Origin of the sequence: Paenibacillus hemerocallicola (assembly GCF_006265175.1) — a bacterium.
In the GTDB taxonomy this organism is placed as follows: Bacteria; Bacillota; Bacilli; order Paenibacillales; family NBRC-103111; genus Paenibacillus_AB; species Paenibacillus_AB hemerocallicola.
The window spans coordinates 57457-99164 of sequence record NZ_VDCQ01000031.1 but is presented as its reverse complement, the minus strand read 5'-3'; the positions used below and the strand labels follow the sequence as shown (position 1 = coordinate 99164).

Genomic DNA, 41708 nt, shown 5'->3' with positions numbered 1-41708 from the left:
TGCCCGCCTTGACCGCTTCCTTGCGGACGGTTCCCTTGATATGGCGGACGGTTGTTGTCATACCGGCGTTGTCCGTCTCCTCCTTGACCGCCTTGCGGACGTTCGACGCGCTCTCCGCCTTGTGGGCGTTCGCCACGATCGCCTTGCGGGCGCTCTCCGCGGTCTCCGCCTTGCGGACGTTCGACGCGATCCCCGCCTTGAGGACGTTCGCCGCGATCTCCGCCCTGAGGACGTTCGCCGCGATTGTCCTGTCCACCGGCACTCGGTCTAGGTGCAGGCTTGCTTCCTTGCGTATTCGAGGCTGCGCCAGTCGCGCTGCCTTCGCCAGCTGCCCGTTTCGCTGCTGCATTTGCTTTTACGTCACGGAAAAACTTTTCCACTTTATCAACCGCCTCATTTTCCATAACGCTCATATGGTTGTTTACCGGAACACTCAATCTTTTTAGAATCGTTATAATTTCCTTGCTGCTCATATTTAAAGATTTTGCATATTCATACACCCGCAATTTATCTTTGTCCTGATTACTCAATAGGTTCCACCTCCGGGGGTTTTACGAGACACGGCTTGATCAGCTGTGCCAATCCTGAATCCAGTACGGCCACAAGCACCCGCGCTTCCTTTCCGATCGCGGCCCCGAGTTCGTACCGGCTGAAATTTTCCGACAGAGCGACATTGTAATGCTGGCATTTATCCAGAAACTTTTTGCGGGTATTGTCGGAAGCGTCTTCCGACATCACGACCAGGCGAGCCTGTCCCGACCGGATTGCTTTGAGGACGCCTTCTTCACCGAATGCCAGCTTCCCCGCCCGCATGGCGAGTCCCAGATACGACAACGCTTTATTCGGCTTGCTCATCGGGTTTTCCGCAGCTTACCGATTTGAATTTATCCTGCACGGCCAAGAAAGACTGTTCGAGCTTGTCGTGCTGCTCCGGAGTTAGGCTCACCTTGAGAGCTCGCTCGAACGCTTTCGTTTTTCTCGCTTTCTTGAATGCTTCCGCATCCCCGCATATATAAGCGCCGCGCCCGTTCTTCTTGCCTGACGGATCGAGCTCGACTTCGCCTTCCGGCGTACGGACGACCCGCAGCATTTCCCGCTTCGACAGCGTCTTTTGACAAACGATACATTTGCGCTGCGGTACTTTTCTTACTTTCACGGCGATCCCCACCTGAAACAATGTAGTCGGCCCGGCAATATGACTCTGCTTCCCCCAAAGGAGAACTAGTCGATACTGACCGAGTCCTGAGGCAGTTCCTCTCCGGATGAGCGCGGTCTCCCAAGCTCTTGCTCGGCCTGCGATTCGCTCTTGATATCGATTTTCCAGCCGGTCAGCTTTGCGGCAAGGCGCGCGTTTTGCCCTTTGATGCCGATCGCAAGCGACAATTGATAATCCGGAACGATGACGCGTGCCATTTTCTCCGACTCGAATACATTTACTTCCAGCACTTTGGAAGGACTGAGCGCGTTGGCCACATACTCCTCGACACTCTCCGACCAACGTACGATATCGATTTTCTCCCCGCGCAGCTCGCCCACGATCGTTTGCACCCGGGTGCCCTTCGGTCCGACGCAGGAGCCTACCGGATCGACCTCGGCGTTGCGCGAATGGACCGCTATTTTCGAACGGAATCCGGCTTCCCTCGCTACGGAGCGTATTTCCACGACGCCGTCGTAAATTTCCGGCACTTCCAGCTCGAACAGACGCTTCAACAATCCGGGATGCGTTCGGGAGAGAATGATCTGAGGACCTTTCGTCGTGTTCTCCACCTTCGTAATATACGCCTTGATCCGGTCCTGGTGCTTGAACTTCTCGCCCTGCATGAGCTCGCTGAGCGGGAGAACGGCCTCCACCTTGCCGAGGTCCAAGTAAATGTTGCGCAAATCTTGACGCTGCACCGTGCCGGTCACGATATCTTCCTCGCGGTCGATAAACGCGTTGTATATCAGTCCGCGCTCCGCCTCCCGGATTCGCTGGGTGACGACCTGCTTTGCCGTTTGGGCGGCAATCCGGCCGAAGTCGCGGGGGGTCACTTCGATCTCCACGATGTCGTTCATCTGAAAGTTCGGATTGATTTCCCGGGCCGCATGCTGCGATATTTCCAGTCTGGGGTCGAGCACGTCGTCCACGACCGTCTTACGGGCATACACTTTGATAAGTCCGGTATGACGGTTGATGTCCACCCTCACGTTTTGCGCCGTGTTGAAATTGCGTTTATAGCTCGATATGAGGGCGGCTTCGATCGCATCGATCAAAACATCCTTCGCTATCCCTTTTTCCCGCTCGATATCCGACAACGCTTCGATAAATTCCATGTTCATGGTTTGGGAACTCCCCCTTTCAAGACTAAAAACGGCTAGAATAAAATGGCAAGTCGCGCGCTAGCGATTTTGCCGGCCGGAATCTCCGTAGTTTTTTTGGCGCTTTGAACGACAACAACCTCTTCATTATAGTCTAGCAGCCGTCCCTCGAATTCTTTCGCGCCGTCTACCGGTTCGTATGTCGTGACGAACACGTTCTTGCCCACGGCACGGACGTAGTCCTGCGGCTTCTTGAGCGGGCGTTCCGCACCGGGAGAAGACACTTCCAGAAAGTACGCTGTCGGGATCGGATCCTTCTCGTCCAGCCGATCGCTCAGAAACTCGCTGATCCGTCCGCAATCATCGATGTCGATTCCGCCCTCTTTATCTACAAAGACGCGAAGGAACCAGTTGCTGCCCTCCTTCACGTACTCGATGTCCACCAGCTCGAACCCTTCCCGCTCCAGAAAGGAAGCAAGCATTTCCTCCACGGCCGTTTTGATTTGTTGCGCCATGGTCGACCTCCTCTGCTACGTTTGCCGGGTAGCTTCCGATATGTGCGATAAAACGTAAAGAGTGGGTTTCCCCACTCTCCTGTCGCAACGTTCTATCCATCATCCTCATTATTGCCAAAAATGATTATACCATAACAGTTGTTTCCTTTCAACCGATTTCGCCTCATTTCTCTTGCAGGGTCGCGGGTTCTCCCCGTTTCTTGAAAAACCAAACGCAAAACAGACGGGAGCTCAAAAACGTCGCGAAAAGCGAGCACCAGGTCCAATACCACGTCCAATCCAAATAGTCGATCAGCTTGGTATACTTTTCGATCAACAATTCGACGGTTGTCATCCCCGTGCAGTATGCGCAGAAATAAGCCAGCTGTATGAGAATGCTCCGCTTCGACGGGTAGTGGGCGTTAAATACGGCGCATATCGCCGGATAAGCCAAAAATTCGAACGTCATGCTCGTCCGGTTGACGGAAGCCAATTCGCGGACCGGATATTCAAGCAAGCCGAACTCGACTACGACCAATCCCAATATCCAAGTAATCATCTGCTTGAACAAAAAAGCGGTATGGGCAATCCGAGCCCGCTCCTTCGGAATCGCGAAGAGAAGCAGTATAAGCGAAATCACCCATACGACGTACAAAATGATCCATTCGAGCTTCATGGCGGCATCCTCCTCTCCGAGCGCATCGCCGACGACTTGAAAAACCAGCGGGTATACACATTGGAGACCGCGAAAATGAGCGCGATGTCGAGGGCGCTCCAATACCAGGCATATCGACCGTATTCCAGCAGATCGGTATAATTCGACAGCAGCCCGTCGAGCATGGCTAACCCGAACGCCCATATCAGCAAGTACAACCCTCGCATTAATCGCGTACGCCGGGGTTCGAATATGAAATAGAGCGCGCAGCAAAGCGGATAAAAGAAAAATTCGGTCGTTACGCCCAAATCCGTCGCTCTCGGAAATTCCCGGACCGGAAACGCGATCCACCCCAATCGGACCTCCAGCAGAGCGCCAATCCATGAAAAAGCTTGGCACATTAAAAAAGCGATCCACCCTTCCCGGCGCTTATCCGCGGGGATCAAGAGGCAAGCCGTTAACCCGACCGCCCAAATCGATATCAGAACGAATCTTTCGAAAGAAAGCGCCATGGACTTCCCTTTCCGTATTCGGCAAGTTTTTCCCATCAGTTTTCCCTTGATATACCGGTCCGATTCGCTTGCTCGGAGAGAAATTTCACAACAAAAAACAGCCTCCGAAGAGGCTGTCGCTGCTTGCATGGCGGATTACTAAAATAAAGAGAGCTGATTCGATTCCGGAAGGCCGCGGAAGCAGCCCATGCCGCCGAGTATTTCTACGATTGTTTTCGTCGCTTTCGCTTTCGATTGGAAATCTTCGATCGACAAAAACGAACCTACTTCGCAAGCGGCCGCTATATTTCGCGCCGCGTTTTCGCCGACGCCCTGTATCGCGGAAAATGGCGGAATTAGCGATTTTTCGTCGATCTTGAAGCGAGTCGCATCGGAACGATACAGATCGATGCCTTTGAACGAGAAGCCGCGGGCCGTCATCTCGAGCGCCATTTCCAAAACGGATACCATCGCCTTTTCCTTTGGCGCCGCTTGAAACCCTTTGGCCTCGATTTCGATCAGCTTCGCTTTGATCGCCTCGTAGCCTTGACAGCACAGCTCGATATCGAAATCCTCCGAAGCCCGCACCGAGAAGTAAGTGGCATAGAAAGCGATCGGATGATACAGCTTGAAGTAGGCGGTGCGAACAGCGGAAATGACGTAAGCCGCGGCATGCGCCTTCGGGAACATATACTCGATTTTCAGACACGAGTCGATGTACCATTTCGGCACCTTGCAGTTTTTCATTTCTTCGATCCACTCGTCCGTAAGTCCTCTTCCTTTACGCACGCTTTCGGTTATTTTGAAAGCAAGCCCCGCGTCCATCCCGGCCTTGTAAATCAAATACAGCATAATGTCGTCGCGGCAGCCGATAACCGTTTTAATATTGCACGTGTTGTTCTTGATCAGCTCCTGCGCGTTCCCGAGCCATACGCCGGTTCCGTGGGAAAGCCCGGATATTTGCAGCAAATCGGCAAACGACGAAGGCTGCGTCTCCTGAAGCATTTGCCGGACGAACTTCGTTCCCATCTCCGGCACGCCGTAGGTCGCTACCGGGGAACGGATCTGCTCCGGCGTAACGCCCAGAGCGTCGGTCGAGCTGAATAAGCTCATCACTTTCGTATCGTTCATCGGAAGCGTCGTCGGATCGATCCCCGTCAAATCCTGCAGCATCCGCATCATCGTCGGATCGTCGTGTCCGAGTATATCGAGCTTGAGCAGGTTATCCTCGAAAGCATGGTAATCGAAATGCGTAGTCTTCCATTCCGCTTTCGTGTCGTCCGCCGGGTACTGCACCGGCGTCACGTCTTCCACCTCGATATATTCCGGAACGACCACGATGCCGCCCGGATGCTGCCCGGTGCTGCGTTTCACGCCGGTACAGCCCTGGGCCAGCCGGAGCACCTCAGCCGTGCGCCACTTCCTCCCGTGCTCTTCCTCGTACTTTTTCACATAGCCGAACGCCGTTTTCTCCGCGATCGTACCGATGGTGCCCGCCCGGAACACGCTTTTCTCGCCGAACATCACCTTCGTGAAATTGTGCGCTTCAGGCTGATATTCGCCCGAGAAGTTCAAATCGATATCGGGAACTTTATCGCCCTTGAAGCCGAGGAACGTTTCGAACGGAATGTCCTGACCTTCGCCCTTCAGCTTCGCCCCGCATTGCGGACAATCTTTCTCCGGGAGATCGAAGCCGCTCGGAACGCTTCCGTCGAGAAACCATTCGCTGTGCTTGCAAGATCTGCACGTGTAATGCGGCGGAAGCGGATTAACCTCCGATATGCCGAGAAACGTGGCGACGACGGACGAGCCTACGGAACCCCGCGAGCCTACCAAATAACCGTCCTCGTTCGACTTTTTCACGAGACGCGCCGAGATGAGATAGTTCGCCGAGAAGCCGTAGTTGATAATCGGCTTCAGCTCCTTCTCCAGCCGCGCCACGACAACCTCGGGAATTTCCTCTCCGTAAAGATCCTTCGCCGTCTGGTAGCACGTGTTGCGGATTTCCTCCTCCGCCCCGTCGATAATCGGCGTGAACAGATCCTTGGGGAACAAGTCGTATTGCTCGATCAGATCGGCGAATAAATTGGTGTTCGTGACGACTGCCTCGTATGCCTTCTGCTCGCCCAAGTGCGCGAATTCTTCCAGCATTTCGCGTGTCGTCCTGAAATGGACGTCCGGCTTCTTCATATCCTTTAACGGGCTGAAGCCGGTAATGCCGTGAATCGTAATGTCGCGGTGAATCTTTTCCCGCGGATGCAAATAGTGGACGTTGCCGGTGGCGATTACCCATTTGCCTTGCTTCTCGGCAATTTGTACGATTCGCCGGTTCGCTTCCTCGAGCTCGAGCCTGCTTCCGACTAGTCCCTTGTCGACCAAATGCATGTTCACCGGAATAGGCTGCACTTCCAGCACATCGTAAAACTCGGCAACCTGCTCGGCTTCTTCTACCGACTTGTTAAGAACAGCCTCGTAAAACTCGCCCTTCTCGCAGCCGGACGAAATAAGCAGCCCTTCCCGTAGCTCGATCAGCTTGCTCCTCGGGATGCAGGGAACTCTCTTGAAGTATTCGGTATGCGATAGCGAAACGAGCTTGAACAAGTTCTTTTTGCCGACCACGTTTTTCGCATAGATACAGCAGTGAAACGGACGCGTATTGGATAAATCTTTGCCGACCTCGTCGTTCAGCTCGCGAAGCGTCGTTTTTCCGCGATCCGCGGCGTCTTTCAGCATATGGAACAGCACTTGCCCAAGCGCAGCGGAGTCATCGACCGCGCGGTGATGATTGTCCAGCCCGACCTTGAATTTGTCGGACAACGTGTTCAGCCGATGGTTTTTCATCGTCGGATACTGGATGCGGGCAAGCTCCAACGTATCGAGCACCGGATTCGTCGGCACGGGCAGCCCCAGCCGTTTGCAGAATTCCTGGATAAAACCGATATCGAATCTGGCATTGTGGGCTACGAGCACGGCGTCGCCGACGAATTCGATAAACTTCGGCAGCACATCCTCCAGCTCGGGGGCTCCTACGACCATATCGTCCGTAATGTGCGTAAGCTGGCTGATATGATAAGGTATTTTTTCATGGGGATTGACGAATGTTTCGAATTTGTCGACGACTTTGCCGTCCTGCATTTTGACGCCGGCCAATTCGATGATCTTGTTATTGATAACCGAAAGACCGGTCGTTTCGATATCGAATACGATATAGGTCGCCTCCGCCAACAGCTCGTCCGTCTCGTTTATCACGACCGGTACGGAATCGTTGACCACGTTCGCTTCCATTCCGTATATCATTTTGATGCCGTGCTTCTTGGCCGCCTTGTTCGCCTCGGGGTATGCTTGCACGTTGCCGTGATCCGTTATGGCGATCGCCTTGTGGCCCCACTTGGCCGCAGTCTTGACATACACGTCGATCGGAGTTACGGCGTCCATCGTGCTGAGCGTAGAATGCAGATGAAGCTCGACGCGTTTCTCTTCAGCATCGTCTTTGCGCTCCGGCGGCGCGACAACCTCGGTGAGATCGCTCGGAATCATGACGAGCTCGGGCACCATCATGAAACGGTCGTATTCGACCTTGCCGCGTGCGCGGATCCATTTGCCGTCGGCCAGCAGATTCAATATTTTCAAGTCTTCTTTGTTGCGGGCGAACGCCTTCATCATGAGCGAATCGGAGAAATCGGTCAGCTTGAACTCGAACAGCGTGTTGCCGTTTTTCAGCTCTTTTTTGTCCAATCCGAAGATGAGACCTTGCACGGTCACTTTCTTCTCTTCCTCCAGCACATCCTTGAGCGGAACAGGCGGTTCCTTGATGTCGTAGCCGATCATCAGCTTCAGTTCACCCTCGGGCACATCCGGCGTCTCCGCCTCCTGATCGACCGATGTCATAATTTCCTGGATAACCGTTCGCTCTTCCTCGACGACGCGCTGCGCAAACTTCTCGAACTCCGCATTGCTGCTCTCGCTGACGGCAAGCCTGACATTATACTTTCGGTTGAAGTTCTCGTCAAAGAAGCGCTGGACCCAGCCGTCTACGTTTCTCTTCCGGGCCATTTCCAGGCCGATCCCATCGAGCATCCGCAGCGTCACGGTGCCGCCCGCCGCTACTTCGTATTTCGCTTTGCTCATCCACCCGTTTACGGATGTCGCTTCGCGCTGCACCCATTCCAGGAATAAGCCCCAGTACGTTTCTATGAGGGCATGATCGCTAACCTCTTCTGCATAGTTCAATACGATACCGATTTTGGATATATGCGCAAACTTGTCCTGAACGTTCTTATAGAACGACCGGTATATATCAAGCGGTACCAATGTCGATTTGTCAATGAAAAAAGTCCACTCCCGATTGCTCCGGCTGCACTCCACCCGCTCGATGTGCCCGTCGGCAAAATACGCTTCGACGACGTTGTTCGGCACGGCCGCCTGCGTTAGCAAAAGCTCGAACCGTTTCCTTCTGTCCGCCGTTTGGCTCATCCGGTTCCCCCCAATCCATCTTGCATTTGCGATATTCCCAGATTGCTAGAGTTGCGGCAAAAAAACGACCCCAAAAAGCGAAGTTAAGCTCGGCGGCTTATCCTGATCCCTTCTTGGGGTTCAAATGGGACGATTAGTAAGACTTTCCGAAGACGACCGTATGCTCGGCCTTCGAGCCGCATACGACGCAAGCCGACTTGCGCTCGGCGGGCTCGAACGGAATATTCCGGCTCGTAGCGCCGGTCTCTTCTTTTACCTGCTTTTCGCATGCTTCGGAGCCGCACCACCCGGTGAGCACGAACCCCCGCTGGGCGTCCAGGAAGCTTTTCATTTCATCGATCGTGTCGACGATTTTGAAATTGCTCTCGAGGAACGATTTGGCGTTGCTGTACATCGTTTGATGCACGTCGTCCAGCATCTTCCGCACTTCTTCGACGATGGCGTCAAGCTTTACGGGCCGCTTCTCGCCCGATACGCGGGACACGAGCACGGCTTGTCCGTTCTCCATATCCCGTGGCCCGAATTCGATGCGAACCGGTACCCCGCGCATTTCATACTCGTTGAATTTCCAGCCCGGGCTTTGATCCGGATTGTCGTCGATCTTGACCCGGATGCCCGCGCGTTTGAGCTCGAAAAACATTTCTTCGGCGCGCGGTACGACTTGGTCGCGGGTTTTCGGAGGACCGATCGGGATTACGACCGCTTGGGTCGGCGCTACCTTCGGCGGAAGGGCAAGTCCGCGATCGTCTCCATGCACCATGATCAGTGCGCCGATCAGACGGGTGCTTACGCCCCACGACGTCGTATGGACGAACTGCTGCTGATTGTCTCTGTCCAAATATTTGATATCGAACGCCTGCGCAAAATTGGTGCCCAAATAGTGGGACGTTCCCGCTTGAACCGCTTTGCCGTCCTTCATCATCGCCTCGATCGAATACGTATCGACCGCGCCGGCGAACTTCTCGGAAGGCGTCTTCTGTCCCATTATAACCGGAATGGCCAAGAAATTCTCGGCAAAATCGCGGTATACTTCGAGCATTTGCATCGTTTCCTTGCGGGCATCCGCCTCGTCCTCATGAGCCGTATGTCCTTCCTGCCACAAAAATTCCGTCGTGCGCAAGAAAGGCAGCGTGCGCTTCTCCCAACGGACAACGTTCGCCCACTGGTTGATCAATACGGGCAAATCGCGGTACGAGTTGATCCAATTGGAGTACATATGGCCGATCATCGTTTCCGACGTCGGACGAATCGCAAGACGCTCCTCCAGCTTCTCGCCTCCGGCTTCGGTTACCCAAGGCAGCTCGGGATTAAAGCCTTCGACATGCTCCTTTTCTTTCTGGAAAAAGCTTTCCGGAATAAAAAGAGGGAAGTAGGCGTTGCGGTGCCCGGTTTCCTTGAATCTGCGGTCAAGCTCCCGCTGAATATGCTCCCAAATCTCGTAGCCGTCCGGACGCAGCACCACGCAACCGCGCACCGGAGAATAGCTCATCAACTCCGCCTTGCTGATGGCATCTATGTACCAACGGGAAAAATCCTCGCTTTGAGGCGTAATTTCCTTAACAAACTGCTTTTCCTTGGACATAACGAATCCCCCAAAAGTGACGTATTTCTTCGTAGCTTATTCCGGGTACTTTCGGGGGAGCCCCCAAAAACACAGATCCCCCAAAAGTGACGTACTTCTTCGTAAGGCTCCCGAATATTGTCGCACAAACCGCAGACAGGACACAAGTCGCTTGTGTCCTGCCCGATAGAGCGTCAGCCTTTGATCAAGCGCAAAATGTCGTTATACGTGACGGCAATCATCAGCAGCATCAGCATCGCGAAGCCGACGAAATGCACCATGCTCTCGCGCCCCGGATCGACCGGTCTGCCTCTAACCGCTTCGAATGCGAGAAACACGAGCCTGCTGCCGTCCAGCGCCGGGAAGGGTAGCAGATTGAATATCCCCAAATACAGGCTCATGATGGCCGCCCAAAACGTATATTGAGGCAATCCCGCGCTTGCGTGCTCGCCCGTCACTTCCACGATACGGACCGGTCCGCCCAAGTCGTCCAGCTTGAAATTGCCGAGAATGAGCGTCTTGAAGCCGATCAGAATCTGCTTGGTCGCTTCGACCATATTGGTCCAGCCGCCCGAGAACGCCTCGCCGATCTTCGTGTTCCGTTTGTCCGAGGTCAACCTCACTCCGACTAACGCGACGTCTTCCTTAATCTCCGGCGTAACCTGGATCTGCATTTCCTTGCCGCCGCGTTGGATCGTCCAGTCCATTTTCTTGCTGGCCGAGGCGCGGATCAGTCCAGTCAGATCGCTGGGATTGTCGCCTATCGGCTGGCCGTTCACCCGGCTAATAATATCTCCGCCCTGCAAACCAGCCTTCTGCGCCGGCGAATCCGGCTCTACGCGATCGATCTTGACATTCACGGGCATCCCCGCCAAAAACAGGACGGTTACGAATAGAACGAACGCCAATATGAAATTCATAAACGGTCCGGCGAATATGGACAGCGCCCGCTGACCTACCGTTTTGCTGCCGAACTGCCGGTCCCATGGAGCGATCTGCGTTTCTTTCGACTTCGCGATCATGTACGCTTGCGGATGAACCGCATAAGTCAGCTTCTCGCCGTCCACATCGAGCGAGACCGATAATTCCCGTTCCAAATCGATCCGATCCACCGAGCCCTGCACGACATTCGTCCGTTGATCGAGCTGATCCAAATAGATGCGGTTGACCCGGCCCTGCTCAATAGATACGGCAATCGTCTGTCCCGGCTGGATCTGGACGATTTCCGGATCTTCCCCGGCCATCCGGACGAATCCGCCGATCGGGAGCAGCCGCAGCGTATAGCGGGTTTCCCCGCGAATAAACGAAAACAATTTCGGCCCGAAGCCGATAGCAAATTCGCGAACGAGAATGCCTGCCCGCTTCGCGAAATAATAATGTCCCCATTCGTGAATCGTGACGAGCACGAAAAACAGGAGCACGATTTGAAATATAACCTGAGGTGACAAAAGCATCTTCCTCCCGCGGCGCCAGCCGTTAGACTTCCAGCTTGTACTAAGATTAACATTATTCTTTACTATAATACAAGCTTGCCGCAAGGATCAGAACCTTAAGCTTGAAATCCGGAATATGTCCGTCGGCTTTCTTCGGAAATGTCATTTCCCGTATTGAGCGGCAACCCGCCGAGCCCAGCCGTCGGCTTCTTCGATCTGTTCCAGGGTAGGCACAGCCGCTGCCTCATGACGGCCAATCGCCGATTCGATGACGTCCTCGATGTCAAGAAAACCGATATCGCCCGCCACGAATCTCGATACGGCCACCTCATTCGCGGCATTAAAGACGGCCGTCATCGTGCCGCCTACTTTTCCGCAATCGAATGCCATCCGCAAACACGGAAAACGGTCGAAATCCATTTTGCGGAAATGAAGCTTCCCAAGCTCGGTCAAATCGAGGGAATGCACAGGAGAGACGAGCCGTTCGGGGTATGTAAGCGCATACTGGATCGGAACTCTCATATCCGGCAGTCCCATTTGCGCGATCATGCTCCTGTCGTCGAATTCGACGAACGAATGGATAATGCTCTCCGGATGAATGACGACATCGATCCGGTCGTACGGAAGCTCGAACAGCCAATGCGCTTCGATCACCTCCAGGCCCTTGTTGACCATCGTAGCCGAATCGATCGTTATTTTCGCTCCCATGGACCAGTTGGGATGGGCAAGCGCTTCTTTGACCGTAACGTCCTTCAGCTCTTCCCGGGTCCTGTCGCGAAACGATCCGCCCGATGCCGTCAGTACGATTTTGCGCAATGAAGATAACGATTCTCCGTTCAAGCATTGAAAGATGGCGGAATGCTCGCTGTCGACCGGCAGCAGCTTGACATTATTTCGTTTCGCCGCAGCGGAAACGAGGTGCCCTCCGCTGACCAGCGTCTCTTTGTTGGCCAGTCCGATATGTTTTCCTGCCTCAATCGCGGCAAGCGTCGGCTTTAGGCCCTGGCTGCCAACGATAGCGGTTACGACTATGTCGGCGTCGTTGTTCGCGGCGGTTTCGATCAATCCTTGCTCGCCATGCAACACGACTGTTCCCGACGGCAGATGCACTTTGATTTTATCCGCCAATTCCTTCGAAGCGACGGAAACCTGCTTGGGACGAAAACGGTTCGCCTGTTCGATCAGCAGCTCCCAGTTTTGCCCTGCCGTCAACGCCTCTACCTGAAAGCGATCGGGGTAGCGGGATATGACGTCCAACGTTTGCGTTCCGACGGATCCGGTACTGCCCAATAAGGAAACTCGTTTCAAATCGATTCCACCCCAATGAGAGAAGCCGGATTATTGCGGGATCAAGGACAGCAATTGGATGAACGGAAAAACGATCAGCCAGCTGTCGCAGCGGTCCAAGACGCCGCCGTGTCCCGGCAAAATGGTACCGGTATCTTTGATTTTACGGATCCGTTTATAAGCGGACTGAATTAAATCGCCCGATTGTCCTACTATCGCGATTACGATGCCAAGGCCGATTGCCCTGCTCCAGGATAGCAGCTCCGGCGCGTAGAAGGAGAAGCAAAGCGCAACGATGACCGACGCTCCAATACCGCCCAGCGCGCCCTCCACCGTTTTCTTCGGACTGATCGCCGGCCATAGCGGCCGTTTGCCGAACGCCCGTCCGCCAAAATACGCACCCGAATCGGTCGCCCAAATACATCCGAACGTCATTAATGTCCAATACGTTCCATGGACGCCTAGCCGGGTAGAGATCATGTAATGAAACCCTATGCCGATATATACGATGCCCAGAAACACGAGGGCCGCTTGATCGATCGTCACTTTGTTTTTGGAAATGACCGTCATCGCGAACAGCAAAAACAGGGCAAGCCAGATGGCCGATTCTCGCGGAATCGAGCTCCACTCGGGATAGCTTTCCCAAGGAAATGCAATATAGAGCGTAAACAAAAAACCGATCAGGGCGGTCAAACGCACGGGCGGATGACCGTTCATCCGGGTATATTCGTAATAACCTACGGCTGCCAGAGCCATAATCAAGGCGGCATAGTACAAGCCGCCCAATATGAGAAACAATATAAATCCGGCACCTGCTACGACTGCAGTCACGATACGTTGTTTCAAGCGATTTCCTCCGTCCGGGTCCGTGTTACAAGCCGCCGTATCTTCTCGCCCGGCGCTGGTATTCGCACACCGCCTGAACCAGATGCCGTTCCGTAAACTCCGGCCAATAAATATCCGTAAACCACAGCTCGGAATATGCCATTTGCCAAAGCAAAAAATTACTGATGCGAATTTCACCGCTTGTCCGAATGATCAAGTCGGGATCCGGCAGCGATTGCGTTAGCAGCCGGCTGGATATGAGCGCCTCGGAAATATCTTCTTTATTCAGCTCGCCGAGCCGTACTTGCTCGGCTATGTCGCGGACGGCGTTAACGATTTCGTTGCGGCTGCCGTAGTTTAACGCGAAATTCAGAATAAGGCCATTGTTGTGCTTCGTTCGTTCGATTGCCGCCTCGACCGCATCCAACGTGTGGGCGGGCAAACCTTCCTTCCAACCGGTCATACGGACTTGAACGTTTTTCTCGACAAGCTCGTCCAGCTCCAACGCCAAAAACTCTTGGGGCAGCTTCATCAGAAATTCGACTTCGTCCCGCGGCCGTTTCCAGTTTTCCGTGGAGAAGGCATACAAGGTCAATACCTTGACGCCCATATCGTCCGCACTTATCGTAGCCCGTTTGACCGCCTTCATTCCGGCATGATGTCCGGCGATGCGCGGAAGTCCGCGCCGCTTGGCCCATCTTCCGTTCCCGTCCATGATGATCGCGATATGCTCCGGTATGCGATCCGGATTAAGCTCGACGATCTCCTCCGGACTCCGCTCGGATCGAGTCCGTTTGAAAAGATGGAACATGATCTATTCCCCACCCTCATTCGAAGCGAACACAAAAATCCCCCTTCAAAATCGGGGGGCCGATTTGCCGCTGTCACACTTCCATTATTTCTTTTTCTTTACCTGCCAGCACTTTATCGATCTCGGCAATATATTTGTCGGTCGATTTCTGGATGTCTTCCTGATGACGACGGGATTCGTCCTCGGAAATGCTCGACTTCTCCAGCTTTTTGATATCATCGTTGGCATCGCGGCGAATGTTGCGGATGGCCACTTTCGCTTCCTCGCCATATTTTTTCGTCATTTTCACGAGCTCGCCCCGGCGCTCTTCCGTCAACGGCGGAATGCTGAGCCGAATGGCGCCACCGTCGTTCGACGGCGTCAATCCGAGCTCCGATTTCAGAATCGCTTTCTCGATCGCGCCGATGGAAGACTTGTCCCACGGTTGAATCATAATCGTGCGGGAATCGGGCGTGTTAATGTTTGCAAGCTGGTTCACGGGAGTCATGGAGCCGTAGTACTCGACTTGCACGCGATCTAGCAGCGCCGGAGTCGCACGACCCGCACGGAGGCTGGCGAGCTCCTTTTTCAACGAGCCGATCGCCTTTTCCATCCGATCTTCCGCACTTTTCTTAATGGATTGCGGCATTATTCTGCACTTCCTTTCACGATCGTTCCGATTTTCTCGCCCATTACGGCGCGTTTAATGTTTCCGCGTTCCGTAATCGAAAATACGAGCAGCGGGATATTGTTGTCCATGCATAGCGAGGATGCCGTCGAATCCATGACACCCAAGTTTTTGTTGAGCATTTCCATGTATGTCAGCGTCTCGAATTTGATGGCGTCCGCATCTTTGAACGGATCCGCGCTGTATACGCCATCCACCTTGTTTTTGGCCATAAGGATGACTTCCGCTTCGATCTCGGCCGCACGCAATGCCGCCGTCGTATCGGTGGAGAAGTATGGATTGCCTGTACCGGCTGCGAATATGACGACGCGACCTTTCTCGAGATGGCGAATCGCTCTGCGGCGAATATAAGGCTCGGCAACCTGCTGCATCGTAATGGATGTCTGTACCCTTGTCGGCACTTCGATCTGCTCGAGCGCGTCCTGCAGGGCCAACGAGTTCATCACGGTCGCAAGCATTCCCATGTAGTCCGCCGTGGCACGGTCGATCCCTTTCGCGCTTCCGGCGATGCCTCTCCAGATGTTGCCGCCTCCTACGACGATCGCGATTTCGATTTGCAAATCGTGAATGTCTTTGACTTGCGCGGCTATTTCCGAAATCATCTTGGAGTCGATGCCGTACCCTTGCTGGCCCGCCAACGCTTCCCCGCTTAACTTCAACACCACTCGTTTATATTTCGGTCGTTCCAATATGGTCTCCTCCTATGCTCGTTCCGCTAAAAAAGAAGGAACACCGCGTGTTCCTCGTATCGGGCAATTATGGGACAACCAATACCTGAGCTATCGGTATTGGTTGTCCGCGAACGACCTTATTGTTTGACTTGCGACATAACTTCTTCTACGAAATTGTCCTGCTTTTTCTCCAAACCTTCGCCAAGCTCGTAACGAACGAAACGGCGGATCGAAATTTTTTCCCCGATCGTAGCTACTTTTTCATTGAGCAGAGCGTTGATCGTTTTGTCTTGATCTTTGATGTACGCTTGCTCGAGCAAGCAATAATCTTCGTAATATTTGGCGAGACGGCCTTCTACCATTTTGTCGACGATATGTGCCGGTTTGCCTTCGTTCAGAGCTTGATTCCGCAAAATTTCGCGCTCTTTGTCAAGAGCCTCTTGCGGTACTTCTTCGCGGGCGACGTACAGCGGGTTGGTTGCCGCGATTTGCATCGCGATATCGCGAACGAACTCGCGGAACGAATCCGTTTTGCCTACGAAGTCGGTTTCGCAGTTTACTTCAACGAGCACGCCGATCCGTCCGCCGGCGTGGATGTAAGACTCTACTACGCCTTCGGTTGCGATGCGATCGCCTTTTTTCGCTGCAGCCGCCAACCCTTTTTCACGGAGAATTTCCGATGCTTTCGTCAAATCGCCGTTTGCTTCTTCCAACGCTTTTTTGCAATCGAGCATCCCTGCTCCGGTTTTTTCGCGCAATTCCTTTACTGCTTGTGCAGATACTGCCATACCGTCCAGACCTCCTTAAATGTATGCCCCGATAAGGAACGTTACCTTGCATGATTAAGCATTCTCTTTAAAAAAAGGGCGGCAAGAGGTTATATAACCTTCAAACCACCCTTTTGTCGTCAACCGTGCTTGTTACGCTGTCGTTTGCTCGCCTTGATGAGCTTCTACGACCGCATCGGCGATTTTGCCCGTCAACAGCTTCACGGCGCGAATCGCGTCGTCGTTGCCCGGAATCACGTAGTCGATCTCGTCCGGATCGCAGTTCGTGTCGACGATACCGACGATCGGAATACCCAGCTTGCGTGCTTCCGCAACCGCGATGCGTTCTTTGCGCGGGTCGATGACGAAGAGTGCGCTCGGCAATGCTTTCATATGTTTAATGCCGCCCAAGAACTTCTCGAGGCGTTCCATTTCTTTGCGGAGCAAAATGACTTCTTTTTTCGGGAGCAGATCGAACGTTCCGTCGCTTTCCATGCGATCCAGCTCGTGCAGGCGGTTAACCCGCTTTTGGATCGTTTGGAAGTTGGTCAGCGTACCGCCCAACCAGCGTTGGTTGATATAGTACATGCCGCAACGCTCTGCTTCTTCTTTGACGGAGTCTTGAGCTTGTTTTTTCGTTCCTACGAAGAGGATCGTGCCGTTTTGGTCGGCGACCGATTTAACGAAGTTGTAAGCTTCCTCGACTTTTTTGACCGTCTTTTGCAGGTCGATAATATAAATTCCGTTTCTTTCGGTGAAGATGTAACGATCCATTTTCGGGTTCCAGCGACGAGTTTGATGACCGAAGTGTACCCCAGCTTCGAGAAGCTGCTTCATGGAGATTACTGCCATCTTCACACACCTCCTTAAAATTGGTTTTTTTGGTTTCCTCCGCCGTTCGCATCTTCCGATGAGACTCCGTCCCTGTCGGGTTCCCGAAAAGTAGGACTCTTGGGCTTTCCGGAGCACCTTCAGCGGAATTGAATGGCGTGCGTGGTTTAACACCGTCAATTACTATACCATAACTGAAATGCGCTTTGCAACACAGTTTGCACGTTTCGACAGCATGGATCGAATACCGATCCGATGAAAGGCGTACTCGTTATCCAGTAGCCTCCCATTCCGGCCTGGGCTATCGGCCGTTTCTCCCTCTGGCATCGTCCGCTTCCGTTATTTGCACGCGCTCCACATTTTTAAGGTTGATCAGATCTCCTTGCTTGCCGAACCAGCCGTCGCGGTTCTGGGTAATGCTCATCGACACCTGCGTGAACGTGTCGGCTTGTACCTCCATGCTGTGCGTACCTCCGCCCATGAAAAAGAACTGTACGACGTATTTGGCCATCGCGATCGCCTCCTTTAGAAGCCGTTTCCGTTTATAAAGCATAAATCCCCCTTGATGAAGGGGGAACGAGCGGGTCCGATTAGGCACTGAAGCATCGGTCAAACTATTGAATCGTGATTTGCGCAATAATATCGTCCACGGTAGGTTGATCCTCGAACGAATACGAGCCGGCCCTGATACGCGTTGTCAGCTTCTTCTGGTACAGCGATGCAACAAGACCGCTCGTATCCGGCAGAAGATTGGCCTTGACGAACATGTCCGCAACCTGGGAAGCGTCCATCCGCTCGGAAATGTAGACGGTGCGCACCGTTTTGGCAGCAGGCTGCGAAGTACTTGCGCCCTGCACGGTAGGTGACGCCGTCTGCTTGGCGATTTTGTTCCGTTCTTCTTCGGCCGCCTTTTGCTTCAAGGTTTCGATATCCTTGTCCGAATAGATCGTCTGCGCCTTCGGAACGATTTTGTAATTCAGCTTGTCCGCCTGTGCCTGAAGCTGCTCCAATGCGGAAGCGGATTGCCCCGCATCCAACGTGCGCCCTTCCATCTCGTCCACCTTGAACATCAGCTGCAGCAATACCGCGCCTGCGATAAGACCGAGACCCAGCCCGTACAAAAAAAATTTGTTCTTAAACACGAGCCTGATCCTCCTGTTTCGCAAGCTGAATGATCAGCATCACTTCGCCCTTGTTCATCTCCAGCTTTTTGGCGATATATTCCGTCGATTTCCCTTGGTCGTACAGGTGAAATACGTTCGCATACCTTTCCCGGATGTTCATCGGTCCTCGTTCCGGTTGGCTGGAATGCGAGTCCGCCGGTAATGACGACGAAAGCTTGTCCCGCTCCGCGTCGTTCAACTCGACCATTTCCTGAACGATGGAACGCGAAGCCGACAAAATGGGTTGGCGCAACGATTCTTCCTTCAGCGATGGCAGGTCGTCCCTGCGCTTTTGCTCGGCCCGGATGAGCAAAGAAAGCTGATCGTTGACCGCGCGGTTTTGCTGCTCCAATGCTTCGATCCGCCCCTGCAGCTTAGAGGTATGGATGTCGTGCTCTTTCTTCATGTCGGATACGAGCCCGAGGAATTGCCGGTTTTCTTCTTCCAGCTCGGCTGAAAATTGTTCCATCGTATCCTCGATCTCTTTGATCACGTTCGTTTGCTTGGATGGCTGTTCCCGTTTCGGAACGAACTTCGCGTATACAACCAGGACAAGCCCTAACAAAACGATGTAAAGCCAAGGTTCCACGGTACTCATCCTTTATCTGAGTTGGGATTGTGTAGCGACGTTACAGAGAAAAATCTATATGTTGGCCTTTGTAAGGATGACCGGACTTGGCCGAACCGGACGTCTCGCCGGCGCCGCCCTGCGTTTTACCCTTCTTCCGCTCTTTCTTGCCTTGGTCGCCCTTCCCCGCCTGCCGTTCGTCCCGAACAACGGGTCCGTCAGGTTCGTCGATTTTCGTGCTTTGCTTGAGCTCTCTTTCTTTTTGCAGCATCATCTTGGCGGCTAATGCCTCTTGGTCGTAAACCGGCTTTTGCATCAAATGGTTTTGCGCATGACCGATTTCGCTTGTGCGAGGAATGGCGATTTGCATTTCAACCGATCTGAAACTCATGCCCTTCACCCCTATCCGATTGTGCATGCAAGAAGAACGATAACTATAATGCATTGGGAAAACTTCCCAATGACACTATACATTCGGAAGCATGGCGATGTCGCCTTCGGAATATACGAAATGGACCCTCGGAGAAGCGTCTTTTACAAAACGCGTATACCGGCCGATTACGATCTTGGTCCCGCCGTAAATGACGGATATGACCTCAACTTTGGCGCGATCGGTGTCTTCGAGCGTTTTTTCAATTTCCAATATACGTTCTTTGAATCCGGCTTGTTCTTCCAACGATTGTTTTTTCGTATGCGTCAGCTTGATTCGCATCGCGAGCTTCTCGGAGGACAAAGCTCCGGCCGCGGCCAGCTGATCAAGCAATACGAGCGCCTTATCCGTCTTGTCCAAGCCTTCCTGAACTTGCCTTAGCTGCTGACGAAGAGCGGTGAGCTCATTGCGAAGCTCGGGCAAGACGCCAACCTCGATCGCCGTCGGGGTGGACATCGTATTGCCGATCGTACGGGCGATTACTTTCTCGCCGGCTTGCACCGCACCGCCTACGATCAAACCTTTCGGACCGGTGCACATGACCGATTGGCCCGCCCGTACCTGGGAATGCAAAATGCTTTGCGACACGAGTACGTCTTGCCCGGCCTCGATCGTTGCGTCCTGGATGAAGGAGCTTTTCACGTTGACGCCCGCCCGAATGACGGCTTTATTGTGACCGAGTACGCCGGCGCTGATCTCGATCGAGCCCAACGCTTCGACTTCCGCCCCTTCGACGCCTCCCGTAATGCGAATATCGCCGGCCGCCTTCACTTTAAAGCCGGAGATGACATTCCCCCGGATGACGACCGTTCCCAGAAAATCGATATTTCCGATTTTGTAGTCGACATCGCCGTTCACCTCATAGACGGGGAAAACGTTTATTTTCTCGTTGTCGGTTTTGACGACCATACCGTCAATCGCGGCATAAAGCGCTTTCTGCTCGCCGTCGGCCACTACGTTTTTGCCGATTTTTAAGCGCGCTTCTTTCCCTTTGCGTCCGGGAATGACCTCGCCGGTGACCGTCTTTCCAGGAGCCCCGTCCTTCGCGGGAAGACGCTCCGCTATGAGCTGTCCTTTGCGGACATTGGTCAGCCGGGTAACTTCCTTAAAGTCGACAGTACCGTCCTCGAGCTCTGTCGGCTTCTTCATATGCGCATCCCTATCGTACAGGTTTCGAATCTCTCCGTCGATGCCGTCGCCGGGGAGGTCCCCGACCGCGACTACGGTTTTCGTCTGGATAAACGGTTTCGGCTCGCGGATGATCTGCTGGATCGTATCTTGTTGTATTCCGTGTCGCACGTTATTTTTATGAAGAAACGCGATGATGTCGTTAACCGTATAGGTGAAAGAGTCCGGAATCGTAACAATTTGGATGGAGGCTGAACATTTGTCCTCGGCCAGGCTCACACTCATGTAGTGCTCCAAAGGCAATTCATTGGACAAGCCGATCCCCCCTTCTTCACTTCCAGTTATTGCTGCATCAATTGATTTTTCCATCTGCCGAGCGATCCCCGGAGCCGCAATATCGCTTTCGAATGCAGCTGCGAAATGCGGGAGGGAGACAATGACATTACCTCCGCTATTTCGCTTAAAGACAGCTCCTCGTAATAAAACAGCGAGACGACGGTGCGTTCTTTCTCCGTAAGCTTGTCGATCGCTTTGGCCAACGATTCTTTCAGGAAAAAGTCGTTGACCTGGCTTTCCGGATTTTTCGCTTTTTCATCCACCATGAGCGATAGGCGCGTTTCCGACTCTTCTTCCTTGATCGGATCGTCGAACGAGCATACCGTAGTGACCGAAATCTCCTGCAGCATCTGTTGAAATTCCTTCTCGCTCACGTTCAAGTAATCGCTTATCTCGGAGTCGGTGACGGAACGCAAATAGTGCTGCTCCAGCAACTGATAAGCTTCCTCGATTTTTTTGGCCTTTTCCCTGACCGAACGGGGCACCCAATCGCCCTGCCGCAAGCCGTCGATCATCGCGCCGCGAATGCGCCAGGACGCATACGTTTCGAACTGGAGCCCTCGCTCGTAATCGAATTTCTCGATCGCATCGATCAGCCCCATTATACCATAACTGGATATATCGTCCCTAGAAACGTTTTTGGGCAACCCGATCAGAAGTCGGCCGACCACGTAATCGACCAGCGGCAAATGCTGCTCGATCAACGACTGTTTCGCCGAAAGCAAACCTTCACTTTTCCATTGTTTCCAAATCTCGATATTGGACAAGGGGGATTGCTTTGGTTGAGTCATGTACTAACAGCACTCCTTACTCTTCTTTCAATTGTCGCAACGCTTGCGCCAGTTGTTCCGGATCCGCATCAGGCACCGAAGCAAGCTTCTTCGGCTGGAGCGGAACGAACGGCTCGGTCGATTCGGGACCTTTCAATTGATTTTTCAGCAAATCGTTCAATTGGTCCTGATCGTCCGGGGTCGTCTCATTAACCGCATTTCCTACATCCTCGGCAGCATGCCCGACCGGATCGGATACGCCTTTCAAACCGACAAGCGTACCGAGAATCCAGCGCAGCGCAAATACGACGGCAAACAATATCAGAAAGCTGTACGCGCTGTTCAGCAGCGCCCGGACGATGAAATTGCTTCCGACCGACATGAGGAAAGTAAGCAAAAATCCGACAGTACCAAATAGGATGTTCCAACGAATGGATCCGATCATAGTTACAGTTCCTTGACTCCTTGTTGAACGGTTCGTAAAATCAGAATGCCGTTGCCCGAGTTGAATTCGATCGTTCTGCCCATATTTCCCCCGGTATCTTCGGCAACGACCGGAATGGATAATATCTTCAATTGCACTTTGCACGATTCCACGTTACGCGGACCGATCCGCATCGTATCGCTCGTCGATTGAAAAGCGAACATTTGTGCCCCCCCGGCCATTTTGGCCACCAATCGCGGTTGAGCCGCCCCCAGCAGGATCATCCGCTTCAACAACTCGGGGATCGCCGTATCGGCGTATTTCGCAATGTTCAGATTGCCTTCTTTGGCAATCTCCGAAGAAGGCAGCATCACATGCGCCATACCGGCCACTTTCGTTTTCGGATCGTACAAAGTAACGCCGACGCAAGAGCCGAGTCCTGTCGTTTTCAAGATGCCGGTCCCTATCGCCACGTTCAAATCGGCCATTCCCACCTTAATAAAAGGATCCTGGATCATTCGAGGGGCACTCCCAGGGCGCTAAAAATTTTGTCGAACGAATCCGGATCCGGCACGAGGAAGAAATGTCCTTCCACCGCATCGTTTCCTTCAAAAAATTTCGTGTCGATAAACAACGCCCTATCCCCCATTTCCCCGTATTGAATCAATCCGTAGCTGATTACGGCGCCGAGCATGTCGATCGCAAGCGAAGGCACGGAAGGAGACATGCTCAGTTTGGTGAAATCGGCAAGCGACGACAAGTAAGAGCCTGCCAATATGTTGCCGATTTCGTTTAGAGCGGACAGCTCCATCTCCGAATAAAACTCGTCGTTCTGAATTTCGATTCCGGCCAAATGCTTCAACAGCTGCTTGGCGGATTGTTTGGTCAATATAAAAAACATATTGCCCGGAGCATCGCCGGTTACCCTTAAAAAGATCGTCAGCACGATTTGCTCGGAACCGCCCAGTACTTCGATAATCTCTTCGAACGGCAGCATATTGACGAGAGGAACTTGCATGTCCACTGGTCGATTGAGCAGTTTGGACAACGCCGTCGCCGCATTTCCCGCACCGATATTTCCTACTTCCTTTAGCACATCCAGTTGAAAATCCGCGAAGTCGTGAAAGCTCGGCATCGTCATTCCCCAAACTGCTCTAGCTGCGCGATTTCGCTCTTGTTCAATACTTCTTCCAGGTTGAGCAGAACGAGAAGCCGGTCATCGCTCAGCTTGGCCAATCCGCGCAAATATTTGGCGCGGATGCCGCCGACGATTTCCGGAGGCTGCTCGATCGCGTCGCCGTCGACATCGACGACGTCATTGGCGCTATCGACGATCATGCCGACCTCCATATCTTTCACGGCGACGATAATGATGCGCGAATTATCGGTATATTCTTCTTCCGGCAAGCCGAACCGGCCGCGCAAATCGATAACCGGAACGACGACGCCGCGCAAATTGATGACGCCTTTGACGAAGGCGAACGTTTTCGGAACGCGCGTCAACGGCTGCATCCGTTCGATCGTCCGCACCTTCTCCACCTCTACGCCATATTGTTCATGAGCAAGGGAAAACACGATCACTTTGAGCTCTTCTCCCATGATGATTACCCCCTATTATTTTATAAGTGCGTTCGTATCGATAATGAGAGCCACTTGTCCGTCGCCGAGAATCGTCGCCCCGGAAACCGCGAATAAATTCGTCAAATATTTGCCCAACGTCTTCAGTACGATTTCCTGCTGACCGATAAACTCGTCCACCATCAGTCCGACCAGCTTGTCGCCTTTCCGGACGATGACGACTTCCGTCTCCGACTCGTTCTCTTCGGAGAAGTCCGGCACCTCGAACAAGGAGCTTAGCGACAGCAGCGGGATGATGCTATTGCGGAAATCCATCATTTTATTGCCGTGCACGCGGCGAATATGCTCTTTGCGAATGACCGACGTTTCCACGATGGAGGAAAGCGGAATCGCATATTTCTCGCTGCCGAGGCGGACCAGCATGGCCGATATGATCGATAGCGTGAGAGGCAGCTGTACGGAAAACTTCGTCCCGGCACCGAGCTTGGAGGTGACCTGCACATGTCCGCCGAGCGATTCGATCTTCGTCTTGACCACGTCCAGTCCGACGCCCCGTCCGGATACGTCGGAAATTTTCTCGGCCGTACTGAAGCCTGCGGCGAACAACAGCAAATACACTTCTTCATCGGTCAACGTTTTCGCCTGTTCCGGAGTGACGACGCCTCTTTTCAGCGCGGTCGCGAGCACTTTATCCCGATTGATCCCCTTGCCGTCGTCTTCGATCTCGATGAACACGTGATTGCCGCTGTGGAACGCGCGCAAGTAGACGTTCCCGGTCTCCGGCTTGCCCGCGGCCGTACGTTCCGGCAGCGTCTCCACGCCGTGGTCGACGGAATTCCGGAGCAAATGGACGAGCGGGTCCCCTATTTCGTCGATAACGGTCCGGTCCAGCTCGGTATCCGCTCCCGCAATGACCAGATCGACCTTTTTCTCGAGATTTTTGGCCAGATCGCGCACCATTCTCGGAAACCGGTTGAATACGTTGTCGATCGGCACCATCCGCAGCTTTAGCACGATATTTTGCAAGTCGCTGCTTACCCGCGCCATATGCTCAACCGTTTCGGTCAAATCGTTCCGGCGCACTTCGCTGGCCAATTGCTCCAAGCGAACCCGGTCTATCAGCAGCTCGCTGAACAAGTTCATCAAAACGTCAAGCCGCTCGATATCGACGCGGATCGTCCGCGAAGCGACAGCCGTCCCGCCTCCGGCCGGCGCCTTGGGAGACGCCGCTTCCGCTTTCGACGCCGCAGCCGGAGCGGCCTCCTGCTGCGCTGCGCCTGCTTCGGATGAGGCTGTTGCGGCCTGGGTCTTCTGCATTTTGCGCTTCAACCCGTCCGCATCCAGCTTCTCGACGCCGACCGATTCGATCTCGCTAATATTGCCGACCTGCTTCTCCAGCTCTTCCTTGCCCGTCTCCGATACGAAATAGACCGTAAACGTTTTGTCGAACTTCTCTTTCTCGATATCTTCGACAGACGGGTTCGATTTGACGACTTCCCCGTTCTGCTCCAAATAGTTGAAAACCATATAGGCGCGAGCCGCTTTCAGCACGCATGTATCCTGCACGCTGACCTGCAGACAGTAAACTCCAAGCCCCGCTTCCAGCGACTGCATCAGTACGGAATATTGGAATTCGTCCAGCTCCGCTTCGGACGAAACGGCTGCGGCTGCCGGCTTGCTTGCGTCGGGCGTTCCTTTCTCGTAATCGCCGGAGACGATCGATTTCAGAATGGCGATAATTTCGCGGACATCCGCTTTTCCGGTTCCGCCGTTAATAATGTCCTCCACCATCGCCTCGAGCGAATCCAGGCTTTTGAATATGGCGTCGAAAATAAACGGGTTCATCGCAAGCTTGTGATTGCGGACGAGGTCCAGCACGTTTTCCATTTCGTGCGTCAGCGAGGCGAGATCTTCGAAGCCCATTGTCGCCGACATGCCTTTCAATGTATGCGCCGAACGGAAAATGCTCTGAACGATGCCGATGTCTTCCGGGCTGGCCTCCAGCTTCAGCATATTGTCGTTCAGAGCTTGCAAATGCTCCTTGGATTCGTCGATAAACATACTTAGGTATTGATTCATTTCCATCCAACAACACCCCCTGTTTTACGTTTTCGAATTGGAATCTTTCGTAACCAAATCGGTCAGCCTAGCGGCGATTTGATGTAAAGGCAGCTGATGAGTAACGCAGTTCAATTCGACGGCGGCCCTTGGCATTCCGTATACGACGCACGTTTCGCTCGATTCCGCGATCGTGGAGAGCGCGCCTGCCTGCTTTAGCGCCAGCATTCCTTTGGCGCCGTCGCTTCCCATTCCGGTCATGAGCACGATATGGCGTTTCAGCTCGCGGTACGGCAGCAGCGAATCGAACAGCATATCGACCGACGGCCGGTGACCGCTGCGGGGCTCGTCCTTCGTCAGACGGATTTTGTAGCCGGCATCGTCTTTCTTGACGATCATATGCCATCCACCGGGAGCGATATAAGCGACCCCGTTGCGCAAGCGGTCGCCGTCAGTCGCTTCCACGACTTTGATTCGGGAAGTGGCATCCAGTCGCTGGGCCAAAGATTTCGTGAAATTCGGCGGCATATGCTGGACGATCAGCACCGGCGACGGAAATCGTTCGGGCAGCGACGATATGACTTGCTGAAGAGCCCGCGGCCCTCCGGTCGAGGTACCGATCGCCACCAATCGTTCGATGCGGCCGAGCGGCGGCATTTCCGTCAATTCCTTCGATTCGGGCGCAGTCGTCGAATTTGCGGCCGGATAAGAATATAGCGGCGGTCGCGGAGAGGATGATCGCGCGACTTTCGTATGTACGGCAATCGTCAATTTATCCAGCAGCAGCGCTTTTACCTTGAACAAATCGAGCGATATGGAGCCGGAAGGCTTGCGGACGAAGTCGACGGCTCCGAGTTCCAACGCGGCTATCGTTTCCTTCGCGCCTTCCTCGGTCAAGCTGCTGAGCATGACAACCGGTACGGGCTGCTCGGCCATAATGCGTTTCAGCGCTTCCAGACCGTTCATTTCGGGCATTTCGATATCGAGCGTAACGACGTCCGGCTGCAGCCGTTTCGTTTTGTCGACGGCTTCCAAACCGTTTTTGGCCGTATCGATCACTTCAAACCTTTCGTCCTCTTGGATCATGTCGGAAATGATCTTTCGCATGAAGACGGAATCGTCGACAACCAACACCTTGTGCCTGGCCATAACACTCACCTCATCCTGATGTTCGGTTTTTCGCTCCGCTTTCTTATTTCAACAATTTCATCATCTTGCTCAGAAACCCTTTTACCCCGCCGTTTTGCGGTACCGGGCCGGCAGGTCCGGAGACGTACCGGTCGACTAGGCGTTCGATACTTTTCGTTGCCGCGGCTGTCGGGAATGCGATCGTGAACGGGATCTGCTTCTTGACCGCCTTGCTGACATTGACATCGTCCTCCACAAAGCCCAGAGTCGGGATATCCAGATTCAGAAACTGCTTCGCCACGAGACTGATCTTATCGGCTGTCTGCTTGCCTTCGTATGGATCCGTCACTCTATTCACGACTAGCTGGAAGCGTACATGATCATGGCCCTGCGTGTGGACCATCTTGATGATGGCGTACGCATCCGTTATGGCCGTCGGCTCCGGAGTCGTAACGACGATCGTCTCCGTTGCGGCTATAATAAATTTCAAGGTTTCCTTGGAGAGCCCTGCGCCCGTATCGAAAATAATAAAATCGACATATCCGTTCAGTTGGTTCACTTGCTCGGCGAAATAATCGACCTCGGCTTCGGACAGCCGCATCAGGTCGTTAAAGCCCGAGCCTCCGGCAATAAACTCGAGATCGTTGTAACCTTTATGGATAATATCCCATATCGTTTTCTCCCGCTTCAGCAGATGGTACAGGCTGTATTTGGGGGAAATGCCCATAAGCAGGTCGATGTTGGCCAGTCCGATATCCGCGTCGAACACGAGAACCTTGTATCCCTGCTTTTGCAGCGTAAGCGCAAAATTCAAAGTGAAATTCGATTTGCCGACTCCGCCCTTTCCGCTGGTGACGGTGATGATCCGGGTATTCCGAGCATGCGGATCGGTTTGGGTCCGTACCAGATTTCGCAAGCTCTGCGCCTGATCGCTCATTGATCACGTTCCTCCAGAAGTAGATCGATCAATTTGTCTTCGTTCGTCTCGATAATATCCTCAGGCACGTTTTGTCCGTTCGTAATATAGGATAGCTGGAGCGGAAAATCAAATAACAAATTGATGATGGACCCGTAGGAGTGCGTCTCGTCCATTTTCGTGAACAATACTTTGTCGAGACGGAACTTGGCGAAATTTTCGGTGATCGCCTTCATGTCCTTATATTTGGACGTCAGGCTGAGCACGAGGAACGTCTCGCTTTTGCCTTTCGTATGAAGCAGGGAGTTGAGCTCGGATACGTACATTTGGTTGCGGAAATTCCGTCCCGCCGTATCCATGAAGATGACGTCGCAATCTTGCAGCTGTTGAAAAGCGCGCACAAGCTCCTGGGGCGAGAAAACGACTTCGAGCGGGACGTTCAAAATCGTCGCGTACGTCTTCAGCTGCTCGACAGCCGCAATCCGATACGTATCCGAAGTAATGAATCCGACCTTGCGGTTATATTTAAGCACCTGCTCCGCAGCCAGCTTCGCGATCGTGGTCGTCTTGCCGACGCCGGTAGGACCGACGAAATGGGCGATGCGGGTATCGCTTGCGATCCCTTTTTTGTTCGGGGTGTATAAAATTTCCTTCAGCTGTTTCTTGACCGCAAGATAGGCGAATTCGTCCGTTCCGGGCGACAGCTCGCTCTCGAATTCTTCCGTTGCTTTGCTCAGCAGCCGTTCGGTTACGTCCGGAGCAACGTCATGATCCAGCAGCATACGCTCGAATTTGCGAATCGGCTCCGGATACGTCGGCCCGCCCTGCGTTCCGGCAGACAGCTTGGCAACCATTTCTTTCATTTGTTTGATTTCATCCAGCAGCACATCTTCCTTGCCCCGGCTCCGTGCCTGCGGCTGGACGAGTGGCGGAACGACCGGCTCCTCCATCGTAGCGATCGAAGCCGGAGAAGAGGGAGCCGGTTTCGAGGCGTTCGCGATCGCTTCTTGCATATGTGAAACGAATGACGCTCCGGACGGCGCCGGTTGTTTGAAAGCCGCAGGCATTGCCGTCGGAGCGGGCTGGGCCTGTCCGGAATCCGTAGCGGCAATGACTTCGATCTTTTTTTTGCCGAACAAGCCGAGGAAGCCCCCCGAACGAATTTCCTTCGTATTTAAAATGACCGCATCCTTGCCCAGATCCGTACGGATTTTTTGCAGCGCATCCGGCATCGAATCGACAACGTATCGTTTCACCCTCATAAATTCACCACCCCTACGCTTTGAATTTCGGCTTGAGGTTCAAGCTCGCTATACGAAAGAACCGTTATATCCTGCATCGTCCGTTCCAATAATTGACGCAAATACATACGGATCGTAGGCGAAGCCAATATGACCGGCTGCTGCCCTTGCTGAATCAATTTGCTGACCTGCTCGGTTACTTTCTGATAAATCGTTTGGGACGAAACCGGGTCCATCGCCAAGTAAGAGCCATGCTCCGTCTGCTGCACGCTTTCGGCGATTTTCTTCTCGAGCGCCGGCCCGATCGTGACCACCTTGAGCGAATCTGACCCGTTCACGTATTGGTTCGTAATTTGTCTAGACAAAGCTTGCCGGACGTATTCGGTCAAAATATCGGGATCCTTCGTGTATGTGCCGTAATCGGCCAACGTCTCGAAAATGGTGACGAGATCGCGGATCGATATTTTTTCTTTAAGCAGCTTCGCAAGCACCTTCTGGATATCGCCGACGTTCAGCACGTTCGGGATCAGATCGTCGACGAGCGCCGGGTAGCTTTCCTTGACGTTTTCGACGAGCATTTTCGTTTCTTGACGGCCGAGCAGTTCGTGGGCGTGCCGCTTTACGACCTCGGTCAAATGCGTTGCCACTACCGACGGCGGATCGACGACGGTATATCCGGACAATTCGGCCCTTTCCTTCATGCTGTCGTCAATCCAAATGGCCGGAAGTCCGAAGGCGGGCTCGGAGGTGTCGATGCCCACGATCGAATCGTCCTCTATTCCCGGGCTCATCGCCAAATAATGATTGAGCAGCAATTCGCTTCTCGCTACCGTGTTGCCTTTAATTTTGATGACGTACTCATTCGGTCTTAGCTGGATATTGTCCCGGATCCGGATGACCGGCACGACCAGCCCGAGCTCGAGCGCGCACTGTCTGCGGATCAAAATAATCCGGTCAAGCAAATCGCCGCCCTGGTTCGTATCGGCGAGGGGAATCAAGCCGTATCCGAACTCGAACTCGATCGGGTCGATCTGAAGCAGCGTTACGACGCTTTCGGGACTGCGCACTTCCTCGATCTTCTGCTCCTCCACCATCTGTTCGGTTTCTTCCGCTTTGCGGTGCAGGTTCCGCTGCATCCGATACGCCGCCAGAGCCAGCAAGCCCGCGATCGGGGCCGTCGTGATGAGATGGATCGGGGTAAACAGCCCGAGAAACAGAATCGTCCCCGCCACGACATAGAGCAGCTTCGGATAGCTGAACAACTGGGCCGTCAAATCCGAAGCCAAGTTGCCTTCGGAAGCGGAGCGCGTAACGATAATGCCTGCCGCCGACGAAATGAGCAGCGCCGGTATTTGGCTGACCAGCCCGTCGCCGATTGTCAGGATCGAGAACGTTTGAAGCGATTCCGATAACGACATGCCATGGTACGTAGCTCCGATAATAAGGCCGCCGATCATATTGATGATCAGGATAATAATACCCGCGATCGCGTCCCCTTTGACGAATTTGCTCGCACCGTCCATCGCCCCGTAAAAGTCGGCTTCCCGCTCGATCTTCCTCCGTCTGTCCTTCGCTTCCTGCTCATTGATCAAGCCGGAATTCAAATCCGCGTCGATCGCCATCTGCTTGCCCGGCATCGCATCGAGCGTAAATCTTGCGCCGACCTCGGCTACCCGCTCCGAGCCTTTGGTGATGACGATAAACTGCACGATAACGAGAATCAGAAACACGACAAACCCGATTACGATATTCCCGCCGGCCACGAACGAGCCGAACGTCGCGACGACGCTTCCCGCTTCCGCTTCGCTCAAAATGAGCCGAGTCGTCGATACGTTCAGGGCGAGCCTGAACAACGTGGTGATGAGCAGCAGCGTCGGAAAAATCGAGAAATCGAGCGCTTCCTGCGTGTTCATCGCGATCAAAATAATGATGAGCGCCACGGAAATATTGACGATCAGCAAAAAGTCCAGAAGCATAATAGGGATAGGGACGACCATCATGAGTATGATCCCGATAATGCCTGTCAGTATGAATAGATCTCTCGTTCGCATGGATTCGCCCTCCTTTCCCGGATGACCTGAAGCCTACTTAATTGACGTTCGTCTTTCCTTTGAGCTTATATACGTATGCCAGCACCTCGGCCACCGCTTGGAACAGGTCTGCCGGTATCGTTTGTCCGATTTCGACCTGGTCGTACAGCGCACGGGCGAGCGGCTTGTTTTCCATTCTGACGATACCGTGTTCTTCCGCGACCTGCCGGATCTTCAAAGCGATATAATCCATTCCTTTGGCGACGACGACCGGGGCCTCGGTCTTCTTCGGATCGTATCGGATCGCGATTGCGAAGTGGGTCGGATTCGTAATGACGACATCCGCCTTGGGCACATCCTGCATCATTCGCTGCAACGCCATCCGGCGCTGCTTTTCGCGTATTTTGCCTTTGATGAGCGGATCGCCTTCGCTGTTCTTGTATTCCTGCTTGATTTCGTCCTTGGACATTCTCAAGTTTTTCTCGTACTCGTACTTTTGGTACATATAATCGAACAGCGCCAAAATTAGCAAAATAGCGGCTATTTGCACGCTCAGCATCAAGATCAGATGCGCCGTAAACGAAAACGTATGGATGATCGGCCATCTTCCCATTTCGATAAAATCGGACTTCGCATTCCAAATCGTAAAAAACACGACAAGTCCGATCACGGTCATTTTCAAAATCGACTTGAACAGCTCCACCAAAGAGCGAAGCTTGAACAGGTTGGCTATCCCCTTGATCGGATCGAGCTTGCTGAACGACATTTTGAGTGGCTCCATCGTGAGCAAAAAACCGATTTGCGAGTAGGAAGCCAAAATCGCCATCACAAGAGCCAAGCCGAATATGGGGGCAAGGAGCACGAAACCCTCGTAAATCAATTGAGCGAACAGGACCGACACGTTGTTCATCGTCATTTCCAAATTCAAATAGTCGTAAAAGGTGGAGACGAACATGCTTTCGATTTTGTCTCTCATTATACTTCCGTATCCGAATAAGAGAAGCGTGACGCCAAACAGGATAAATGCCGAGGGAAGCTCCATGCTTTTGGCGACTTGACCTTTATTGCGGGCTTCCTGCCGTTTTTTCGGAGTCGCTTTTTCCGTTTTCTCTCCTGCAAACAGCTGCAGGTCCAGCTGCAAGGCATATCGCGGCACGGTTATTCACTCCCCCACTCGCACTACCACGATCATCTCGGGCTTGTCCCGATCAATTTGACAAGCTGGTCCAATGCTTGAAAAAGCGAGCCGAACAAATCTTGAAACAAATAAATGAAACCCGGGAGAATCATAATCAACAATAAAAACCCTACTATAATTTTGATCGGAACGCCTACTACGAAAATATTGAATTGAGGCGCCGTTTTAGACAATATTCCGAGTCCTATGTCCGTCAAAAACAAAGCGACGACCAGAGGGGCGGACATTTGCAGAGCTATGGCAAAGACGTTCGCGAACGATCGGAGCAAAAATTCATGAACGACTCCGCGTTGTATGCCGGCGAACAGCTCATTGTTGATCGGAAGCCATTCGTAGCTTTTCATAAATCCGTCGATCATGTAATGATGTCCGTTAAAGCTCAGAAACAGCAGCATCGCCAAGATGAACTTGAAATTGCCGATCAGCGGACTTTGCGCGCCCGTCATCGGATCGATGACGTTGGCAATGCCAAGCCCCATCTGAATATCGATAAACGAACCGGCGATTTGAACCGCCGTAAAGAACAAGTAAGCGGTAAAGCCAAGCAATACCCCGACCAGCACTTCACGTATAATCGAGAGAACGAATATTCCGTCCATGGCAGTCGGTTGCTGCAATCCGATGGCGGCGAACGCCAGAAAAGCGATCATGGCCGATATCCCGATCTTCCATTGCGACGGGATCCCTCTGGTGGAGAATACGGGGGCGGCCAGCAGGAACGCGGTAATACGGCAAAAGATCAACAGCCAGTTAGGTAAATAAGGAATCCACATTTCCATAGGGACTCCCCTTACCCGATATATTTGTACAAATTATCCAGCAAATTGAACGTATAGTCGGCCAGCGTCTGCAAGATCCAAGGTCCGAACACGAGGATCGACAACATGACGACGACGATTTTCGGAACGAATGCCAGCGTTTGCTCCTGGATTTGCGTCGCGGCCTGGAATACGCTAATGATCAGCCCGACTACAAGCGCCAGCACGAGCATCGGCGCGCTTGCCTTCAATACGGTGTAGACCGCCTCCCCGGCAATGCGGATGACGAATTCGGAACTCATCGCCTCCACTCCTTTCCGTTTCCGTTTTGGCTCGAAATCGCTGACCTCGTCATACCGGCGGATGAAAACTGAGCAGCAGCGACTTCACGACCAAGTACCACCCGTCCACCAGTACGAACAGCAATATTTTGAACGGCAGCGAGATCATGACGGGAGGCAGCATCATCATCCCCATCGACATTAACGTACTGGCTACGATCATATCGATGACGAGAAACGGAATGAAAATCATAAAGCCCATTTGAAATGCCGATTTCAGCTCGCTGATTGCAAAAGCCGGCAGCAGTGCCGTAAGCGGCGTATCCTGGACGCCTGTCGGCTTTTCGGCCTTCGAATAGTTCAAAAACAGCATTAAGTCCTTTTCCCGCGTCTGCGCCATCATAAACTGCTTGAGCGGCAAAGCCGCTTTGTCAAGCGCTTCGGTTTGATTGATTTCGCCCTTTAAATAAGGCTGCACGGCCGTTTGATTCATTTGCGAAATGGTCGGCGACATGACGAATAAGGTCAAAAATAAAGCCAAGCCGATCAAAACTTGATTCGGCGGCATTTGCTGCGTACCGAGAGCCGTGCGGACGAAGCCGAGTACGATGACGATCCTCGTAAAACTCGTCATCAACACGAGTATCGACGGAGCCAGACTTAATATCGTAATCAGGAGAATGAGCGTAACCGTACTGGACGCTCCCGTACTTCCTTCCCCATTGCCGATATTGAGCTCGATTCCCGGTATGGGGTCTGCGGCGATAGCTTGTCCGGGACTCCACAGCAGGATCATAAGCAAAAGCGCGCCGAGCATAACGAAGTTACGTCTCATGGGTCGACCTTCCGATTAGCTTTGTCGTCGCTCCGCAGCATATCTTCGATCATTTGCTTCCGGCCCGTCACATGCTTCATCTTCGATTGGAACACATCCTGAAAAGAAGCGGTCGGTTGATCGTCATCCTCGTGCGGCTCCTGCCCGCGTTTTTTCATCCCGCCGAGCCATTCGCGGATACTTTGCCAGCCTTGGCCGACCGATGCGGATTCCGGAGCGAGAAAAGCGGTTATATAAGCGATTTCCTCGGGATCGTCGATTTTCTGGATCAGATTGACGCCATCGCCGACCCCGAGTATGTATATCGATTTGCCGATCTCGACGATCTGTACCGATTTGTTTGGCCCGAGCGGCAGACCGCCAAGCGTCTTGAAAACGGCACGCCCCGGGTTCCAGCTCCATTTTTTTTTGGCCAAAACCTTCATAATCAAGAAGAAGATGCCGATAATAAGAATAAGGAAAAAGATAACTTTAACCATCGCCACGAATACCGCCCCGGAGTTACCCGGCATGGCGGATACTCCATTACCGGCTTGAAATGCCCCTCCCTCCGCGTCCCCCTGTGCATACGCGGCTGTTGCGGCGTTCCACGGAGCCGACAGCGACAAGACGGCGGCAGCGGCGAGCAATATCGAATTGCGCAGCAATTTCAGACGTCCCCCCGCGCTTTCTTCCATTAGCCTAACGTTTTCTTGATCGCTTCGATAACGCGGTCCGCTTGAAACGGTTTGACGATAAAATCTTTGGCGCCGGCTTGGATCGCGTCGATAACCATCGCCTGCTGTCCCATAGCCGAACACATGATCACCTTTGCATTGGCATCGAATTTTTTAATTTCCTTCAACGCCGCGATTCCGTCCATCTCCGGCATCGTGATGTCCATCGTCACGAGATCGGGCTTCAATTCCTTATATTTCTCGACCGCCACGGATCCGTCTTGCGCTTCCCCGACTACCTCATAACCGTTTTTGCTCAATATTTCCTTGATCATCATTCTCATGAACGCTGCGTCGTCTACGATTAAGATTTTGTTAGCCATTGAACTGTCAGTCCTCCTAAGATTATTGTAATTTTTGAATGCGATCCATTTGGCTGATGATGTCGGTTACGCGCACACCGAAGTTTTCGTCGATTACGACGACCTCGCCTTTGGCAATCAGCTTGTTGTTAACCAAAATATCGACCGGTTCGCCGGCCAATTTGTCCAGCTCGATGATCGAGCCTTGGGAAAACTCCAAGATGTCTTTGATCAGCTTTTTGGTTCTCCCTAATTCTACGGTAACCTTGAGAGGAATATCCAGTAGCAAATTCAGATTTGTTTCATCCACATGTACGGACGGGCCGCCGAGATTGGAAAATTGAGCCGCCTGAACATTAACGTTGCGTCCGGGAATTCCCCCGTAGTTGGCAGGAGCATGAGGCGGCTGCTGGTACATAGGCTGCTCATACATGGGCTGCTGGTACATCGGTTGTTGGTACATCGGCTGTTGACCCATCGGCTGCTGGTACATAGGCTGCTGAGGAGGCATCATCGGAGGTTGATGGTGCATCGGCTGCTGCTGCTGATAAGGATCGTACTGCGTTGTCGGCAATTGCATCGGCGTCGGCGCATTGTTCGCGTATCCGGCCATAGGATCCGGTTGGGATACGGGCGAAGCCGAAAAGGAAGCCGGTGTCGCACTCTCGGGAACCGGCGGCGATAGTTCGGGCTCCGATTGCATGCCCGTTCCGCCCATCAAGATCGAAACCATATCTTTGGCGAAAGATACCGGCAGCAATTGCATTAACGTGGAGTCGATCAAATCCCCGATAATGAGTCGGAACGAGATTTTGACAAACACTTCTTCCCGCGGCAAATTGTCTTTCCCTTCGCCGTTCTGCAAATCCAAAATGTTGATGCCCGGCGGAGAAATGTTGACGAACCGATTGAAGATCGTCGACATGGACGTCGCGGACGAGCCCATCATCTGGTTCATCGCCTCTTGAACGGCACTGATGTGAATATCCGACATTTCCATATCTTCCGATACGTTGCCGGTGCCGCCCATCATCAGATCGGCGATTACTTGGGCATCTTTTGTTTTGATGACCAGCAGATTGATCCCGTCGAAGCCGTCCACATAATTGACATGGATGGCGACATGCGGCTTCGGAAATTCTTTTTCCAGCTCTACCCGGGCGATGACGGATACTTTCGGCGTCGTGATATCGACTTTTTTGCCTAGCAGGGTGGAGAGAGCGGTGGCTGCGCTGCCGAACGTTATATTTCCGATTTCCCCCAACGCATCCTGTTCGATCGGGCTCAAGTAATCGTCGACGTTGGGACTGCCGTTATCGGAGGATTCGGTGCTGCCGAAATCTTCGCTTGTTTGCCTGAGCAGCGCGTCGATTTCTTCCTGCGATAAATAATCTTTACTCGTCATTTTCTTCTACCCCTTCGCTGACAATCTCCGTAACTTGAACGGCGAGTTTGTCTTTAACCGTACCCGGACTTCCGATAAATTTGAGCTTATCCCCTACTTTGATGTGCAGCCCTTCGTCAACCGGCTTATTTAACGTGATGACGTCGCCTGCGGTCAAATTCAAAAATTCCTTAACGGTGATAACCGATTCTCCCAGCTCCGCTATAACCGGAAGCTTCGCCATGTATACGCGTTCCTGGAGCGCCGACACTTCCTCCGGCGCGCGGCTTTTGCGCTGGGACAAAAATTGGTGATGCACCGACAATCGCGGCATGATCGGTTCGATGACAACATGAGGAATACATAAGTTGATCATCCCCGTCGTATCGCCGATTTTGGCCGTAAGCGAGATGAGCGCGATCGTTTCGTTGGGAGAAACGATTTGCATGAATTGCGGATTTGTTTCCAGCGCTTCAAGTCTCGGCGTCAAATCGATGACCGTTTTCCAAGCCTCCTGCAAGCTCTCGAATGCCCGGCTGAATATACGCTCCATGACGATCGTTTCAATTTCCGTGAGCGCATTGATTTTCGCGGGCGAGCTTCCCGGCCCCCCAAGCAGCCGGTCCAACAAGGCGTAGGCGACGTTCGGGTGCACCTCGAGCACCATCCGGCCTTCGAGAGGTTCCGCCTCGAATATATTTAAAATCGTCATTTTCGGAATCGAACGTATAAATTCATCGTAAGGCAGCTGCTCCACCTGTATGACATTGATCTGCACGAACGTCCTGAGGAGCGCTGAAAAGTACGTTGTCAAATAGCGGGCGAAGTTTTCGTGAATCCGCGTCAAGCTGCGAAGATGATCCTTCGAAAAACGAACGGCGCGTTTGAAATCATACGCTTTTACTTTTTTCTGCGTCTCTTCCTTTTTGAGCTCTTCGGCGTCCATTTCACCCGAGGACAGCGCGGCGAGCAGAGCATCGATCTCATTTTGCGATAGTACGTCTACCAATTCCATCACCCCCTTATCCGCGGTATTCGCTTAGTTGTTCGTGATGTTAATGTCTGTGATGTCGACACGCACCAATTTACCTTTGGATAAGATCGGGTTGATTTTATTGATAAGCGTCGTGCTGATCAAATCTTGTCCCTTGGACCCGCTTGCCTGTTCGGCCGTCAAGTCGGCGAGAGTCTGAATAATGGTCGCTCTTACGCGAGTCGAGAGCAGTTCGAACTCTTCTTTTGCCTTCGTGTTTTCCAATAGAAAAGCGAAATTGACTTTCACATAATTTTTGCCGGCCAAATTGGTCGTAATATCTTTAATTTCCACGGTAGCGTCTTTCATTTGCTGAGCGGTCATCTTCTTAGGTTTCACGTTCTCGACAGAGTTGGCAGCTTGCTCGGACGGATCGGTCGGCTGGTTTTTACCCTCCAGATAATCCCACAGAATGAAGCTGGCGAGCGCGATCAAGGTAATGGCGATGAGGATCATAATTAACCATTGCAACATTTTGTTCTTGAACATGACTATGAACCCTCCGGGACATTATTCTTCACGGCTACCCTGATCGTTCCGACATTCTGCATGTACGCTTTAACCAAGCCAACCACTTCCGGCACCTTTTCGGTCACGATGAATTTTTTTCCGGTCGTCAGCGTAATGAGCGTATCCGGGGTTTCCTCGATCGTTTCGATCAACAATGCGTTAACGGTCAGCTTGCTGCCATTCAACCGTGTGACAGGTATCATGCTTTCCCTCCCGAAATCGTGCTTCGGTTACTTATGATCGCCAGGGGGAATCCCCTGGCGGTCGTTCAAACGGTTATCGTTTCAGGCCGAGCACTTCCTGCAATACTTCGTCGGATGTAGTGATGATTTTCGAATTGGCCTGGAAGCCGCGCTGCGCTACGATCATCTCGGTAAACTCGCCGGTCAAATCGACATTCGACATTTCCAGTTGACCGGAAATGATGGCTCCCGTACCTACCTCTGGATCATTGGCTGTCGAATATACGATGCCTTCAGCCGAGGCGTTCGGTGTAACCCGGTACATGTTGCCGCCCACTTTTTCCAAACCGGACGGGTTCGTCACCTTGACGACTGCGAGCTGCATTCCGTCAATCGGTTCTGTAGTGCCGTCGATGGTTACGCCGATAAACTGACCGCTTTGATCGATTGAAAATGCGGTGTACGTTGCCGTATCGATCGGTTCCAGAGGAGCGTCTATCCCCATAACGCGATAGCCGTCGGAAGTCACGACTTGACCGGCCGCATCAATCTTGAAGTTGCCGTCGCGGGTCAGAAAAACGCCGCCGTCTTCACCGGCTTGAACGGCGAAAAATCCGTCTCCGTCGATACGAACGTCCGTTACGACATTCGTGGTCATGGCGCTGCCGGGCGTATGCAGCGTATCGATGGCCGCTAGCGTAACGCCGAGACCGATCTGCTTGGCGTTAATGCCGCCGTTGCCGTCAGCCGGAGCCGTGACGCCGGCGACCGTTTGGCTCAAAATATCTTTGAACATGGCGCGGCTGCCTTTGAAGCCGATCGTATTGACGTTTGCAATGTTGTTTCCGATAACGTCCAGCTTCGTCTGGAAGCCTCTCATCCCGGATACGCCGGAATAAAGGGATCTGAGCATTCGCGTTCCTCCTAAAAGCTTTGCGCATGCAAAGCTTGCATCGCAAGCATTCTCTTTCTTATTCGGATTGCTTCAAGCGGTCCGCAATCCCGGGCTCCCTGTTAGGACCGGCCCTTCCGATCACGAAATGATGACGGCGCTGTCGATATGAGTGAATACGTTGTCTTTCATCGCCGCACCGTCCATGGCGGTTACGATCGTTTTGTTTTTCACATTGACGATCATCGCCATATTGTCCATCAAAATTAACGATTCCTTCGCGCCTTTGGCAGCCGCCTTCTCGATAGCCGTATGAATTTTGTCCATTTGCTCCGGCTTAAGCTCGATACCCCGCTGCTGCAGCCGCACACCGGCATGATGACTGACGCGCACGAGACTGTCGCGGAATACGTCGTGAAACGATTTCGTCCCAAGCGGCTGATGGACGCCGGGTTCGACGCGCTTCGCTGGGGCAACCGGCTGAATCGGGTTCGGATACAAATGCCCTACCGTCATTCGATCGGTCATGTTCACACCTACTAGCTTTTAATCTCGGTTATTTGATCGATCGGCACTTCCTTATCGCCGACGACGGCATATTGCTTGCTTTCCTTGATTTTGATCGAATCTACGACCCCGGACAGCGTTTGCGTCTCGCTGTTCGAATCCGTCTGCGTCCAGCCGATCGTCTTGCCGATCAAAGCCGAGCTGAATCCGATCGATTGGCGGAGCAGCTTCATTTCTCCGGCCATGTTCGTCAATTGCTCGACAGAGGTGAAAGTAGCCATTTGAGCGATGAACTCTTTATCCTGAAGCGGCTGCGTAGGATCCTGATTGGATAGCTGGGTAACGAGAATTTTCAGAAACTCGTCCTTCCCCAAATTGTTGTTGCCGGTTTTTTGCTTATCCACAGCGTTTTTGTAATAGAACGTTCCGTTCGATACGGCAACTGTAGCCATTCGAATACCTCCATTCAGCCAGCTGCATTAAGGTTCTATTGCGTAATATCGTGCTGGCATGTTTCGTCGTTGCGCAACAGCGCCTAAGCCGTAACGTCGAACGATTTATCGCCGCCTGGAGCTTTACCGGCCATTCTCTCCATCTCCGTCAAGAAATCTACAGGAGGCTGCTCGGAGTCCGTTGATTTCTCATTATTCCGGTCGGACTGCCGAGACTGCTGCTGCTGTCTGGAATCCTGAAACGTTCCGGAATATTGCGGCTCGTAATGGATGACCTCGAGACGATCGACCTGCAAGCCTTGGGATTGCAGTACGGATCTCAGCTGAGACAGCTGGCTTTCCAGCATTTCTTTGCCGTGAACGGAATCCGCCATAAATTGCGCGATAATTTGTCCGTTCTGCATCGAAACCTTCACGTCAACGTGTCCCAAATGCTCGGGCTGCAGCATAATCCGGACTTCCGACAAGCCGTTTGCCGTATGGACCTTCATATTTCTAAACACTTGAGCCATCTCGTCGGCAAACCGATCGGCATGGACGAACTGCTCCTTCGGTTGAACGGATTGATGAGCCGCCGCCGAATCGCGGAAGAGATGGTTCATCTGCAGCGGATTAGCGTTGCCTGCTTCCCCTACCGGTTCCGAATCACGAACGGTTTCGGTAGCTGCCGGTACATCGGTTGCTTGCACCGCGGCAATCTGCGGCTGAACGACCGACTTCGCCGCAAGCGCTTCAAGCCTTCCCTTCAAGTCGGTTCCCCGAGACATGATTTCCGCCGCGATTGCAAGCTGTTGTCCATTCGGGATATGTACCGCATTAACGGGCTGCTTTTGTCTTAACGATTGCTGTTCGATTGCGACTGGAGCCGCTGTTCCGGACAGGGTTCGAGCATCGGCAGACTGCGCTTGAATTTGAAATTGGGCAATACCGTTCGCCGATTTCGCTCCTTCATCTTTGATCATTGGAGCAATAAGCTGCTCAAATGCTTCCACGACTTGGGCGATCTCACGCTGCTCCGGGTTTTTATGCAACAAATCGGTCAGCTGCCGCAGCGTTCGCAGCAATTCGGCATGTTTGCCGCCAGACGCAGAGTCGGTTCCATTGGTCTGCAGCTCTACGGTATCCGTCGTGGATTCCAAATTGCCTTGAGGCTGATTCGGCTGTTGCCATTGTTGTACGATCGCTTGCGCAAGCTCCATCAATGCCATCATATCGTTTAACACATCCTGATGACGGTCCAGCTGCAAATCGTCATTCAAGCCTTCGAGCCATTGAGTCAACAAATCACCGGTTTGGCGGAAATTATCCGTTAATCCGGTTGGGTCGGAACTTTCCTGAGCGGACTCGGCAGGCGCCAGTTGCGAGAGCAGACCCGAGACAATAGCGTTAATAAACTGAGATTGGGACGCCGAGCCATCGGTTTGGCCTTCCGTATCCGTATGGATGCCGATACTGGCAAGCAATCTGGATAGCATATCGCCAAGCTGCGCATCAGAACCCGCCGAACCGTCGGCAACGAGCTTTGCCAATAAATCCGTTGCAAGCATGTTCGATTGCGCCGAGGCGGCCGAAGTATTGCTTCCGAGCATCGCCTGAATCAAACTGTTGGCGAAGGCTGCTTCTC

At 52.9% G+C, this 41708-nt stretch carries 46 protein-coding genes and 1 pseudogene (1 of these 47 running past the window's edge); all 47 read right to left on the bottom strand.

Going from position 1 to position 41708, the window contains the following annotated elements; translation table 11 throughout:
- On the bottom strand, nucleotides 1-256 hold a 256-nt coding region (locus tag FE784_RS42665), incomplete at its 3' end, for a hypothetical protein (RefSeq protein WP_176706397.1).
- A 133-nt stretch (nucleotides 257-389) separates the two neighbouring features.
- Nucleotides 390-500, bottom strand: a pseudogene (locus tag FE784_RS42660) (translation initiation factor IF-2 N-terminal domain-containing protein); the annotation flags it as partial.
- 22 nt (nucleotides 501-522) lie between these two features.
- On the bottom strand, nucleotides 523-855 hold the full coding sequence (locus FE784_RS21355) for a L7Ae/L30e/S12e/Gadd45 family ribosomal protein (RefSeq protein WP_139604265.1): 333 nt from the start codon (nucleotides 853-855) through the stop codon (nucleotides 523-525).
- Nucleotides 839-1156: an RNase P modulator RnpM gene (gene rnpM, locus FE784_RS21350; RefSeq protein WP_139604264.1), complete on the bottom strand. Its 318-nt coding sequence runs from the start codon at nucleotides 1154-1156 to the stop codon at nucleotides 839-841. The genes FE784_RS21355 and rnpM overlap by 17 nt, the downstream gene beginning before the upstream one ends.
- Before the next feature lie 65 nt (nucleotides 1157-1221).
- Nucleotides 1222-2319 carry a transcription termination factor NusA gene (gene nusA / locus FE784_RS21345; protein ID WP_139604263.1) on the bottom strand — a complete coding sequence of 366 codons (1098 nt, stop codon included), beginning with the start codon at nucleotides 2317-2319 and terminating at the stop codon, nucleotides 1222-1224.
- A gap of 35 nt (nucleotides 2320-2354) precedes the next feature.
- The gene (rimP, locus tag FE784_RS21340; RefSeq protein ID WP_139604262.1) at nucleotides 2355-2813 is read right to left on the bottom strand and encodes a ribosome maturation factor RimP; all 459 of its coding nucleotides are present in this window, start codon (nucleotides 2811-2813) and stop codon (nucleotides 2355-2357) included.
- Nucleotides 2814-2976: 163 nt separating this feature from the next.
- On the bottom strand, nucleotides 2977-3468 hold the full coding sequence (locus FE784_RS21335) for a CBO0543 family protein (RefSeq protein WP_139604261.1): 492 nt from the start codon (nucleotides 3466-3468) through the stop codon (nucleotides 2977-2979).
- On the bottom strand, nucleotides 3465-3959 hold the full coding sequence (locus tag FE784_RS21330; RefSeq protein ID WP_281287138.1) for a CBO0543 family protein: 495 nt from the start codon (nucleotides 3957-3959) through the stop codon (nucleotides 3465-3467). The genes FE784_RS21335 and FE784_RS21330 overlap by 4 nt, the downstream gene beginning before the upstream one ends.
- Before the next feature lie 138 nt (nucleotides 3960-4097).
- Nucleotides 4098-8411, bottom strand: coding sequence for a PolC-type DNA polymerase III (locus FE784_RS21325; RefSeq protein ID WP_139604259.1), 4314 nt, complete (start codon nucleotides 8409-8411; stop codon nucleotides 4098-4100).
- 133 nt (nucleotides 8412-8544) lie between these two features.
- Nucleotides 8545-9993 carry a proline--tRNA ligase gene (gene proS, locus FE784_RS21320; RefSeq protein ID WP_139604258.1) on the bottom strand — a complete coding sequence of 483 codons (1449 nt, stop codon included), beginning with the start codon at nucleotides 9991-9993 and terminating at the stop codon, nucleotides 8545-8547.
- A gap of 173 nt (nucleotides 9994-10166) precedes the next feature.
- Complete coding sequence (rseP, locus tag FE784_RS21315) at nucleotides 10167-11426, bottom strand: RIP metalloprotease RseP (protein WP_139604257.1); 1260 nt, start codon at nucleotides 11424-11426, stop codon at nucleotides 10167-10169.
- A 141-nt stretch (nucleotides 11427-11567) separates the two neighbouring features.
- The gene (locus FE784_RS21310; protein WP_139604256.1) at nucleotides 11568-12713 is read right to left on the bottom strand and encodes a 1-deoxy-D-xylulose-5-phosphate reductoisomerase; all 1146 of its coding nucleotides are present in this window, start codon (nucleotides 12711-12713) and stop codon (nucleotides 11568-11570) included.
- Between the two features lie 30 nt (nucleotides 12714-12743).
- Nucleotides 12744-13538, bottom strand: coding sequence for a phosphatidate cytidylyltransferase (locus tag FE784_RS21305; RefSeq protein WP_139604255.1), 795 nt, complete (start codon nucleotides 13536-13538; stop codon nucleotides 12744-12746).
- A gap of 25 nt (nucleotides 13539-13563) precedes the next feature.
- Nucleotides 13564-14328 (bottom strand): undecaprenyl pyrophosphate synthase, encoded by a 765-nt coding sequence (locus tag FE784_RS21300; protein WP_139604254.1) that lies wholly within the window; start codon nucleotides 14326-14328, stop codon nucleotides 13564-13566.
- A 73-nt stretch (nucleotides 14329-14401) separates the two neighbouring features.
- Nucleotides 14402-14956: a ribosome recycling factor gene (frr, locus tag FE784_RS21295; RefSeq protein ID WP_139604253.1), complete on the bottom strand. Its 555-nt coding sequence runs from the start codon at nucleotides 14954-14956 to the stop codon at nucleotides 14402-14404.
- Nucleotides 14956-15684, bottom strand: coding sequence for a UMP kinase (gene pyrH / locus FE784_RS21290; protein WP_139604252.1), 729 nt, complete (start codon nucleotides 15682-15684; stop codon nucleotides 14956-14958). Before pyrH ends, frr begins: the two co-directional genes overlap by 1 nt.
- Nucleotides 15685-15803: 119 nt before the next feature.
- Nucleotides 15804-16454 carry a translation elongation factor Ts gene (gene tsf, locus FE784_RS21285; protein ID WP_139604251.1) on the bottom strand — a complete coding sequence of 217 codons (651 nt, stop codon included), beginning with the start codon at nucleotides 16452-16454 and terminating at the stop codon, nucleotides 15804-15806.
- A 132-nt stretch (nucleotides 16455-16586) separates the two neighbouring features.
- Complete coding sequence (rpsB, locus tag FE784_RS21280; RefSeq protein WP_139604250.1) at nucleotides 16587-17285, bottom strand: 30S ribosomal protein S2; 699 nt, start codon at nucleotides 17283-17285, stop codon at nucleotides 16587-16589.
- A 280-nt stretch (nucleotides 17286-17565) separates the two neighbouring features.
- A complete protein-coding gene (locus FE784_RS21275; protein ID WP_139604249.1) occupies nucleotides 17566-17775 on the bottom strand; it encodes a hypothetical protein in 210 nt (69 codons plus the stop codon).
- Between the two features lie 103 nt (nucleotides 17776-17878).
- Nucleotides 17879-18406, bottom strand: coding sequence for an endolytic transglycosylase MltG (locus FE784_RS21270; RefSeq protein ID WP_139604248.1), 528 nt, complete (start codon nucleotides 18404-18406; stop codon nucleotides 17879-17881).
- The gene (locus tag FE784_RS21265; protein WP_139604247.1) at nucleotides 18399-19016 is read right to left on the bottom strand and encodes a hypothetical protein; all 618 of its coding nucleotides are present in this window, start codon (nucleotides 19014-19016) and stop codon (nucleotides 18399-18401) included. Before FE784_RS21265 ends, FE784_RS21270 begins: the two co-directional genes overlap by 8 nt.
- A gap of 40 nt (nucleotides 19017-19056) precedes the next feature.
- Nucleotides 19057-19386 carry a hypothetical protein gene (locus FE784_RS21260; RefSeq protein WP_139604246.1) on the bottom strand — a complete coding sequence of 110 codons (330 nt, stop codon included), beginning with the start codon at nucleotides 19384-19386 and terminating at the stop codon, nucleotides 19057-19059.
- Nucleotides 19387-19461: 75 nt separating this feature from the next.
- Entirely contained in the window at nucleotides 19462-20868 is a 1407-nt protein-coding gene (locus tag FE784_RS21255; protein WP_139604245.1) for a flagellar assembly protein A, read from the bottom strand.
- A gap of 26 nt (nucleotides 20869-20894) precedes the next feature.
- Nucleotides 20895-21680, bottom strand: a complete 786-nt coding sequence (locus FE784_RS21250; RefSeq protein WP_139604244.1) for a FliA/WhiG family RNA polymerase sigma factor — start codon at nucleotides 21678-21680, stop codon at nucleotides 20895-20897.
- Between the two features lie 16 nt (nucleotides 21681-21696).
- Entirely contained in the window at nucleotides 21697-22104 is a 408-nt protein-coding gene (locus FE784_RS21245; protein WP_139604243.1) for a hypothetical protein, read from the bottom strand.
- A 2-nt stretch (nucleotides 22105-22106) separates the two neighbouring features.
- Nucleotides 22107-22601 (bottom strand): chemotaxis protein CheD, encoded by a 495-nt coding sequence (locus FE784_RS21240; protein ID WP_139604242.1) that lies wholly within the window; start codon nucleotides 22599-22601, stop codon nucleotides 22107-22109.
- Nucleotides 22598-23218, bottom strand: a complete 621-nt coding sequence (locus FE784_RS21235; protein WP_139604268.1) for a chemotaxis protein CheC — start codon at nucleotides 23216-23218, stop codon at nucleotides 22598-22600. The genes FE784_RS21240 and FE784_RS21235 overlap by 4 nt, the downstream gene beginning before the upstream one ends.
- Before the next feature lie 2 nt (nucleotides 23219-23220).
- Nucleotides 23221-23682: a chemotaxis protein CheW gene (locus FE784_RS21230; RefSeq protein WP_139604241.1), complete on the bottom strand. Its 462-nt coding sequence runs from the start codon at nucleotides 23680-23682 to the stop codon at nucleotides 23221-23223.
- Between the two features lie 15 nt (nucleotides 23683-23697).
- Entirely contained in the window at nucleotides 23698-25746 is a 2049-nt protein-coding gene (locus tag FE784_RS21225; RefSeq protein ID WP_139604240.1) for a chemotaxis protein CheA, read from the bottom strand.
- An 18-nt stretch (nucleotides 25747-25764) separates the two neighbouring features.
- Nucleotides 25765-26868 (bottom strand): protein-glutamate methylesterase/protein-glutamine glutaminase, encoded by a 1104-nt coding sequence (locus FE784_RS21220; RefSeq protein ID WP_139604239.1) that lies wholly within the window; start codon nucleotides 26866-26868, stop codon nucleotides 25765-25767.
- Between the two features lie 43 nt (nucleotides 26869-26911).
- The gene (locus FE784_RS21215; protein ID WP_139604238.1) at nucleotides 26912-27784 is read right to left on the bottom strand and encodes a MinD/ParA family protein; all 873 of its coding nucleotides are present in this window, start codon (nucleotides 27782-27784) and stop codon (nucleotides 26912-26914) included.
- Nucleotides 27781-29025 carry a flagellar biosynthesis GTPase FlhF gene (gene flhF, locus FE784_RS21210; RefSeq protein WP_139604237.1) on the bottom strand — a complete coding sequence of 415 codons (1245 nt, stop codon included), beginning with the start codon at nucleotides 29023-29025 and terminating at the stop codon, nucleotides 27781-27783. The genes FE784_RS21215 and flhF overlap by 4 nt, the downstream gene beginning before the upstream one ends.
- Nucleotides 29022-31055 carry a flagellar biosynthesis protein FlhA gene (flhA, locus tag FE784_RS21205; RefSeq protein WP_139604236.1) on the bottom strand — a complete coding sequence of 678 codons (2034 nt, stop codon included), beginning with the start codon at nucleotides 31053-31055 and terminating at the stop codon, nucleotides 29022-29024. Before flhA ends, flhF begins: the two co-directional genes overlap by 4 nt.
- Nucleotides 31056-31092: 37 nt before the next feature.
- On the bottom strand, nucleotides 31093-32190 hold the full coding sequence (gene flhB / locus FE784_RS21200; RefSeq protein ID WP_139604235.1) for a flagellar biosynthesis protein FlhB: 1098 nt from the start codon (nucleotides 32188-32190) through the stop codon (nucleotides 31093-31095).
- A gap of 32 nt (nucleotides 32191-32222) precedes the next feature.
- Entirely contained in the window at nucleotides 32223-33011 is a 789-nt protein-coding gene (fliR, locus tag FE784_RS21195) for a flagellar biosynthetic protein FliR (RefSeq protein ID WP_139604234.1), read from the bottom strand.
- Between the two features lie 11 nt (nucleotides 33012-33022).
- Entirely contained in the window at nucleotides 33023-33292 is a 270-nt protein-coding gene (gene fliQ / locus FE784_RS21190) for a flagellar biosynthesis protein FliQ (protein WP_139604233.1), read from the bottom strand.
- 49 nt (nucleotides 33293-33341) lie between these two features.
- Nucleotides 33342-34106: a flagellar type III secretion system pore protein FliP gene (gene fliP, locus FE784_RS21185; RefSeq protein WP_139604232.1), complete on the bottom strand. Its 765-nt coding sequence runs from the start codon at nucleotides 34104-34106 to the stop codon at nucleotides 33342-33344.
- Nucleotides 34103-34783, bottom strand: coding sequence for a flagellar biosynthetic protein FliO (locus tag FE784_RS21180; RefSeq protein WP_139604231.1), 681 nt, complete (start codon nucleotides 34781-34783; stop codon nucleotides 34103-34105). Before FE784_RS21180 ends, fliP begins: the two co-directional genes overlap by 4 nt.
- Nucleotides 34783-35145 carry a response regulator gene (locus FE784_RS21175; protein ID WP_139604230.1) on the bottom strand — a complete coding sequence of 121 codons (363 nt, stop codon included), beginning with the start codon at nucleotides 35143-35145 and terminating at the stop codon, nucleotides 34783-34785. Before FE784_RS21175 ends, FE784_RS21180 begins: the two co-directional genes overlap by 1 nt.
- A 22-nt stretch (nucleotides 35146-35167) precedes the next feature.
- Nucleotides 35168-36529 (bottom strand): flagellar motor switch phosphatase FliY, encoded by a 1362-nt coding sequence (gene fliY, locus FE784_RS21170; RefSeq protein ID WP_139604229.1) that lies wholly within the window; start codon nucleotides 36527-36529, stop codon nucleotides 35168-35170.
- Nucleotides 36519-37517, bottom strand: coding sequence for a flagellar motor switch protein FliM (gene fliM, locus FE784_RS21165; protein ID WP_139604228.1), 999 nt, complete (start codon nucleotides 37515-37517; stop codon nucleotides 36519-36521). The genes fliY and fliM overlap by 11 nt, the downstream gene beginning before the upstream one ends.
- Before the next feature lie 30 nt (nucleotides 37518-37547).
- On the bottom strand, nucleotides 37548-38030 hold the full coding sequence (locus tag FE784_RS21160) for a flagellar basal body-associated FliL family protein (protein ID WP_139604227.1): 483 nt from the start codon (nucleotides 38028-38030) through the stop codon (nucleotides 37548-37550).
- Between the two features lie 2 nt (nucleotides 38031-38032).
- The gene (locus tag FE784_RS21155; protein ID WP_139604226.1) at nucleotides 38033-38254 is read right to left on the bottom strand and encodes a flagellar FlbD family protein; all 222 of its coding nucleotides are present in this window, start codon (nucleotides 38252-38254) and stop codon (nucleotides 38033-38035) included.
- A gap of 73 nt (nucleotides 38255-38327) precedes the next feature.
- Complete coding sequence (locus FE784_RS21150; RefSeq protein ID WP_139604225.1) at nucleotides 38328-39146, bottom strand: flagellar hook-basal body complex protein; 819 nt, start codon at nucleotides 39144-39146, stop codon at nucleotides 38328-38330.
- Between the two features lie 120 nt (nucleotides 39147-39266).
- Nucleotides 39267-39653 (bottom strand): TIGR02530 family flagellar biosynthesis protein, encoded by a 387-nt coding sequence (locus tag FE784_RS21145; protein WP_139604224.1) that lies wholly within the window; start codon nucleotides 39651-39653, stop codon nucleotides 39267-39269.
- Nucleotides 39654-39664: 11 nt separating this feature from the next.
- Nucleotides 39665-40084, bottom strand: coding sequence for a flagellar hook capping FlgD N-terminal domain-containing protein (locus tag FE784_RS21140; protein ID WP_139604223.1), 420 nt, complete (start codon nucleotides 40082-40084; stop codon nucleotides 39665-39667).
- A gap of 83 nt (nucleotides 40085-40167) precedes the next feature.
- Nucleotides 40168-41708: the 3' portion of a flagellar hook-length control protein FliK gene (locus FE784_RS21135; protein WP_139604222.1), read on the bottom strand. 109 nt of this gene lie beyond the right edge of the window; only the last 1541 of its 1650 coding nucleotides appear in the window; the start codon falls outside the window, past its right edge; the stop codon is at nucleotides 40168-40170.

What these genes read in the sequence shown, in the direction of transcription:
- FE784_RS21160 (WP_139604227.1), bottom strand. Translation starts at nt 38,030, where the DNA reads ATGTTCAAGAACAAAATGTTGCAATGGTTAATTATGATCCTCATCGCC.
- tsf (WP_139604251.1), bottom strand. Translation starts at nt 16,454, where the DNA reads ATGGCAGTATCTGCACAAGCAGTAAAGGAATTGCGCGAAAAAACCGGA.
- proS (WP_139604258.1), bottom strand. Translation starts at nt 9,993, where the DNA reads ATGTCCAAGGAAAAGCAGTTTGTTAAGGAAATTACGCCTCAAAGCGAG.
- FE784_RS21220 (WP_139604239.1), bottom strand. Translation starts at nt 26,868, where the DNA reads ATGGCCAGGCACAAGGTGTTGGTTGTCGACGATTCCGTCTTCATGCGA.
- rseP (WP_139604257.1), bottom strand. Translation starts at nt 11,426, where the DNA reads ATGCTTTTGTCACCTCAGGTTATATTTCAAATCGTGCTCCTGTTTTTC.
- FE784_RS21245 (WP_139604243.1), bottom strand. Translation starts at nt 22,104, where the DNA reads ATGATCGGATCCATTCGTTGGAACATCCTATTTGGTACTGTCGGATTT.
- FE784_RS21155 (WP_139604226.1), bottom strand. Translation starts at nt 38,254, where the DNA reads ATGATACCTGTCACACGGTTGAATGGCAGCAAGCTGACCGTTAACGCA.
- FE784_RS21250 (WP_139604244.1), bottom strand. Translation starts at nt 21,680, where the DNA reads ATGACTCAACCAAAGCAATCCCCCTTGTCCAATATCGAGATTTGGAAA.
- FE784_RS21140 (WP_139604223.1), bottom strand. Translation starts at nt 40,084, where the DNA reads ATGGCTACAGTTGCCGTATCGAACGGAACGTTCTATTACAAAAACGCT.
- frr (WP_139604253.1), bottom strand. Translation starts at nt 14,956, where the DNA reads ATGCCGCAATCCATTAAGAAAAGTGCGGAAGATCGGATGGAAAAGGCG.
- FE784_RS21355 (WP_139604265.1), bottom strand. Translation starts at nt 855, where the DNA reads ATGAGCAAGCCGAATAAAGCGTTGTCGTATCTGGGACTCGCCATGCGG.
- fliY (WP_139604229.1), bottom strand. Translation starts at nt 36,529, where the DNA reads ATGACGAGTAAAGATTATTTATCGCAGGAAGAAATCGACGCGCTGCTC.
- FE784_RS21175 (WP_139604230.1), bottom strand. Translation starts at nt 35,145, where the DNA reads ATGGCTAACAAAATCTTAATCGTAGACGACGCAGCGTTCATGAGAATG.
- FE784_RS21330 (WP_281287138.1), bottom strand. Translation starts at nt 3,959, where the DNA reads ATGGCGCTTTCTTTCGAAAGATTCGTTCTGATATCGATTTGGGCGGTC.
- FE784_RS21260 (WP_139604246.1), bottom strand. Translation starts at nt 19,386, where the DNA reads ATGAGTTTCAGATCGGTTGAAATGCAAATCGCCATTCCTCGCACAAGC.
- nusA (WP_139604263.1), bottom strand. Translation starts at nt 2,319, where the DNA reads ATGAACATGGAATTTATCGAAGCGTTGTCGGATATCGAGCGGGAAAAA.
- FE784_RS21215 (WP_139604238.1), bottom strand. Translation starts at nt 27,784, where the DNA reads ATGAGCGATCAGGCGCAGAGCTTGCGAAATCTGGTACGGACCCAAACC.
- FE784_RS21235 (WP_139604268.1), bottom strand. Translation starts at nt 23,218, where the DNA reads ATGCCGAGCTTTCACGACTTCGCGGATTTTCAACTGGATGTGCTAAAG.
- flhA (WP_139604236.1), bottom strand. Translation starts at nt 31,055, where the DNA reads ATGCGAACGAGAGATCTATTCATACTGACAGGCATTATCGGGATCATA.
- FE784_RS21275 (WP_139604249.1), bottom strand. Translation starts at nt 17,775, where the DNA reads ATGGCCAAATACGTCGTACAGTTCTTTTTCATGGGCGGAGGTACGCAC.
- fliP (WP_139604232.1), bottom strand. Translation starts at nt 34,106, where the DNA reads ATGAGACGTAACTTCGTTATGCTCGGCGCGCTTTTGCTTATGATCCTG.
- flhF (WP_139604237.1), bottom strand. Translation starts at nt 29,025, where the DNA reads ATGAGGGTGAAACGATACGTTGTCGATTCGATGCCGGATGCGCTGCAA.
- FE784_RS21180 (WP_139604231.1), bottom strand. Translation starts at nt 34,783, where the DNA reads ATGGAAGAAAGCGCGGGGGGACGTCTGAAATTGCTGCGCAATTCGATA.
- FE784_RS21240 (WP_139604242.1), bottom strand. Translation starts at nt 22,601, where the DNA reads ATGATCCAGGATCCTTTTATTAAGGTGGGAATGGCCGATTTGAACGTG.
- FE784_RS21335 (WP_139604261.1), bottom strand. Translation starts at nt 3,468, where the DNA reads ATGAAGCTCGAATGGATCATTTTGTACGTCGTATGGGTGATTTCGCTT.
- FE784_RS21300 (WP_139604254.1), bottom strand. Translation starts at nt 14,328, where the DNA reads ATGTTCCATCTTTTCAAACGGACTCGATCCGAGCGGAGTCCGGAGGAG.
- fliR (WP_139604234.1), bottom strand. Translation starts at nt 33,011, where the DNA reads ATGGAAATGTGGATTCCTTATTTACCTAACTGGCTGTTGATCTTTTGC.
- FE784_RS21225 (WP_139604240.1), bottom strand. Translation starts at nt 25,746, where the DNA reads ATGGAAATGAATCAATACCTAAGTATGTTTATCGACGAATCCAAGGAG.
- FE784_RS21150 (WP_139604225.1), bottom strand. Translation starts at nt 39,146, where the DNA reads ATGCTCAGATCCCTTTATTCCGGCGTATCCGGGATGAGAGGCTTCCAG.
- fliQ (WP_139604233.1), bottom strand. Translation starts at nt 33,292, where the DNA reads ATGAGTTCCGAATTCGTCATCCGCATTGCCGGGGAGGCGGTCTACACC.
- rimP (WP_139604262.1), bottom strand. Translation starts at nt 2,813, where the DNA reads ATGGCGCAACAAATCAAAACGGCCGTGGAGGAAATGCTTGCTTCCTTT.
- rpsB (WP_139604250.1), bottom strand. Translation starts at nt 17,285, where the DNA reads ATGGCAGTAATCTCCATGAAGCAGCTTCTCGAAGCTGGGGTACACTTC.
- FE784_RS21230 (WP_139604241.1), bottom strand. Translation starts at nt 23,682, where the DNA reads ATGGGAGAAGAGCTCAAAGTGATCGTGTTTTCCCTTGCTCATGAACAA.
- FE784_RS21325 (WP_139604259.1), bottom strand. Translation starts at nt 8,411, where the DNA reads ATGAGCCAAACGGCGGACAGAAGGAAACGGTTCGAGCTTTTGCTAACG.
- FE784_RS21145 (WP_139604224.1), bottom strand. Translation starts at nt 39,653, where the DNA reads ATGACCGATCGAATGACGGTAGGGCATTTGTATCCGAACCCGATTCAG.